54 protein-coding genes, 1 tRNA gene and 4 pseudogenes (2 of these 59 cut by a window edge) are annotated in these 57,671 nt (G+C 37.8%); 21 read left to right on the top strand and 38 right to left on the bottom strand.

What is annotated here, in order from left to right; all coding sequences use genetic code 11:
• From QVL57_RS05690 to QVL57_RS05645, 10 genes are all read right to left on the bottom strand, one after another.
• On the bottom strand, positions 1-953 hold the 5' portion of the coding sequence (locus tag QVL57_RS05690; protein ID WP_290076437.1) for an ATP-grasp domain-containing protein. 277 nt of this gene lie to the left of the window's left edge; 953 of the gene's 1,230 nt are visible here — the first part of the coding sequence; it begins with the start codon at positions 951-953; its stop codon lies beyond the left edge, outside the window.
• Between the two features lie 158 nt (positions 954-1,111).
• The gene (locus QVL57_RS05685) at positions 1,112-1,300 is read right to left on the bottom strand and encodes a hypothetical protein (protein ID WP_290076435.1); all 189 of its coding nucleotides are present in this window, start codon (positions 1,298-1,300) and stop codon (positions 1,112-1,114) included.
• The gene (locus QVL57_RS05680; RefSeq protein WP_290076433.1) at positions 1,300-1,635 is read right to left on the bottom strand and encodes a hypothetical protein; all 336 of its coding nucleotides are present in this window, start codon (positions 1,633-1,635) and stop codon (positions 1,300-1,302) included. The genes QVL57_RS05685 and QVL57_RS05680 overlap by 1 nt, the downstream gene beginning before the upstream one ends.
• Before the next feature lie 45 nt (positions 1,636-1,680).
• The gene (locus tag QVL57_RS05675; RefSeq protein ID WP_290076431.1) at positions 1,681-2,202 is read right to left on the bottom strand and encodes a DUF1828 domain-containing protein; all 522 of its coding nucleotides are present in this window, start codon (positions 2,200-2,202) and stop codon (positions 1,681-1,683) included.
• A gap of 15 nt (positions 2,203-2,217) precedes the next feature.
• Positions 2,218-2,643, bottom strand: coding sequence for a single-stranded DNA-binding protein (gene ssb, locus QVL57_RS05670; RefSeq protein ID WP_290076429.1), 426 nt, complete (start codon positions 2,641-2,643; stop codon positions 2,218-2,220).
• Complete coding sequence (locus QVL57_RS05665; RefSeq protein ID WP_290076427.1) at positions 2,643-2,963, bottom strand: hypothetical protein; 321 nt, start codon at positions 2,961-2,963, stop codon at positions 2,643-2,645. Before QVL57_RS05665 ends, ssb begins: the two co-directional genes overlap by 1 nt.
• Positions 2,956-3,423 (bottom strand): hypothetical protein, encoded by a 468-nt coding sequence (locus QVL57_RS05660; RefSeq protein ID WP_290076426.1) that lies wholly within the window; start codon positions 3,421-3,423, stop codon positions 2,956-2,958. Before QVL57_RS05660 ends, QVL57_RS05665 begins: the two co-directional genes overlap by 8 nt.
• 248 nt (positions 3,424-3,671) lie before the next feature.
• Positions 3,672-3,881 (bottom strand): hypothetical protein, encoded by a 210-nt coding sequence (locus QVL57_RS05655; protein WP_290076425.1) that lies wholly within the window; start codon positions 3,879-3,881, stop codon positions 3,672-3,674.
• Positions 3,871-4,737 carry a hypothetical protein gene (locus QVL57_RS05650; protein WP_290076423.1) on the bottom strand — a complete coding sequence of 289 codons (867 nt, stop codon included), beginning with the start codon at positions 4,735-4,737 and terminating at the stop codon, positions 3,871-3,873. The genes QVL57_RS05655 and QVL57_RS05650 overlap by 11 nt, the downstream gene beginning before the upstream one ends.
• Positions 4,738-4,815: 78 nt before the next feature.
• Positions 4,816-5,109, bottom strand: a complete 294-nt coding sequence (locus tag QVL57_RS05645; RefSeq protein WP_290076421.1) for a helix-turn-helix transcriptional regulator — start codon at positions 5,107-5,109, stop codon at positions 4,816-4,818.
• A 61-nt stretch (positions 5,110-5,170) separates the two neighbouring features.
• Between QVL57_RS05645 and QVL57_RS05640 the strand changes: the two genes are divergently transcribed.
• The 3 genes from QVL57_RS05640 (at position 5,171) to QVL57_RS05630 (ending at position 7,685) form a co-directional block, all read left to right on the top strand.
• Positions 5,171-5,839 carry a helix-turn-helix transcriptional regulator gene (locus QVL57_RS05640; RefSeq protein WP_290076420.1) on the top strand — a complete coding sequence of 223 codons (669 nt, stop codon included), beginning with the start codon at positions 5,171-5,173 and terminating at the stop codon, positions 5,837-5,839.
• Between the two features lie 41 nt (positions 5,840-5,880).
• Positions 5,881-6,549: a helix-turn-helix transcriptional regulator gene (locus QVL57_RS05635; protein ID WP_290076418.1), complete on the top strand. Its 669-nt coding sequence runs from the start codon at positions 5,881-5,883 to the stop codon at positions 6,547-6,549.
• Positions 6,550-7,307: 758 nt separating this feature from the next.
• Entirely contained in the window at positions 7,308-7,685 is a 378-nt protein-coding gene (locus QVL57_RS05630; RefSeq protein WP_290076417.1) for a hypothetical protein, read from the top strand.
• Positions 7,686-8,024: 339 nt separating this feature from the next.
• On the opposite strand, the pseudogene QVL57_RS05725 reads toward QVL57_RS05630, so the two are convergent.
• Positions 8,025-8,351: pseudogene (locus tag QVL57_RS05725) on the bottom strand (type II toxin-antitoxin system antitoxin SocA domain-containing protein); the annotation flags it as partial.
• Positions 8,352-8,593: 242 nt separating this feature from the next.
• Between QVL57_RS05725 and QVL57_RS05625 the strand changes: the two are divergent.
• From QVL57_RS05625 to QVL57_RS05590, 8 genes and pseudogenes are all read left to right on the top strand, one after another.
• On the top strand, positions 8,594-9,439 hold the full coding sequence (locus QVL57_RS05625; RefSeq protein WP_290076416.1) for a hypothetical protein: 846 nt from the start codon (positions 8,594-8,596) through the stop codon (positions 9,437-9,439).
• Between the two features lie 656 nt (positions 9,440-10,095).
• Positions 10,096-10,512 (top strand): hypothetical protein, encoded by a 417-nt coding sequence (locus QVL57_RS05620; protein ID WP_290076415.1) that lies wholly within the window; start codon positions 10,096-10,098, stop codon positions 10,510-10,512.
• A 1-nt stretch (position 10,513) separates the two neighbouring features.
• Positions 10,514-10,711 carry a hypothetical protein gene (locus QVL57_RS05615; RefSeq protein WP_290076414.1) on the top strand — a complete coding sequence of 66 codons (198 nt, stop codon included), beginning with the start codon at positions 10,514-10,516 and terminating at the stop codon, positions 10,709-10,711.
• Positions 10,712-10,774: 63 nt separating this feature from the next.
• Positions 10,775-11,443 (top strand): annotated as a pseudogene (locus QVL57_RS05610) (PD-(D/E)XK nuclease-like domain-containing protein); the annotation flags it as partial.
• Positions 11,433-12,197 (top strand): hypothetical protein, encoded by a 765-nt coding sequence (locus QVL57_RS05605; RefSeq protein WP_290076413.1) that lies wholly within the window; start codon positions 11,433-11,435, stop codon positions 12,195-12,197. The pseudogene QVL57_RS05610 and the gene QVL57_RS05605, both read left to right, overlap by 11 nt.
• Positions 12,197-12,346, top strand: coding sequence for a hypothetical protein (locus tag QVL57_RS05600; RefSeq protein ID WP_290076411.1), 150 nt, complete (start codon positions 12,197-12,199; stop codon positions 12,344-12,346). Before QVL57_RS05605 ends, QVL57_RS05600 begins: the two co-directional genes overlap by 1 nt.
• A 3-nt stretch (positions 12,347-12,349) precedes the next feature.
• Positions 12,350-12,592, top strand: a complete 243-nt coding sequence (locus tag QVL57_RS05595) for a hypothetical protein (RefSeq protein ID WP_290076409.1) — start codon at positions 12,350-12,352, stop codon at positions 12,590-12,592.
• Entirely contained in the window at positions 12,549-13,184 is a 636-nt protein-coding gene (locus QVL57_RS05590) for a tyrosine-type recombinase/integrase (RefSeq protein ID WP_290076407.1), read from the top strand. Before QVL57_RS05595 ends, QVL57_RS05590 begins: the two co-directional genes overlap by 44 nt.
• 99 nt (positions 13,185-13,283) lie before the next feature.
• Here the strand turns inward: QVL57_RS05590 and QVL57_RS05585 are convergent.
• Positions 13,284-13,356 (bottom strand) — tRNA-Thr (locus QVL57_RS05585).
• A 135-nt stretch (positions 13,357-13,491) separates the two neighbouring features.
• Here QVL57_RS05585 and QVL57_RS05580 point away from each other — a divergent pair.
• Positions 13,492-14,694 (top strand): YrzE family protein, encoded by a 1,203-nt coding sequence (locus QVL57_RS05580; protein ID WP_290076405.1) that lies wholly within the window; start codon positions 13,492-13,494, stop codon positions 14,692-14,694.
• Between the two features lie 68 nt (positions 14,695-14,762).
• Here QVL57_RS05580 and QVL57_RS05575 read toward each other — a convergent pair whose 3' ends face one another.
• The 13 genes and pseudogenes from QVL57_RS05575 to QVL57_RS05515 form a co-directional block, all read right to left on the bottom strand.
• Positions 14,763-15,569 (bottom strand): MBL fold metallo-hydrolase, encoded by an 807-nt coding sequence (locus QVL57_RS05575; RefSeq protein WP_290076403.1) that lies wholly within the window; start codon positions 15,567-15,569, stop codon positions 14,763-14,765.
• Positions 15,562-16,347: a TatD family hydrolase gene (locus QVL57_RS05570; RefSeq protein WP_290076401.1), complete on the bottom strand. Its 786-nt coding sequence runs from the start codon at positions 16,345-16,347 to the stop codon at positions 15,562-15,564. Before QVL57_RS05570 ends, QVL57_RS05575 begins: the two co-directional genes overlap by 8 nt.
• A complete protein-coding gene (gene metG / locus QVL57_RS05565; RefSeq protein ID WP_290076399.1) occupies positions 16,347-17,888 on the bottom strand; it encodes a methionine--tRNA ligase in 1,542 nt (513 codons plus the stop codon). Before metG ends, QVL57_RS05570 begins: the two co-directional genes overlap by 1 nt.
• An 8-nt stretch (positions 17,889-17,896) precedes the next feature.
• Positions 17,897-18,940 carry a DNA polymerase III subunit delta' gene (locus tag QVL57_RS05560; protein ID WP_290076397.1) on the bottom strand — a complete coding sequence of 348 codons (1,044 nt, stop codon included), beginning with the start codon at positions 18,938-18,940 and terminating at the stop codon, positions 17,897-17,899.
• A complete protein-coding gene (gene tmk / locus QVL57_RS05555) occupies positions 18,930-19,571 on the bottom strand; it encodes a dTMP kinase (protein WP_290076395.1) in 642 nt (213 codons plus the stop codon). The genes QVL57_RS05560 and tmk overlap by 11 nt, the downstream gene beginning before the upstream one ends.
• Positions 19,572-19,607: 36 nt before the next feature.
• Positions 19,608-20,804 carry a D-alanyl-D-alanine carboxypeptidase family protein gene (locus tag QVL57_RS05550; protein ID WP_290076393.1) on the bottom strand — a complete coding sequence of 399 codons (1,197 nt, stop codon included), beginning with the start codon at positions 20,802-20,804 and terminating at the stop codon, positions 19,608-19,610.
• A gap of 173 nt (positions 20,805-20,977) precedes the next feature.
• Positions 20,978-21,583, bottom strand: a pseudogene (locus QVL57_RS05545) (septal ring lytic transglycosylase RlpA family protein); the annotation flags it as partial.
• Between the two features lie 91 nt (positions 21,584-21,674).
• Positions 21,675-21,992 carry an SUF system Fe-S cluster assembly protein gene (locus QVL57_RS05540; RefSeq protein WP_290076391.1) on the bottom strand — a complete coding sequence of 106 codons (318 nt, stop codon included), beginning with the start codon at positions 21,990-21,992 and terminating at the stop codon, positions 21,675-21,677.
• Positions 21,982-23,208, bottom strand: a complete 1,227-nt coding sequence (locus QVL57_RS05535; protein ID WP_290076389.1) for a cysteine desulfurase — start codon at positions 23,206-23,208, stop codon at positions 21,982-21,984. Before QVL57_RS05535 ends, QVL57_RS05540 begins: the two co-directional genes overlap by 11 nt.
• Entirely contained in the window at positions 23,198-24,352 is a 1,155-nt protein-coding gene (gene sufD / locus QVL57_RS05530; RefSeq protein WP_290076387.1) for a Fe-S cluster assembly protein SufD, read from the bottom strand. The genes QVL57_RS05535 and sufD overlap by 11 nt, the downstream gene beginning before the upstream one ends.
• On the bottom strand, positions 24,349-25,113 hold the full coding sequence (gene sufC / locus QVL57_RS05525; protein WP_290076385.1) for a Fe-S cluster assembly ATPase SufC: 765 nt from the start codon (positions 25,111-25,113) through the stop codon (positions 24,349-24,351). Before sufC ends, sufD begins: the two co-directional genes overlap by 4 nt.
• 23 nt (positions 25,114-25,136) lie before the next feature.
• A complete protein-coding gene (gene sufB / locus QVL57_RS05520; RefSeq protein ID WP_290076384.1) occupies positions 25,137-26,609 on the bottom strand; it encodes a Fe-S cluster assembly protein SufB in 1,473 nt (490 codons plus the stop codon).
• Positions 26,610-26,690: 81 nt separating this feature from the next.
• Positions 26,691-27,827: a cysteine desulfurase family protein gene (locus QVL57_RS05515; protein WP_290076383.1), complete on the bottom strand. Its 1,137-nt coding sequence runs from the start codon at positions 27,825-27,827 to the stop codon at positions 26,691-26,693.
• A gap of 96 nt (positions 27,828-27,923) precedes the next feature.
• On the opposite strand from QVL57_RS05515, the gene QVL57_RS05510 reads away from it, so the two are divergent.
• A complete protein-coding gene (locus QVL57_RS05510; RefSeq protein WP_290076382.1) occupies positions 27,924-28,598 on the top strand; it encodes an alpha/beta hydrolase in 675 nt (224 codons plus the stop codon).
• Between the two features lie 15 nt (positions 28,599-28,613).
• The gene (tyrS, locus tag QVL57_RS05505) at positions 28,614-29,861 is read left to right on the top strand and encodes a tyrosine--tRNA ligase (RefSeq protein ID WP_290076381.1); all 1,248 of its coding nucleotides are present in this window, start codon (positions 28,614-28,616) and stop codon (positions 29,859-29,861) included.
• On the opposite strand, the gene prfB is transcribed toward tyrS, so the two are convergent.
• The 3 genes from prfB to QVL57_RS05490 form a co-directional block, all read right to left on the bottom strand.
• A protein-coding gene (gene prfB / locus QVL57_RS05500; protein ID WP_290076379.1) for a peptide chain release factor 2 occupies positions 29,846-30,953 on the bottom strand; the annotation gives its coding sequence in 2 pieces (ribosomal slippage) (positions 29,846-30,883 and positions 30,885-30,953; 1,107 coding nt in all). The genes tyrS and prfB overlap by 16 nt on opposite strands.
• Before the next feature lie 16 nt (positions 30,954-30,969).
• On the bottom strand, positions 30,970-33,435 hold the full coding sequence (locus QVL57_RS05495; protein WP_290076377.1) for a penicillin-binding protein 1A: 2,466 nt from the start codon (positions 33,433-33,435) through the stop codon (positions 30,970-30,972).
• Between the two features lie 12 nt (positions 33,436-33,447).
• On the bottom strand, positions 33,448-34,575 hold the full coding sequence (locus QVL57_RS05490) for an N-acetylmuramoyl-L-alanine amidase (protein ID WP_290076376.1): 1,128 nt from the start codon (positions 34,573-34,575) through the stop codon (positions 33,448-33,450).
• A gap of 276 nt (positions 34,576-34,851) precedes the next feature.
• Here QVL57_RS05490 and QVL57_RS05485 point away from each other — a divergent pair.
• The 3 genes and pseudogenes from QVL57_RS05485 to queF all read left to right on the top strand — a co-directional run.
• Positions 34,852-36,477, top strand: a pseudogene (locus QVL57_RS05485) (ribonuclease E/G); the annotation flags it as partial.
• Positions 36,478-36,854: 377 nt separating this feature from the next.
• Entirely contained in the window at positions 36,855-37,550 is a 696-nt protein-coding gene (gene queC, locus QVL57_RS05480) for a 7-cyano-7-deazaguanine synthase QueC (RefSeq protein ID WP_290076371.1), read from the top strand.
• 3 nt (positions 37,551-37,553) lie between these two features.
• Positions 37,554-38,018, top strand: coding sequence for a preQ(1) synthase (gene queF / locus QVL57_RS05475; protein WP_290076370.1), 465 nt, complete (start codon positions 37,554-37,556; stop codon positions 38,016-38,018).
• Positions 38,019-38,037: 19 nt separating this feature from the next.
• Here the strand turns inward: queF and parC are convergent, their stop codons facing one another.
• Positions 38,038-40,272 carry a DNA topoisomerase IV subunit A gene (gene parC / locus QVL57_RS05470; protein WP_290076367.1) on the bottom strand — a complete coding sequence of 745 codons (2,235 nt, stop codon included), beginning with the start codon at positions 40,270-40,272 and terminating at the stop codon, positions 38,038-38,040.
• Positions 40,273-40,343: 71 nt separating this feature from the next.
• Here parC and QVL57_RS05465 point away from each other — a divergent pair, with 71 nt between their 5' ends.
• Complete coding sequence (locus tag QVL57_RS05465) at positions 40,344-41,069, top strand: hypothetical protein (protein ID WP_290076366.1); 726 nt, start codon at positions 40,344-40,346, stop codon at positions 41,067-41,069.
• On the opposite strand, the gene aspS is transcribed toward QVL57_RS05465, so the two are convergent.
• Positions 41,070-42,857, bottom strand: a complete 1,788-nt coding sequence (aspS, locus tag QVL57_RS05460) for an aspartate--tRNA ligase (RefSeq protein WP_290076364.1) — start codon at positions 42,855-42,857, stop codon at positions 41,070-41,072.
• Between the two features lie 85 nt (positions 42,858-42,942).
• Here aspS and rnd point away from each other — a divergent pair, with 85 nt between their 5' ends.
• The 3 genes from rnd to QVL57_RS05445 are packed head-to-tail and all read left to right on the top strand — an operon-like array spanning position 42,943 to position 45,469.
• Positions 42,943-44,100: a ribonuclease D gene (gene rnd / locus QVL57_RS05455; protein WP_290076362.1), complete on the top strand. Its 1,158-nt coding sequence runs from the start codon at positions 42,943-42,945 to the stop codon at positions 44,098-44,100.
• A 16-nt stretch (positions 44,101-44,116) separates the two neighbouring features.
• Positions 44,117-44,305 carry a zinc-finger domain-containing protein gene (locus QVL57_RS05450; RefSeq protein ID WP_290076360.1) on the top strand — a complete coding sequence of 63 codons (189 nt, stop codon included), beginning with the start codon at positions 44,117-44,119 and terminating at the stop codon, positions 44,303-44,305.
• Between the two features lie 6 nt (positions 44,306-44,311).
• Positions 44,312-45,469, top strand: coding sequence for an FAD-dependent monooxygenase (locus QVL57_RS05445; RefSeq protein ID WP_290076358.1), 1,158 nt, complete (start codon positions 44,312-44,314; stop codon positions 45,467-45,469).
• Here the strand turns inward: QVL57_RS05445 and dnaE are convergent.
• The 8 genes from dnaE to QVL57_RS05405 form a co-directional block, all read right to left on the bottom strand.
• Entirely contained in the window at positions 45,458-48,907 is a 3,450-nt protein-coding gene (gene dnaE, locus QVL57_RS05440; RefSeq protein WP_290076356.1) for a DNA polymerase III subunit alpha, read from the bottom strand. The genes QVL57_RS05445 and dnaE overlap by 12 nt on opposite strands.
• Entirely contained in the window at positions 48,901-49,584 is a 684-nt protein-coding gene (locus tag QVL57_RS05435; protein ID WP_290076354.1) for an ABC transporter ATP-binding protein, read from the bottom strand. The genes dnaE and QVL57_RS05435 overlap by 7 nt, the downstream gene beginning before the upstream one ends.
• A complete protein-coding gene (locus QVL57_RS05430) occupies positions 49,584-50,846 on the bottom strand; it encodes a lipoprotein-releasing ABC transporter permease subunit (RefSeq protein WP_290076352.1) in 1,263 nt (420 codons plus the stop codon). The genes QVL57_RS05435 and QVL57_RS05430 overlap by 1 nt, the downstream gene beginning before the upstream one ends.
• Positions 50,847-50,914: 68 nt before the next feature.
• Positions 50,915-52,261 carry a proline--tRNA ligase gene (gene proS, locus QVL57_RS05425; RefSeq protein WP_290076350.1) on the bottom strand — a complete coding sequence of 449 codons (1,347 nt, stop codon included), beginning with the start codon at positions 52,259-52,261 and terminating at the stop codon, positions 50,915-50,917.
• A gap of 11 nt (positions 52,262-52,272) precedes the next feature.
• Positions 52,273-53,949 (bottom strand): ribonuclease J, encoded by a 1,677-nt coding sequence (locus QVL57_RS05420; protein WP_290076349.1) that lies wholly within the window; start codon positions 53,947-53,949, stop codon positions 52,273-52,275.
• Positions 53,950-53,971: 22 nt separating this feature from the next.
• The gene (locus QVL57_RS05415) at positions 53,972-54,793 is read right to left on the bottom strand and encodes a biotin--[acetyl-CoA-carboxylase] ligase (RefSeq protein WP_290076347.1); all 822 of its coding nucleotides are present in this window, start codon (positions 54,791-54,793) and stop codon (positions 53,972-53,974) included.
• Positions 54,794-54,800: 7 nt separating this feature from the next.
• Positions 54,801-56,258: an NADH-quinone oxidoreductase subunit NuoN gene (nuoN, locus tag QVL57_RS05410; protein ID WP_290076345.1), complete on the bottom strand. Its 1,458-nt coding sequence runs from the start codon at positions 56,256-56,258 to the stop codon at positions 54,801-54,803.
• 11 nt (positions 56,259-56,269) lie between these two features.
• A protein-coding gene (locus QVL57_RS05405; protein ID WP_290076344.1) for an NADH-quinone oxidoreductase subunit M crosses the window boundary here: on the bottom strand, positions 56,270-57,671 show its 3' portion. Its footprint extends 68 nt past the window's final position; the window shows 1,402 of its 1,470 coding nt (coding positions 69-1,470); the start codon falls outside the window, past its right edge; it ends in the stop codon at positions 56,270-56,272.

Raw genomic sequence — 57,671 nt, 5'->3', positions numbered from 1 at the left:
TTGTCTAAGGCATTTTTTCCCATAAGATCATCAATTGCTGAGCCGTAGGTTTCAATGCCAGTAGAAAGCTCGCTAAGCCAATGAATAAATCCGCCTCCTGGCCGTGCATGAATTTCACCAAGTACCACACCAGCTTCTGTTACCCATAATTCCATATGAAATAAGCCGTGAGTTAACCCAGTAGCATGCAGAGCTTTTTTAGCAGCGTCTAGTATTTTGCGCGTCGTGGCAGCTATAAGAGGTGCAGGGAAAATATGTCCGCACTCAATAAATGTACCGTTAAGGAGCTGTTTTTCGGTTATGCCAAAAAATATAGGCTGCTTTTCTACAAACACTCCTTCTACACTATATTCAGCTCCCTTAACAAAACCCTCTATCAGAAAATCTGTTTTGTCATGCTCCGATAGGTTTTGATAAGCTGGCAATATATCATTTTCATTCCTAACTAACGAAACTCCTTCACTGCCAAGCCCAATCCGTGGTTTTATAATAGCCGCATTTCCATTCATTTCTTGTTTGAAAAAACTCCTTGCTTCTTCAATTGTAGAACATTTTTGGATAGGTGGCTGCTCTAACCCTGCTTTAGCTAAAGCACGGCGAAGCTTGTATTTGTCTTTAACTGTGGCTATAGCTTCTGGTGTATTAGCGGCAAGCCCTAAATGTTTAGCAATTAGGGCAGTTGCCTCTACCGATAATTCATCGAAGGTAAATATATAGCTAAAATCATTAGCCAAATTTGCTGAAGCTAGCCAAGTTTGTATTTCAGGAATAGTCTTACCTGGCATTGGTAGTAAAATATCAGCCCCTTTAGTTACTTCCCGATTATTAGTGAAGAATTGCTTCGTTTCTAAGATAGATATATGGAGATCGCGACGTTTAGCTTGTTCAATACAACGGTGCCCCTGGTTTTTAGAGAAGCCGACAATTAAAAGTTTTTTACGTTCACCCGTCATTAGCATTCTCCTTTATAAATACAGCAACCTCTTGCAGTAGGGCGTTAATACTCTCGGCGTTTATATCTCCTATGCAGCCAACCCTAAAATAGCCCAACTCACTGGCTTATCTAGTTCTTTGAAGCGTATCCATGTATTAAATCTATTGCATTTACCTTTTATACCATACCCTCAGTACTAAAAACAAGATCAACACCGTTAAATCCCATGTTTATCGCAATCTGCCAGTCATTTATTTCCCGATCAGATAATTTAAATCTATCTGTTAACTTCTCTAATTTCTCGTCGACATCAGGGTCAACTTCTTCACCATAAATTCGCATCTTAAGAGCACTGGTAAATGGCATTAGATTTCCTTCATTTCACTAGCTAATAATTCCAAGCTTACAATATGCTCAAGCATAGTATAAAAAATCTCTCTAAAGCTCCTGTAATTCTTTATTTTACAAGGCACCTTAACACCATAGGGGGCATACCAAAGATCAGCACCAATTAAGCGGCTATTCTTATAAAATTTTATTAATTCAATATCAAGAGTTTCATCATATCGGTCCAAATACGGTGTAATGATTTTGAGTATTATCGTCTTTTCGTTAAGTCCTGTTTCTATAACCTTAGAAACTTCAACTTTATAGATACCATAATACCAAAGAAATCCTTGGTGGCATTTTTGTTTCTTCATCGTAAATCTGCAAACTTTTTATAACGATTGTTCATTTCCTTTCCTTCATATAGGCTTCAAAATAGTCGCACCATCATCAGTTAGAAAATAACTATCATTCTTTTTTGTAAGATAGAGCTGTATATAATCATTATGTATATCTAAATACGGACTAGTAAGCACAATGCAGCCAGAAGGAACTTCAATAGGCTTAGGGTATTCTTTCTTTTCAGGCCATAACGGCCAAAGTAAAGCTTCTAAAAATTCTAACATAAGTCCTCCCTGTGTATGTATAAATACTGAGAAGAACTTAGCATAAGTCCAAATAGCTAAGATAATGCTCATAATAACAGCAGCGAATCTAACACTTTCAGCGTCATTGCTACTATCATTAGCGGAAACTGCGGCAGCTATAATAAGACCACAAGTGGTAATTGCATACCAACCATATAAGACGTTACCCCAAAAGTGTAAGTTGGTAACATCAGCATGGAAGAATCTTAATAAAAAGATAATTGCTAGAATAAGAATGAGGATAAAGATGGGAAGATAAACTTCATAATAACTCTCTTGGGCTGGAGTCTGCAACGTTGAGAGACTAATTTAAAAAGGCGCAGTATAACCTCGTGCATTACCTTCATGCTCATAGCTTTTCGGCGTTTTGCGCTCTTCTTGGCGAGGCTTGCTGTCGAGCAATTGTATCTCGCCATGATATTTCTGCAGTACAACTTCAGTCACATACCGATCAACGCCATCATTGTCCTGCCATTTACGTGTTTGTAATTGCCCTTCTACATAAAGTTTTGAGCCCTTTTTTACATAATTCTCTACAAACTTCGCTAGAGCATTATTAAATACGACAATTTTATGCCACTGCGTGCGTGATTGCACCTCGCCTTGCTTGTCCTTCCACTTTTCTGTGGTAGCTAAGCTAAAAATGGCTATTTTCTCACCAGTGTTATTTTGCTTTATCTTTATATCTTGGCCAACATTGCCAATCAACGAAACCTTGTTTAAATTCCCTGCCATTATGAATTTTCCTCAAGCATTTTTTCTATATCTGCTGGTTCAAGCCGGCTTTTGTAATATTTAAAAGCATTAAAAGGTATTTCTTTTTCCTGCGCCATATGAGTGATTAATGCGTTGACTATAAAGTGCATGCTAAGGCCTTGCTTTCTAGCTATAGAATGAGCCATAATCAACGACTTTTCGGACACGCATTCCAAATGGTCTATTTTATCTTTGTTTTGCTTGATCAGCTCCCTAATAGCGCTGCCATACTCTGCCAAGACCGCAATATCTATTCCTATTGAAATTATTAAGAGTATTAAAATAACTACACTAAGCATTGCTTTTTCCTTTATTAAAATGTTCGTATAAATGCCCTAGCGCTATACGTAGCGGTCCTATTAAATCGTCGCTATCGTTATTATCAATTACGATTATCTGCATAGCTTTAATCGCCAACGGGGCATTTTTACTAACGTCCTCTAACGCGTACATTGTTTGTTTATAGCGCTCGCTAATTGCGTTAAGAATATCTAGCCTTTCCTCTTCACTAGCCGACCCTATGCCATCATTATGGTAAACAGCGCTTGGATACCCCTTTGCTCTGAAATAATCATTGTGCAACTTAAAGAAATACTCTGCTGCTGAATGTTCCAAAGGCGATATGTTACCTTTGAGCAACAAGCGACCAACGGCGCTAATGCTACGCGGGTCTTTTGCCATATCTACGCTAATGCCTAAATGTCTGGCTCTAAGCTCAATAGCCCGCGCAATTTCTATTTTGTTTTTTATATTGCTCACCCAAATCGTTACCTTGTTTCTTTAAGTGCTTGGGAATAAGTTTGTAACCCTGCATAGCGTCTTATAGTATGCGCAGCTTGGTTCATTTTTTCTTCTATCTTGTCGCAATAGCTTGCTAACTCGGGCGCTGGCGGAAGAAAACGCTTGTCTTTCGAGGGCGTTCTTCCTTTAAGATGATCAAACATCATTTTCTTAATGGTATAGCTAGAATAGCCAATTAATGATAATGCGTATCCCTCTGCTGACTCCTAAGTTAATGCGCTTGTTAGTATCATTACGCTTGACAGCATTCGAAAAGCATTGGCTATTTCTTCGATCGTTGCTTTTTGCGCTAGGATTTCTTCTACAGCTGCGGCTCGCTTTAGTATTGCGTCTTTTTCTCTTGTTGTTGGCTCATGTCCGTCACGAAATACGCGTAGATATGACCGGGCTGGACTCGCTACCGTTCTATTTATCAAATCCGCAGCTATAGCCGCGCTCTCCGAGTTTAAGGATTCTATCTGCGATAAGGTTTCCAATATTTTTAGGCCTTTGCGGGTGGACTGAGCTATTGTTAAATTTGAAGTCTTTGTGTCCTTTGGTGTATTCATCGTTCCACCTCTCTCCGTTTAAGAATGTTGTTGGGTGCATCCAGGCTTGATAATCTGGCTTATGCGCTATGTAATTATCCAAGCCTTCAAGGATTTCTGCTATAGAGTGTTTTTTCCCAGCTTTAATAAAGGCTGCTTTGGCTTTGGCTTTATTCGTTTTTAGCGGATAGGTATGCCAAAATTGCTCAAACATTTGTGGTAGGAATATCTTTTCAAAATACGCCTGCTCTTCTTTTTTGCTTGGCGTGTATGCGCCTTCGCCGATAGAGCATTCATCTGGGTCAAAGCCTTTCGAAGCTAATAACTCGGCAATATTATCAACGGTCTCTTCCGAGAGATTTTCTGTTTCCGTCAGCTCTAACATTACGTCTAGCCCTGCTTGGCCTGGTTGAAGGATAATTTCATGGCCTTCAACTGTGCCAAGATAAGTTGTAGTTTCTGCGCATTCTGACATTGTGACCACCTCAATTTCTGCTTCTATGATGGGCTCTTTTTTATCTGCGTATTTGTCGATAATTCTTTGCTGTGGCTCGCTATAAACATTGTAATCATGGGATTTCAGCCAGCCTTTTTTAGAGCGCTTCATTACATGCTCCATATAGCCAGCTTGTTTTAATTCGGTGATTGTATTGTAGGTTTTGTTGCGCCCTATTTGTAGGTTCTTGCGCAGGTCCCAAACCTTCACCACCCAGTTTTCAGGCTTTGAAAGTAAATACTGCATCATAGCTTTTGCTATAACCTCAGCTCAGAATTGGTAATGGTATTAGAAAGAACGGTATAATTTGTAGAAACATGGTTCTTTTTAATCATCGTTTACCTTTCTTTCACCTTTTTGTGCAACAATGTCATCCTTGGATGGTTGTTCGGTATTATCAACGTACCAATCCGAAGGACGAACATATCCATCAGTTGCCTTTTCTATTTTTAAAATGATGTTACGGCTAGGAAATCTTTCTCCGCGTATGTATTTACTGATAGCGCTCTGCTTTAGCCCAATAGCTGTCGCCAGTTTACTTTGCGACATACATTGGGTTTTTATGTAGTGTTGTAATTTGTTCATACCATCAATATTACAGTATTGGAATTTATAAGTCAAGAAAAAATTCCTAGCAGGAATGCTTTTGATTTTTAGTAAATCTTATTTATAAGTATGGAATATGTTTAAATTAAAACGATTGAGATTACTTAATAACTTAACTCAGGGGCAGTTGGCCAAGCTTGCTTGTACAACGCAAGGGCAAATAAACCGATTAGAATTAGGTAGTAGAAAACTCACAAAAGAATGGGCAGAGCGGATAGCGCCTCATTTGGGCGTTACTGCTCAAGAATTGCTGTTTCCAGATGATTCAGCTAACTATTCTAAAAAAAACATTCTAGGGCAAAATACATCAGGTGTGCCTATCCTGCTTCAGTTAAGCAATAAAGAATGGATAGAGAATCTAGGGGATATTGAGGAGCTTGCAAATAGTAATCTAAACTCATTTGATTTGAAGAGTGACAAAAAATTGTTTGCGGTAAGGCTGTTGCTGGATTTGCAGAATGGTTTAGCAAGATTAAATGAGCTGGCAATTTGCGTGCCTATAGCACAAGGCGATATCTCTGAGTTAGCTAATAACGATATAATCTTGATCAAGACAGCTTTACCAAGCACAAATTTGGCTAAATACAGTTTATACTGGCTATATCTTAAAGCGGGAAGTACTGAAATAGAATTGCAGAACTGTTTTATTAACGCAGAAGAGGATAAAATAAAGCTAGATGTTACGGATATGCAAAATATTACTATAAAAGCTAAGGTTTGCTATTTCGTCAGATTGCCGCAATAAGCTTTTTGCTTTTTAATAAATTTTATTTATAGATTTACAGTATGCTTACGTTAAAAAAATTGAGATTAATTAATAATTTGACCCAGGTACAATTGGCTAAACTTGTCGAAGCGTCGTATGGGCAAATAAGAAAATTAGAGGCTGGAAAGAGAAAGCTGACAAAGGAATGGGCTGAGAGAATAGCACCTCATTTGGGCGTTACTGCTCAAGAATTGCTGTTTCCGAGTGATTTGGTTGAATGTTCCACTAAAAAGGTTTTACGAAAAAATACATCAAGTGTTCCTATCCTGCTTCAGCTTAGCAATAAAGAATGGATAGAAAATTTTGGCGATATTTGGGAAATCAAGAAAAACACCTTAAGCTCATTTGATTCAAAGTACGATAAAAAACTTTTCGCAGTAAAATTATTATTTGCCCTACAAAAAGATTTAGCCAAACCAAGCGATTTAGCGATGTGTATGCCGATTACAGAAGGCGATATTGCAGATTTATCGAATAACGATATAGTATTAACTAAACTACCGCTGCCGAATACCAGCTTGGTTAAGTGCAGCTTCTACAGGCTTCATCTTAAAGCTAGTAGTCACGAGCTAGAGCTACATAATTGCTTTGTTAATGCAGAGTCTGAAAAAATAATACTGGATGTTAATAAAACGAAAGACATAGTGATAGTAGCTAAAGTTTGTTACTTCGTAAGATTGCCTCAGTAGACACTATCCAAAATAAGCGCCATTTGCCGCATATAATTCTGGCGAATAGTGGAGAATTACTCATATGGCCTCCATCTTGCTTCATTTTGATGCCTTATTTTGAATATTAGCTAATATTTAATCATATAGCTATTTCAAGATCTACAGCTACCTAAAAAAGTAAAATCTATTAAATTTCAAACTTTTTATATATTTTTATAATATTATGAATGTAATGAATAATATTATATCAGTACTTAGTTATTATATATAGACAACTACTTCCCTAGGGTAGGGAAATAGTTAAACATGCAGGAAGACTACTTCCCTACCCTGAGGTAACAGCGTCGAATAGCCCTATTTATTTTCTGTGATTTATTGAGATATTTTGCTAAAAAATCACATACAATTTTTGCTAGCCTATTGACTCAGAGTTTGATAGTAACTTGTAGGAATATTAGTTAATGACACAAAAAACGAAATTCATGATTACAATGTTTACCGTTGAATCGCAACAGAGAATCATTGATAAATACGCTGAAAAATAGAACAATAATTGTGCAAAAATTGAGGGCCGCCTCTTGTCAAAGCCATAAGATTACCACCTTTTGAGTTACTTATTTATTTTTTTGTGATGAGGTTATTTAACAAAAAAGCCTTGCTTTACTTGGGTTTACAAGCCTAAAAGTAATTTTGTATTTTTCTTACTAGCTGCTTGACTTGATTTTATACCTAGAGTAGCTTTTCTATTAGTAGACAATTTAAAGGAGTGCTAGGTAATGATACAAAGATACAACAACACGTCCACTAGTTCTAGTGATTTTCGACAATCAAATCTCAGTGACCCAGCTAAAATTATCTTAATGTATTTATTGCCCGAGTTTGAAAATCCACATTTTAGCTTAGAAGATATTTTAAAATTCTTCCGGGTAAAGCGGGAGAAGGTTTGCGAGCTAATAGAGGAGTTGAAACAGAGAGGATATCTCGAGCAAATGGTTATAAGGCCTTCTGAAGACAGCCCTTCAAAGTTTCGTTATTATAATGCTTACCCTAAGCCACAGCAACGAATCATCAACAGATATGCTGGTAAAGTTAAGCGGCAAGTCGCAAAAACAGAGGGCGAAGCAAGCGTAATCCCAGAGTGTAGCTTGTCTTGATAATAAGCTAACAGATTAAATCCCTTGCTATGTAAGGGAGATCTGTAACTTGGATGATTTGCGCGCGCGCCTATTCGGCTTCATGAAGTGGCGTAATGAAGCTTGATATCAAGCTGCGAAATCACTGTGTTTTCATCTGGTTATTTATTTCTTATTTGATAAACTCGGTAGGCAAGCTTTGCTTGTTTTATTCTCGATGTCAATAAGAGCTACTTTGTCTTTGCTCGGATGAGAAAAATAAAATTTTGCTGCTAAACATGCCAACCCTAAAAGTATACCAATAATATATTTAGATAAATCCATAATAGATTGCTTTAGTGGCGTTACATCTGCATGTGGTTAAAATACTTTTTCTGCCTTTTTGCAATATTCAAAAATGTGCGAATCTGGTATTAAGCAACCTTCGCCAGCTATCTTGATAGCCTCATCCCAAGGCGATCCTTTAATATGTGTATGATTAGTAAGTTGAGCTGCTGTCCAATTTTTACAGCTATCAAAAACATATTCAATTGCCTCTCTGCCTTCTTTAGTTAAATCTGGAGAAAGAAATCCTACAACTGTATTTACTGGATTGCGTCCATAACTACTTATAGAATAATATAATTCAGGGATTATAGGACCATAAGGCCAAGCCTCTACTCTATTATTAATTAGGGGTTTTTCAAATCTATGCGTGTGCTAAATATACGAGTTTAATAAGCTTCAAGGGGGTAAAAGGTTCGATTCCTTCTTCCTTAGCTTTTTCTACAAATGCTTGCGCAATAGCTCTACTGTCATGCATTTTAAGTTATTTCCGATCTTTATGTGGATAAGCTTAATTTATTTAAGCTTATTGGGGCGCTTGAGCTAAAATTCTGCATATAATAAGGTTCATAAGCTAGATATCATTGAAACGTAAGGTAAAAGTTATGCGTTATATCGCAATTGATTATTCAAATACATTATTTTTGTATGAATTAAACAAGAATCGTCCAAGTACAAACGAGGCAAAAAAATCTAAAATAATTGGCTATATAGAGTTTAAATATGAAGGTAAATCAGCATGTATTTACAAAGAAAACACTCATGTTGAAAATTTTGATATCTTAGCGTGCATTTATAAAGCGCTATCTAATATAACATGTAAATATGGTAATTCTGCAGCAGGAACTGTGATGGAATATGCTTATATTATAGGAATAGGATATAAGGAGATGCTAGCCCTTAAATGTAGTGCGCTAATTACACCAGATAATTCTATAGCTAGCGCTCTTGAAAAAATACTTTTGCATGTCTCAATGGATAGCAAACAATTAATTATACACCTAGCTATTGCAGACAATGATATAACAGCCGTTACTTTGAATCACCATGACATAACACTTGATGAGTGGTTTAAAATAAGACCTCTTATTGCTAAGAAGTTGCCTAAACTATGCCCTAAAGCGTTAGTTAATAATAAGCCGCGTGGGCTAGATTTTGAAAAATTTTATAGCCTTAGTGACCCTCATGTTTTTGAAAAAGATAATATCATTCAATATGACATACTCTTCAAAGACGGCAATTATCCAGAAGAAAAAATTAATAAAGCACAGACAGTTGTTAAATTCATTCAAAAATGCTCCACCTGCGTATTATTGCGCGGTATGTCTTTTCTTATATTTCTTAAAAGGATTCTTCTTAATCCTGGATTTTTTCAAAATCTATTTGCCAGTGCATCAGGGCTCTGGATACTTCAAAATATCTCAAAATTTAACTGGTGGCACTTGTTTTAGTTTATGATGGTTAAGGAAAATAAAGAATCATTGCGGGTCTCACCTAAGGTTTTATTAGATTTTGAGGTATAACAGCGGGCATTTGTCGCTCCTAGCTATACATGATTTGGTGTAGTAAACTTTATTTTTAGGAGTATATTAGTAAGTACTTTTTGAGTGATGGCGATAAAAGTTAGGCTAACCCGAATAATGGCTTCAATGTTAATGGGCTATGGCTATTCCAGTAAAGAAAATAAAAAATTATAGCTGTTATGATTATAGGCCCAATTAGCGTTTCTCCTATCTCAGAGTCTTTATCTATAATGCTAATAAATATTAGCGAAACTAGTATGCTAATCCAAATGAAAGATATTATAATTAACGTTATATGCAGTATATGTATGGCTGCAGGGGATGTTTCTAAAAACTTGAAAAGTAAAGCTCCACAAATTACAGCTAGAATCTGCATAAATTTTTTATCCTTTTCCATGAATGGCTCTGCTTAATATGCAAGTGATTCTATCATAGAAAATCTCTTTGTGTAAAAATAATGGAATAAATAGGAATTTTTATATTGACTGCGCTAATTATAAATGCCATATTGTCATTATCACATTACGCGAGACTCTACGGATGACCCGATGTGGGGGTGAATGGAATAAGCAGAAAGTAGAAACATGAGCAATATAATAGTTAAGGACAATGAAGCGCTAACAATAAGAATGTGGCGCGACAGACATGGATGCGAGTCAAAAGCAGTTCTGACCCTAACCGTGACAAATGAAGAGCAGGATATAGAGTCGATAACTACCCTACTAGAATATCTACCTGATATCGTTGCAGATAACAGCGTGAATATCCATTCAATCTGCGTCCAGAAAGAAAATGGACAGAAAAAAGATCTAAGCGAAGAGCTAGCTGCGTATTACGTAAGTTGCCGAGACTTTGAAGAAGACGCAAACCATCACGATTACATATTAAACAGTGAAGCCTACGAAGAATTCCTACATAGAGACCCCTTCTATAACGAAAATGATGAGCATCGCTTAACAGCCATCGATTTAGGCCTTGGCTCATACTTCCGGAGTTACTAAAATGTTGCAAGACGGTATATATTTTAATTTAAACGAAGACGAATATCATAAAGACCTCGCCCTGGGTTCAACAAACCTGAAAATGCTGCTCGGCAACCCAGAGGATTATTGGTATGATAAATTCAAGGAAGCCCGCGCTGAAACCCCTGCTCTGACCTATGGACGCCAAATACATAAATGCATTCTTGAAGGTGTATAGGCCTTTAGCGAAACATATGCATCATATGAAGGCAACTTAAACACTAAAGCTGGCAAAGAAGCGTTTGAGCTCGCTAAAGCAACTGGAAAAACTCCAATAAAGCTAGATGAGTTCAATAAAATCTTGAGCGTCAATACACAAATAAAACAAGACCCCAGCATCGACAAAATATTCAAAAAAGGCATTGCCGAAATATCAGTAATCTGGACCGATGAGAAAACAGGCATAACATTTAAAGCACGGTTCGACTATCTTCGTAAAAATTCTATCATAGACTTAAAAACATTGAGCAATCCAAATAATAAACCGATGCATATAGCGGTGAAAGATGCAATCGCAGGATTTAATTATATAGTCTCTGCCGCGCACTATATTAATGCGCGCCGGCAAATGAATAGCCTATTTAACGCAGGTAAGATATTTGGTACGGGCGATAAAGAGCTATTAAAATCAATAGTCGCGACTGAATATTTCGGTTTTATCTTCGTGTTTTGGAAAAAATCATTAGCCCCGATAGCCCGTTGCGTGCAGCTATCACCAGAAAACAAGGCCTTTGCCCTAGCCAATAAGCAAATCTTAAAGGCCATAGAAAAATACCAAGATTATTACGCAGAGTTTGGCTTGAGTGAAGATAAAGAATGGCGCAGAGATACCATAATAGAAGAGCTCGATCCTAATACCCTACCAATCTGGTTTCAATATCAAAATAACGGGGCCTATAATGCAAACTGAATTAGTACCGCACGAAATTTCTTATGCCGTAGCCGTGCAGCGAGCAAATTTTGAATCACAGCTAGAATTAGCGCAGAAATATAAGCGCAACATGTCATTCGTGCAAAATAGAATATTTAGCCTGGCCACGTTAGATGCAGAAACAGCGGATGAATGCGTGTATGCCCTGCCGCGTGCTGGCAAAACTATCGAAGGGGCAAGCATAAGATTTGCTGAAATCGTAAAATCTGCCTATGGCAATTGTCGCGTAGCTACGCAAATTCTAGAAGTAAATATAAAACAAGGCTACATCTTGGCCCAAGCAGTTTTTGAAGATATCGAAGCTAATACTATAGAATATGAAACGATAAGACGGCGTATCACCAGTAAAAACGAGGATATGATAAATCTAGGCTGTAATGTCGCGCTTTCTGTAGCCAGGCGAAATGTAATCTTAAAGGCTATTCCGCGTCCTTTGTGGAACCAAGCCTTCCAAGCCGTACTAAAAACGCGCAGTGGTGAGCAAGCACCGCTAGAAGAGTCGCGCAAAAAAGCTATAGATGCAATGTTAAGCCTGGGGCTAACGGAGCCGCAAATATTCGAGCTACTTGGCATCGCTTCGATAATTGAAATAACCGAGCAAGATGTGCAAACAATGCGGGGCTACTATAAAGGCATCAAAAATGGCGATCTTACGGTAGAGGATTTAGTGCCAGCCGCTACTGTACAAGCCACAACCCCAATAACAAATTTAGTTGATATGGAGGAAGCATAATGGAAAAGTTAATGGAAGAGCTAACAAACAAAATAAAAGATGCGGGAACCCGCCGCTTTACGATATCCTGCACACTGGAATTTGAAGATACAGAGCAAAATATAGCAATAGTGCCAAAATCCACCTTAAAGGCAGCGAGCTCGCTATAAGCCATGGAAGTATTATACGGCAGCTTAAACTGGTTGATAAATGAATATAAAAAAAGTCGTGACTGGCAAGAATATTCACCGGCCACCAAGAAGCAAAGAGAAAATGTTTTTAAGCGTATTTTGTTAAATGCTGGAGATTGCGATTATCGTAGTATAACAAAACAAGTGATATTAACTGGTCGCGATCAAAGGCTCGGCACGAATGTTTTTAAAGGCACTGAATGGTTTATTCACTTGGGCGGTTGAGCGTGAGCTGCTTTTGTCTAATCCTTGCTACGGCATTAAATATCCGCGCCTTACTAATAGTGACGGGTTTCCTGCTTGGAGCGAAGAGGATGTAGCAAAATATTATAGCTATTATCGGCTGGGCACGCGGGAGCGCGTATATTTAGATGTGTTATTATATACAGGCCTGCGCCGTGGTGATGTAGTAAGAATTGGCTATAAAAACGTTAGCAATAATATTTTGATTATAAAAACAGAAAAAAGCAAATATCAAACGGAGGTGGCTCTGCCTATATTGCCAAAACTACAGCAAACATTAGATGCAGGAATAATAGGCAATTATAGTTTTATAGCTAGTGCAAGCGGAGAACCACTTACTAAAGAAAGCTTTGGCAATATGTTTCGCATAGCTTGCAGAAAAGCAGGTATAGAAAAATCGGCGCATGGCGTTCGCAAATTGAGCGCAACAAGAGCAGCTAATGCAGGTGCAACGGTGGCAGAGCTAAAGGCAATATTTGGCTGGAATGATGACGAAATGGCTTCACTTTATACTAAAACTGCGAATAGAAGAAAATTAGCAGCAAAGGCCATAACAAAGCTAAATTTTGAATAATTAAAGTGCCGATACCCAAGCGATATCGCACTGATTCCTTCTAGCTAAAAAGAAAAGTAGCCAGAAATACTTACAAAAAGCCCGTAACTAGAGCTGCGGTGCCCCCAGAGAGACTCGAACTCCCGACCCTCTGATTACAAATCAGATGCTCTACCAACTGAGCTATAAGGGCACAACATGTTGGAAGTAACATAGGTTGAAGCGAAATGCAAGCGAAAATTGCCGTAATTAAACCTTTACATTTCGGAACCAACAACTTTCTTTCACGTTTGGCGTCTACAGTTATAAAATTTTTAAGGGATGCAACATGAATAATAACCACACTTGTAATAATCCGGATTATACCCGGTATAATAGATCGTACAATTTTATGCGGCCCTCCATTTCTTGGGGCGCTATTGCCGCCGGAGTTGTTACCTCATTAATCACAGCCATGCTTTTATCTTTATTATTTATTGGCTTAGGTTTTAGCAATTTTGACATTAACGCTCAGGATGCTGGTACACATAGCGGGTTAGCTCTTGGTCTTGGTTCAATTGTTATAATGATTTTAAGCTTGTTTGCTGGCGGCTATCTTTCGGGCATGCTAAGTGGTAGATCTGGCGGCACGCACGGATTTTTAACTTGGGCCACTTTAAGCTTGGTTGCGTTTTTACTATCTGCTATGGCCATAACCTCTGCATTGCAGTTTTCTGGCTCTTTAATTGGCGGTGCCTTTACGGCTGGTGCAACTGGCGACGCAAAAACCACGCAACATGAGGTCAATAAAGAAATCGATCATACAGTAAAAGCATATGCCTTTAGCGACGATTTTCTAGATAGCTATCGCTCGCAGCTAAATTCTGCGCTAGATGGCGGTAAAGCTCCGGTATTGTCTATAGATAAGTTAAAAAATAGTTTAGCTAGTGCTCGTAATCAATTAAGTGAAGCAGCTAAAGAAGGTTATAATACACCAGATAGCCTAAAAGCTATTGGCGATAGATTAAAAAATTCTTTGCAGCGTGATATAGATGGTCTAAACTTTACCGTTACGCAAACAGAAGTCTCTAAACAGCTGATAAATAACGGTATGGCAAAAGAAAAAGCGCAGACGGTAGCCCAAAACGCTTTAAATATCTTTAATGCAGCAAAGGCTGACTCTAGAAAAAAAATAGTAGATGCTAAAAACTTTGTGGACAAGGGCCTGTACAATGGAAAAAATCTTCCTGACCAGGCTGTACAAATAGCTGGGGATGCTACAAATAAAGCTGGTCATGGTGCATTATGGGCATGTTTTAGTGCCGTACTTGGTGCGTTAGTTTCTGCTTTGGCTGGCTCTATGGGAACAAAGAAACATACAGTTAATATAAATCATGACTATTTTGATAATGGCCCGCATTATGATAATAACGGTCGTGATGATGGCCGGGACTATAATGGCAGAGATTATACAGCTGCTAACGCCCCCGTTACTACTGAGCGTGTAACTACACATAGAATTTTGGGTGACGATATATCCCCGCGTGTCTAGTGCGCTAATTATAAAAAATTAACATAATCATAAGCCGGTGCTATTTTATAGCCCGGCTTTAATTATAGCTAGCTAAAACTAAGGCCGTCATAGGCCGGAGCTACATTTGTTGGTAGCTCCGCGCGTAGTGTGTTATAGTCCAGCGCCGTATGCATATGTGTGAAATATGCTTGCTTGGGCTGCAGCTCTTCTATAAGTTTTAAAGCTTGTGCTACCGAAAAATGGCTGCGATGCTCTTGATATTGTAAAGCACCTATTATTAATATTTGCAATTGTGTTAGTTTTGCTTTTGTCTCTTCTGGCATATAGCTAACATCTGTACAATAAGCCGTATCACCAATTCTAAAAGCCACAGAATTTATATCGCCATGTATTTGCTCTAAAGCCATAAATTCTATAGCACCGCCAGCTCCTTTTACTCTATAAGTTTGCTGCATAGTTAAACTATTGGCTTTTAAAATAGGTGGATAATTAGACCCGGGCGGTGTTTGAAAGCAATAGCCAAAGCTTTTATGTAAATACTCCAAAGTATTTGTGTTGGCATAAAGTGGTAGCAAATCTTTTTGCACCAGGGCATAGCTGCGTAGGTCGTCAATGCCATGTGTGTGATCTGCATGGGCATGGGTGTATAACACAGCGTCAATATGGCTTACCTGCGCTTTTAGCATCTGCGCAGCAAAATCTGGGCCAGTATCTATAACTATGGTCGTTTTATCGGTTGCATTTGCATAGCGCTCTACCAAGAGCGAAGTACGCTGACGGCGATTTTTTGGCTCAAAGCGATTGCAAGCCCCCCAGTCGCCATTGGGTCGTGGTACACCGCAAGAAGAACCACAGCCCAGGATAGTATATTTTGTATATTCAGCTTTAGTCATTGTGCATTTTATTAAATAATCTAAGGGCATTTTTTGTGGTTTGAGCCACTACTTCTTCATAGGGTATTTCTAGAATTTGCGCAAGTATTTTAGCAGTTTCAACAATATAGGCAGGTTCATTGCTACGCCCTCTATATGGTATGGGGGCTAGATATGGAGAATCTGTTTCTAATAAAACTTGGTTTTTTGGAACTATCTTAGCTATTTCACGTATCTCAGCTGCATTTTTAAAAGTTAATATGCCAGAAAAACTTATATAACCGCCAATAGCTAACGCTGCTTTTGCCAATTCTATACCAGAAGAGTAGCAGTGTAAGACAAAGTTAAATCGCATTTTTGCATGCTCAGCCGTCAAGATATCTTGCATATCTTCATCTGCTTTTCTAGTATGTATCACCAGTGGTAGATTAGTATGTTGAGCTGCAGCAATATGCTTTAGGAATGATTTTTTTTGTATTTCTGCTTGTTCTGGCTGGTAATGATAGTCTAGCCCGGTCTCTCCAAACGCTATAACTTTTTTGTAGGTGCTATATTCTATTAATTCTTCTAGTGTTATTGCTGTTTCTTCAGCCGCATTGTCAGGATGAGTGCCTATAGCGCAAAAAACATTTTCATACTTATTGGCGATTTCAAGCAGTTTTACTGAATCCTTTATTTTAACGCCAATAGTTATAAATTTTTTAATCGACTGCGCTTTGGCGCGTTCTAAAACCATATCCAAATCTGCATAGAGCTCTGGAAAATCTAGGTGGCAATGTGTGTCAATTAAATAAGTCATTATTCAGCCCTATTTTCAATATACCGAGGAAAAAGTGGTGTAGCAGCTGGCAAGACTTGATCTTGCGGCAAAGGCTTTGTTTTTATATGTCTTATTAATCTATCGCTGGGTTCTATAGCCAAAAGATCCAGTAATTTTTCTGCTGAATTTGGTATAAAAGCCTGCAGTAATATACCCAATTGTCGCAATATTTCTAAAGTTGTGTATAATACTGTATTAAAACGTTCAACATTAGTGTTTTTTAAAACCCATGGTTCTGCTGCAGCAAAATAGCGATTGGTTGCTCCAACTGTTTGAAAAATCAAATTTAGGGCTAGAGAGATTTGCTGCGTTTCCATAAGCTCTATAGCTTCTTGCAAATTCTGTGCTGTTTGCTCTAAAACTTCTTCATCTTCTGCTTGATAAGCTATTCGCGCAGGAACGATATTATCACAATTTTTAGCCAATAACGCTAAGCTACGCTGCAATAAATTGCCTAAATCATTTGCCAAGTCAGCATTTATTCTATTAACAATGGCTGCATGACTATAACTACCATCTTGTCCAAAAATTACCTCTTTCATTAAAAAATAGCGTATTTGATCTACGCCATAAAGGTTAATAAGGTCGAACGGACTAACCACATTGCCTACGGATTTCGACATTTTTTCGCCCTTATTGAGCAAAAAGCCATGCGCAAATATTCTCTTCGGTAAATCTATGTTAGCAGACATTAGAAAAGCTGGCCAATAAATAGCATGAAATCTTATTATATCTTTGCCTATAACGTGTAAATCAGCTGGCCAAAAATAATTCTCGTCAGTTGCCTCTGGAAACCCCGTAGCGGTAAGGTAATTAGTTAAAGCGTCCACCCAAACATACATAATATGACGATTGTTGCCAGGTACTTTAATACCCCAGTTAAAACTAGTTCTGGAAATAGAGAGATCCTTGAGACCAGCTTTTACAAAACTATAAATTTCATTTCGTCTGGCGTGTGGTGCAATGAATTCTGGATGCTCGTCGTAATATTGTAGCAGACGATCTTGATATTTTGAAAGCCGAAAAAAATAACTCTCTTCTTCATTCCATTCAACTGGTGAGCCTACTTCCTTTTCGACTCTTTGGCCATCTTCTGTCAGCATAGTATCTGCTTCATCATAATAAGCCTCTTGCCGTACCGAATACCAACCGCTATATTTAGCTAAATATATATCGCCTGCTGCTTCCATTTTTTGCCACAGCGCTTTACAAGCTTCAGCATGTCTTGGCTGTGTCGTGCGTATAAAATCATCATTAGAACAGTTTAAGGCGGCAAGCATATCCTTAAATATTTGGCTATTTTTATCAGCTAACTCTTGTGGTTGCAGCCCTAGTTTTTGTGCTGTTTGCTGCATTTTCAAACCATGCTCATCCGTACCGGAAACAAATAAAACCTTGCTGCCTTTTAGCCTTTCAAACCGGGCCAGACAATCACTGGCTATGCTATTGTAAGCATGGCCTATATGTGGTTGTCCATTTGGGTAAAAAATAGGCGTAGTTATATAAAATTTTCTTTGCATTATTTTCTCTATTTATCGTGCATAACGTTAAAGGTACGAATTATTGAATCACATAATAACTGTTTCTTATTTAAATTGTATAAATTTGTTGCATTAAAAGCCTCATACATAGAGCGCCAAATACAAGATAATTCATTTGCTTGCTGTAAGGCCTGGGCGTTTGCTTTTTCTTTTGCACGTTTTGCTATTAAATTCAACAAGGTTTCCATGCATTGTTGATACGGCAGCGGCTGATCTTTTATGGTAAGCTCCTCCGCTAGTTGCTGAATAGCACTGATATTTAGCGATTGTTTAAGTAGCAGTTCATCTAATTTATCATAGATTTTAGTAGCATTAGATAAAACCAACAAAGCGGCTTTTCGTACATTGCCTTTAGCTTTCGCTATTGTGGCCGTATCTATTTCTGCGGTGTTTAGTAAACAATGTTGCAGCGCTGTTTTTAGCTGCTCTGTTGCTAATGGCTTAAATCTTATAGTTAAACAACGAGACCTTACCGTGGCTAAAACGGGCTTATGCAAATGCGAAATAAGTATAAATAAAGTATTGGCTGGCGGCTCTTCCAACATTTTTAGTAAGGCGTTAGCAGAATATTGGTTTAAATCGCCTAGATTATCTATAATAATAATACGTTGTCCACTGTCGCTTACGCTATGTTGCAGCATTTTGCTTATCTGTTTTATTTCTTCAGCCGCGATGTAATTTTTAAAACGTTTTGCATTGCTATCATAACTACGCGACAAATAGAGAAATCCTGGATAGATATTTTGCTCCATTTGTCGCCAAATAACTGATTTTTTATCTGGTATTTTTATATTAAAATGTTCATTGTTTTTTTCATAAGCAAAGAGGCTATAGGCAAAATGTATCGCAAGGCTTGCTTTTCCTAACCCCTGCTCGCCTTCAAATATAAGAGCATGGTGCTGGCGCTGATTATTTATTAGAGAGCATAAAATGGCAGTTTCTTGCTTATGCCCGGTAAAAAAATTATTATCAAAAGGCGAAAGCACACCATTTATATCATCTGCCGTTTTTATATTATAACTATCGTGCATGATTTTCCTGTAATTTTCTAATTACCAGAGAGGCTATGGTTGCGCTTAGTTGCGTAGATTCTTGCATAGCGTTTACAACATAGCAACGCTCTTTGTCTATTTTTGCTAAATCTAAATATTTTGCACGCCGTTTCGCAATTATTTCTAATGTAATATTGCGTTCCATAGAGTCCTGTAACTTATTTTTGCGCTGTTCTATACGCGCCAGCGCCAAAGATGGATCTATATCTAAGATTATTGTAAGGTCAGGGCGGCAGCTGTTGGCTATTTTTTGCCCTATTCCAAATAAAGCAGGATAGCTCTCTTGTGTAACTTTTTCTTGATAAACGGCGCTTGAATCAAAATAGCGATCTGACAAAACTATTTTTCCTTGTTTCAAAGCTGGAGCAATTAATTCATCAATATGATCTGCTCGTGCGCCTATCATAAGCAAATATTGTATTGTTTGGCTAAGTTTATCACTATATAAAAAGACATCGCGCACTATCTTCGCGCCGCAAGTGCCGCCCGGTTCTTGCGTGGTTACTACCTCATGATAGCCTTGGCTTACTAGATAAGTCGCGAGTTTTTTGATTTGCGTAGATTTGCCGGCCCCGTCTATGCCCTCAAAACTTATGAAATATCCAGACAAATTTAACCTCTTCAGTTAAATTTATATTATAACTGTTTACTTAAAAAATACAATTGCTTTTCGCTGTATCCATCCAAAGAAGAGTTCATAAGCAGCGGCTGAAGCTCGGCGTGTAAATTTTGCTGAATTTACCGTAGATTTCGCTAATAAAGCTTTGGTTTGCACTAGCTGCCCGTCGCGTAATATATTTATAGTTCCGAGCTGTTCGCCAGCTTGAATCGGTGCTAAAACTGGTATTTTATATATTAATTTTATTGCTGTTGGATGCTTATTTTCTTTATCTATTAGTGCTACCAAATTCTCGTTTGGTGTAGCTTCTATTTTATCTATTACACCGCCATAAATTGGCAACTCAATTATAGTTTGGCTTGGGGTGTATAGTAATTTTTCTTGGTAATCATTAAAAGCCATATTGGTAAGCTCAATAGCTCGATGCAATCTTGCTGCACCGCTGGGAGCATTCGCAAGGGCTATGTAAACGATGCGTTGGCCTTTTTGTATGCATGCCACCATAGCATAGCCTTCATTTTTAGTGTAGCCAGTAGCTCCACCCAATATTTTTATATCTGTTCCGGCTTTATTCAACAATGGGTTTTTGTTATGTTGGGTAATATTATTCCAACTGAAGCTTGGTTGCTGTGCTATAGCTACATAGCTGGGATAGTGCTTAATGACATATTGTAGCAAAAGTACTAAATCCTTGACGTTAGTAGTTTGCTGGCTACCAGGCTGCGGTAATCCGGTGGCATTTGTAAAAGAAGTAAAGCGCAATCCTATCTGCTTTGCTTTAATATTCATGAGCTTTGCGAATTGCTCTTGATCTCCAGCTATCAATTGACTTAGCATTAAAGCAGCATCATTAGCATTATCTATGATTAAGCCATGTAATAAATTGCTAACAGAGATTTGTGAATTTAATTTAGCAAACATTGTTGAAGCACCGCTCGGCGCACCGCCATTTATCCAAGCTTCATGTGTTACGGTAAGCTCTTGCTCGGGGCTGATTTTTTTATTTGCTAATGCGTCAAAGACTATAGCCGCGGTCATAAGCTTGGCCATGGATGCGGGTGCTATAATTTTATCTGAATTATTTTCATAAAGTGCACTATTGCTATCATTATCCAGTACAAAAACTGAATCCACAGGCTCAGGCGGCGGCATCACATGCTTTTTTGCAAGAGCTGTATCAAAAAATAATAATATGCAAAATAATATTTGTATGGCTAGTAACATTTGTACATATAAATATAGCAGAGCAGCAAAATAAAAAGCTCTCTGCTATATTTATAATATTTTTACAAATGCTTAAATTGTAATACAGGTCCAAATTCTGGCAGCATGGCTAGCATATTATCCTTATGCTCGCTTAGATCTTTTTTCGCTACCATAGTACGATTCTGATTGTAGCCGCCAGCGCGATAAGAAGCTATAAGATAGCTATTGTCGTTTGTATGTAAAGGCGCTAGGCCAATATACTGGATTTTTACTTGCGCTAAACCGTTGTCTTTATAATCTAATAATTCTGCCGCCCGTTTAGACAAATCTATAATTCGGCTTGAAACATAGGGACCACGGTCATTCACGCGTACAATTATCGACGATCCGTTGCTAAGATTTGTGACTCTAACATAGCTAGGCAAAGGCATAGTCGGATGCGCAGCCGAAAGTGAATTCATGTCATATACTTCGCCATTTGCTGTTAGCCTGCCTTGAAAGGCCGCACCATACCAAGAGGCTTTTCCAATCTGCGTGTAATTGGTATATTTTTTACGGGGATAATACCATTTGCCATGAACTTTATATGGCTTGCCAAGTTTTACATAATTAGCCTGGGCAACCTTATCTGCCGATACACCCACCCGTGGGCTGGCTTTTGTTCCATATTTTGATTCTCTAAAATATTCCCCAGAGCTTTTACCGCCAAGCGTCGAAAAACTTCCATGCTGTGCACATCCGCTTAAAGCAAGGCAAAAAGAAGTAATTAACGCAAACATATTTTTTTTGGTTATCATACATATACTACCCAAAGTTCAAATATTATTTAAATTATAAGCGTTAACCATAACCAGATTAAGTTTAAATTGCAACTATTTTTTGCATCTATCAATAATAATTCAGAGCTATCTGCGCTTCTTCTGACATCAGATCTTTGGTCCAAGGCGGTGTAAAGGTTAGGGTAACCTCAGCCATTTGCACACCTTCAACGGCGCTTACCGCGTCTTCTACCCATTTTGGCAAATCGCCAGCTACGGGGCAATTTGGTGCCGTTAACGTCATTAAAATTTTAATTACATTTCCTTCTTCGATATCCACTTTGTATATTAGGCCTAATTCATATACATCTACCGGAATTTCTGGATCGTAAACGGTCTTGAGTGCTGCTATTATGTCTTTTGTTAATTGCGTTTCTTCACTTTCCATCAAAAAACCTTTTTGCTTGGTCAAGCGCTGTAATTAGTTGATCTATATCTGCTTTGTTGCTATACAGGGCTAATGAAGCCCTGGCGCAGGCGGTTATGCCAAAGATAGATAATAAAGGCTGAGCGCAGTGCGTGCCCGCTCGTATGGCTACCCCTTTTCTATCTAAATATGTAGCTAGATCATGGGGATGAATATTTTTTAAATTGAATGAAAAAATGCCATGTTTTAATTCCACTGCTCCGTAAAAAGACAAGTCCTTTATAGCGCTTAAAGCTTCCTTGGCGTACAAGCTTAGTTCTTTTTCATAATTTGCTATAGAATCATAGCCTAGGCTTTCTACATAAGTAATAGCTGCTGTTAGCCCTATCGCTTCAATTATTGGTGGCGTTCCCGCCTCAAACCTAAAGGGCGGTACATTATAGCTTACAGAACTGGTAGTAACTTCTGCTATCATTTCCCCACCACCTAAAAAAGGTGGCATATCCTCTAAACGCTCTTTTTTGCCATATAACACACCAATGCCTGTAGGACCATAAAGCTTATGACCAGTGAAAACGTACCAGTCACAGCCAAGTGCCTGTACATCAACTTGCTTATGTACTACGGCTTGTGAACCATCTACAAGAACCGGAAGATCATAAGCTTTAGCTTTTTTTATAATTGCTTCAATTGGTAAAATTTCGCCTGTAACATTCGACATATGGCTAATAGCTAAAAGTTTGGTTTTTTTACTTATCGCTTTTTCAAATTCTGGTAAATCAAAATTTCCTTCACTATTTAGGGGTACGAATTTTAACTCAACGCCAAGTCTCTCCCGCAAAAAATGCCATGGTACTATATTTGCATGATGCTCTAGGCTGGACAATAAAATTTCATCACCAGATTTTAGATTTTTCATGCCCCAACTATATGCTACTAAATTTATGGCTTCGGTTGCATTTTTTACAAAAATAATTTCATCTTCTTGGCTTGCATTTAAAAATTTTTTTACTGTAATACGCGCTGTTTCATAAGCCTCTGTAGCTTCATTTGCCAAAAAATGTAGCCCGCGATGAACATTGGCGTAATTAGCACTCAGCCCCAGGGTAATAGATTCAATCACTGCTTTGGGTTTCTGTGCAGACGCGGCACTATCTAAATAGGCCAGCCTATTACCATAAATTTTTTGTTCCAATGCTGGAAAATCAGCCCGAACTTTTTGTATGTCAAACATCATTGCTCGCTAATTTTTCTGTCCAGCTATGTATGTGTGTGCTAACTAATTCTTCGACTTGCGGATCTTCAGCTATAAGTTCTTGGATAAAACTTTTGATAAGAAGAGCGCGAGCTTCTTCTTCCTTTATGCCTCGAGCATTTAGATAAAATAAAAGATCCTTGTTCAATGGTGCTATTGTTGCTCCATGGCCGCATGCAACATCATCAGCAAAAATTTCTAACTCTGGCTTTGCGCTAAAGCTTGCATTGTCAGAGAGCAAAAGCGTGTTACAGCTCATTTTCGCGTCAGTTTTTTGCGCTTGCTGGGCTACTTTTATCATGCCTTGAAATGCGCCAAATGCCTCATCCCGTACTACATTTCTTAGTAATTCTTTTGATTGCGTATTGGGGGCTATATGATTCACATTCATTACTATGTCATTATGGGCCTTTTTGTCGAGCAAATTTACACTACGTAGTTGAAAATTTGCATTTTCTTCTAAAATAGAAATATTTAATTCCTGACGGCGCAATTTAGCGCAAGAGCCTATATTTATTACATATAAGTTTAACTGCCCCCCAGCTTTTATTCTGGCATTAAACTGTTGTAATTCAATATTAAAAATAGGATGATTATGCAAAATTATGTAATTTACTATTGCATTCTCTGCAATTAAAAGCTCTGATATGCTAGTTGCAAGGGCATTACCTACTTCCGCTGTATGATGCTCTAAAATTGTTGCACTCGTATTGGGATTGATATTTATATTAAAGCCTACATGGGTTTGCTCAGTAGCAAAAACATTATTAATAATTAAGGGTGTTACAAGCGTTTGTGCTATAGTGATGTCTGCACCTGCTGTTATATAAGCGGTGTTTATTTGCTCTATGGGGTCGTTTGGCAATAACTCTCTTTGCCGATTTGCTAGTTTTTTAAATATTATTCCCGAGATGTTGGGAAGACTTTGTAAAGCTCCATTTTTTAAAATTACAGCCGTATCTTCTACAACCGGTAGCTCTAAAAAACTTTTAGGCTCAGGCGGCAATAAATCAGAGGGTAAGATGTTTTTTAAATCTGTATAATGCCATTTTTCGATTTTTTTTGTCGGTAGCCCTTGTTTTTTTAGTAAATCCAGAGCCATATTGCGTTGTTCAAAACACATCATGCCGCGCCCTTGTCGTTAGCAATGAATTCAGCATAGCCATTTTTTTCAAGATGCAATGCTAAGCTTTTGTCTCCACTCTTAATTATCCTACCTTTATGTAAAATATGCACTGTATCAGGCACGATATAATTTAATAAGCGTTGATAATGGGTAATTACTAAAAATGATCGTTCAGCGGACCGTAAACTATTTACCCCTTGGGCTACAATTTTTAAAGCGTCAATATCTAAGCCAGAGTCGGTTTCATCTAATACGCCTAACTTTGGTTGCAATAAAAGCATCTGCAACATTTCTATGCGCTTTTTTTCGCCGCCAGAAAAGCCAACATTTAATGCACGCTTTAGCATATCAATGTTTATATCTAAAACAGCCCCAGCTGCTTTTACTTCTTTTATAAATTCTGGTGTAGACAAAGGCTCTTCACCACGCTTTTTTTTCTGCGAGTTTAGGGCAACTTTTAAAAATTCCATAGTAGCTAAGCCAGGGATTTCTAAAGGATATTGAAATGCCAGAAAAATTCCTAAAGCCGCACGGCTAGCTGGTTCTAAATCTAATAGGGAAATATTATTAAATAATATATCCCCTTCGGTAACTTCATAACTAGGATGTCCTGCTATTATATAAGATAAAGTAGATTTGCCAGCACCGTTTGGCCCCATAATAGCTGCAACCTCACCATTAGCAACCGTTAAATTAAGGCCATTAATTATTGGCGTCTCAGTTTCTGCAATATTTGCATGAAGATTTTTGATCTCTAACATAAATATACTCTCTTTTCTTCGCTTTAACCCACACTGCCTTCAAGACTAATACCTATAAGCTTTTGTGCTTCTACTGCAAATTCCATAGGCAGTTCCTGAATTACCTCTTTAACAAAGCCATTAACGATAAGAGCAATCGCTTCTTCTACATCAATGCCCCTTTGCGTTACGTAAAAAAGCTGTTCATCAGAAATTTTTGATGTAGTTGCCTCATGTTCAAATTGCACCTGAGAATTCTTTGCTTCTATATAAGGTACCGTATGTGCACCGCAATTATTGCCAATTAGTAAGCTATCACATTGTGTAAAATTTCTAGCGTTAAAAGCTTTCTTTTGCGCTAAAACTTTACCTCTATATGTATTATTTGAATATCCTGCCGAAATGCCCTTGGAAACTATACGGCTAGAGGTATTTTTACCCAAATGTATCATTTTTGTGCCCGAATCTATCTGCTGATAGCCATTTGATACGGCTATAGAGTAAAATTCGCCGCGACTATTATCACCACGTAGCAAGCATGAAGGGTACTTCCAGGTAATTGCCGAGCCTGTTTCAACCTGTGTCCAGGAAATTTTTGAACCATTGCCTCGACAATCTCCACGCTTTGTTACAAAATTGTATACGCCGCCAGCACCAGATTTATCTCCGGGATACCAATTTTGCACGGTAGAATATTTTATTTCTGCATTCTCAAGCGCTACAAGCTCTACTACGGCGGCATGTAATTGGTGTTCATCTCTTTGGGGTGCTGTGCATCCTTCAAGATATGAAACATAGGCTCCTTCTTCTGCAATAATTAATGTGCGTTCAAATTGCCCGGTATTTCGTTCATTTATACGAAAATATGTAGAAAGTTCCATAGGGCAACGGGTATTTTTTGGAATATAAACAAATGAGCCATCGGTGAATACCGCTGCGTTTAAGGCAGAATAAAAATTATCCGCTGCTGGCACAACAGAGCCCATATATTTTTGCACTAAATCTGGATGATTCTGCACTGCCTCAGAAAAAGAGCAAAAAATTACCCCCTCTTTAGCCAATTCTTCTTTAAATGTTGTGACTACCGATACTGAATCAAAAACAGCGTCTACAGCAACCCTGTCTTTTGCTTGCACGCCTGCTAAAATCTCTTGCTCGCGCAAGGGAATTCCTAGCTTTTCATAAGTGCGCAATAGCTCACTATCAACGTCGGCTAGTGACTTTGGGGCCACATGATTACGCGGGGCCGCAAAATAATATAAATCCTGAAAATTTACCTTTTTATAATTAAGCTTAGCCCACTCAGGCTCAGACATTTCTAACCATCTGGCATATGCCGCCAGACGTTTTTCCAGCATCCATTCAGGTTCATTTTTTTTAGAAGATATGTATCTTATTATATCTTCATTCAGCCCTTTTGGAGCTTTTTCTGTTTCTATATTAGTTTCAAATCCATATTTATATTGATCAACATCAATATTTTTTACCTGTTGGATTGTATCTTCTACAGCAGGCACAGCCACACTCCATTATAAAACTTAACTTTAATATACAAGATTATAATAACTGCTTTTTTTGCGTTGTGCAAGACTAGGAATTTAAATAAAACTTTTGATAGATAGTAGCAGTGCCAATAAATCTTCTTTTGTAGTTTCTGGTCCTATAGAAATTCTGATCGCCCCCATAGAATTTTCTACGCCCATAGCGGCTAAAATTTCGCTATGCTTTATCCGACCAGAAGAACAAGCAGAGCCGCGCGACACCGCAAAACCTGCTAAATCTAGAGCAATTTGCACTGTTTGAGCTTCTATATTGGTAAAAGAAAAAAAACTAGTATTGCAAAGGCGCTTAGCCATTTTGCCATGAAGCTTGATATTACTGCTTAATTTTTCTAGGCCCTCTTCAAAAAAATTACGCAAATTTTGTATCCTGTTTATATAATCCGTGTTTATCATCATATCTTCCCGCTTTTTTAAAGCAGCCGCAAAACTAGCACACAAGGCTATAGATTGCGTACCACCACGTAGGCCAGATTCTTGAGTACCTTTTATCAATGGCTGCGGTGTTATAATATCGCTATGGCAAATTAAGGCGCCGATATTCTTAGGACCGCCAATTTTATGGGCAGAGATTATAGAAAAATCAGCATCAAGGGCACTAAGGTTCATATCAACCTTGCCTAAATATTGTACAGCATCTACAATTAATAATCCTTTATGGCTATGCACAATCTCTGCTAGGGTTTTTATAGGTTGTATTACACCTGTTTCGCCATTTGCTGCCTGTATAGCAACCAACGGCATACCTTTTGTGTGGTCATGCTGCTCAAGCCTGGCTATAAGTGCCGCTTTATCTAAAATTCCCGATGGCAGTAGTGGTAAAACAGATATATTGTCTTTTGTAAATCTACCCCCTTCCAGTATAGTTTTATGCTCAGCGGCGCTAATATATAGATGTGAGCAATAAATTTCGGAATGTCCGATTTTATAATAAGGATTTAATAATGTCGCAGCGGCTTCACTTGCACCAGAAGTAAAAACAACACTAGCTGCTGAAACCTTTACAGAAGCTGCTATATTGCGCCTAGCTTGTTCTAAAACAGCTCTAGCTTTTTGACCTTCTTTATGGGTAGAGGAAGGATTAGCAAAAATAGATAAATTAGCCACCAAAGCTTCTTTTGCCTCAGCTTCTAAGGGCGAGCTGGCATTATAATCAAGATAGCAGCGATTTTTCATAGGCTTTTATAACCTTTCGCATAAAAAAAACTATTAAATAACAAAAATATCATATATATTTAATACAGGTTTGTCTAGGAAGATAGGAGTAGCTCTATGCCTGAGGTTATATTTAACGGCGCTGCTGGTAGGTTAGAGGGCCATTATCGAACGGGGCATAATAAAAACGCGCCATTGGTTATAATTATGCATGCCCATCCTTTATTTGGCGGGCATATGGACAATCCTGTGACGTATCATATTTATCACCTTTTTCGTGAATATGGCTTTTCTACTTTGCGTTTTAATTTTCGTGGCATAGGTCGTTCCCAGGGTAGTTTTGACCATGGTCCAGGTGAACTTGCAGATGCCGCCGCGGCCTTGAACTGGGCCCAGCAGTTTAATGACAACCATAAGGGTTGTTGGGTTGTGGGCTATTCTTTTGGCTCGTGGATAGCTATGCAATTATTGATGCGACGCCCTGAGATAGAAGGCTTTGTAATTATCTCACCACAACCCAGGCTTTACGATTTTTCCTTTTTGGCGCCCTGTCCTGCTTCTGGTTTTATAGCATGTGGTACTGAAGATAGCGTAGCTAAGGCTTATTATGTTAAGGAATTAATACAAACGCTAGAGAGTCAATCCGGCATAGTTGTAGCTTCTAAAATGATAGAAGGAGCAAACCACTTTTATACCGATCATATCCCTCAACTTATGGAAGCGTGTGGCAATTATATACAAAAACGCTTGGACGGAGGGCTAGTCCCTAAAAAACACAAATTATTGAAATGATTTAAGGAGACGATCTTGGCTACATTTCGATCAGATTTTTTACAAGTAATGCATGAACGTGGATTTATTTACCAAATCTCGGATGATGAGGGATTAGATGCGCTGTTTTGTCAAGAACAAGTTGCAGCCTATATCGGGTTTGACCCAACGGCACCGAGTCTTCATGTAGGCAGTTTATTACAAATTATGATGTTGCACTGGCTACAAAAAACTGGGCATAAACCGATAGTATTAATGGGTGGTGGTACTGGCCTGATAGGAGACCCTTCTTTTAAAGATAATGCGCGGCAATTATTAACACGCCAAGCAATTAACGATAATATTGCCTCTATAAAAAAAGTCTTTGCCAAATATATAGATTTTTCTAATAATGCATTATTACTAGATAATGTAGAGTGGCTTGGCAACATTAATTATGTAGAGTTTTTGCGCGATATTGGGAAGCATTTTTCTATAAATCGTATGCTAAGCTTCGATAGTGTTAAAAATAGACTAGAACGCGAACAATCTTTGTCTTTTTTAGAGTTCAATTATATGATTTTGCAAGCCTATGATTTTATACAACTTAACGAAAAATATGATGCACGCGTTCAATTTGGCGGCTCAGACCAATGGGGCAATATAATAAATGGCATAGATTTAGCCCATAAATTACAATTGCCGCAGCTTTACGCCTTAACCTCTCCTTTGCTAACCACATCTTCTGGCGCAAAAATGGGTAAAACCGTTAATGGTGCAATTTGGCTAAATCAGGATATGTGTTCTGCATATGAGTTTTGGCAATATTGGCGTAATTGCGAAGATGGCGATGTTATAAAATTCTTCAAATTATATACAACGCTGGGCTTAGAAGAAATAGAGCGCTTTGCTAAATTAGATGGTGGCGAGTTGAATGAAGCAAAAAAAATCTTGGCAACTCATATAACTAGCATGCTACATGGCGAGCAGGCAGCGCAACAGGCAGCGCAAGCAGCAAAAAATATCTTTGAAGGTGGCCAAATAGATAAAAATATGCCTAGCATAACAGTTTCTGCTAGTGAATTAAACAATGCCGTTGGTTTGCTGAGTTTGATTGTAAAGGCTGGCTTTGCTACTTCAAACTCAGAAGCTCGTAGACATATAAAGGGCGATGCCATTAAAATAAATGACCATACAGTTAATGATGAAAATACGGTTATTTCCAAAGAAAATTTAAATGAAGACGGTTTTATAAAGCTTTCTTTTGGCAAGAAAAAACATGTGTTAATCTATTGTGCCTCGTAAATTCTAGCAGCCAAGGAAGCTTCAATAAATCCATCTATATCACCATCTAACACGGCCTTTGTATTTGTACTTTCAAAATTTGTACGTAGATCTTTAATCGATTGATAGGGCTGCAATACATAAGAACGAATTTGGTGCCCCCATCCTATATCCGTTTTAGTATTTTGTACTTTATTCGCCTCTTCTTCGCGTTTTTGTAACTCTAGCTCGTATAAGCGAGAGCGCAACATAGCCCAGGCAGCAGCTTTGTTTCTATGTTGTGAGCGTTCAGCCTGACATTGCACAACAATGCCAGTTTTAATATGCGTAATGCGTACTGCTGAATCAGTCGTATTAATGTGTTGTCCACCAGCACCAGAAGCTCTATAGGTATCAATACGCACCTCTGATTCATTAAGTTCTACAGTAATATTGTCATCAATTACTGGGTAAGCCCAAATGCTAGAAAAAGACGTATGCCTTCTGGCATTAGAGTCAAAAGGCGAGATACGAACTAAACGATGCACACCTGATTCTGTTTTAAGCATTCCGTAAGCGTTATGCCCACTTACTAATATGGTGGCAGATTTTATCCCAGCCTCTTCCCCTGCATGTATTTCCAAAAGCTGTATCTTCATACCATGCTTTTCAGCCCAGCGACTATACATACGTAACAACATAGAAGCCCAATCTTGACTTTCTGTGCCGCCTGCGCCTGCATGTATTTCAAGATAAGAATCATTAGAATCTGCTTCTCCCGATAACAGAGTTTTGATTTGTTTGGCCTTCAGTTGTTGTTGCAGGCCTTTTAGACCAGCTTCGGCTTCTGCAACCAGATTTAAATCACCTTCTTGCTCAGCTAATTCTATTAATTCTACATAATTATTTAAGCTATTTTCAAAATCCTGCAGCTCATTTATGTTATTTTCTAGCATCTGCCGATTGCGCATAACTGCCTGCGCGTGCTCTGTATTATCCCAAAAATTTGGTAATTCTAGCTGTTGGTTTAAATTAGCTAATTCTTTTATGGCGTTTTCCCAGTCAAAGGTGCCTCCTCAGCAAATCTATTGCTTGTTTAAGTTCCTTAATTAATAATTCTGTTTCTGTCCGCATTTACTTAGACCTTATGTTAATATAAGCCGCTTTCGCCATTTTCTATAGCATCCTGTGCCTGCATAGATAAGGGTGGTACCCGCACCCCTTCTTTAAATATATCTGTACCGCCTATAACCTCGTAACTGTCGGCTGGACCTGTACCTGGTTTAAAGTCTTCAATTATAGAATCTTCGTCATCTTCGGTAACGCGCATACCAGTTTTGGGGTCTATAGGGATCTGCAGCATTCCTGCTGGCACTTCAAAAGGTACATCCGGCTCCTGCCCCAGAGCTTTAGCAAAAAAATCTCCAAAGACAGGCGCAGCTAATACTGCTCCGGTGCCGCCAAAACCTAACGTACGGGGTTGATCATAGCCCAGATAAACACCAACAACAATATTAGGAGTAAAGCCTATGAACCAAGCATCTTTCGAGTCATTTGTAGTTCCAGTTTTAGCGGCAATGTTTTTATTTAAATATTTTAAACTATGCCCCGTGCCTCGCTGCACTACACCTTCAAGCATGGATGTGATTTGATAAGCTGTCATCGGATCTAAAACTTGCTCTCTATTGTCAATCAATTTCGGCTCTTCTTGATTATGCCACCCATCTGCATTACAATTTTCACAAATACGTTGATCATGCTTATAAATGGTCTTGCCATATCTGTCTTGTATTCTATCTATAAGCGTTGGCTCCAAAGACTTACCTTTATTAGCTATAATTGCATAGGCTTTTACCATTTTTAGCAATGTTGTTTCGCCGGCGCCAAGAGACATAGATAATAACGGCGGCATATTGTCATACACCCCAAAGCGCTTGGCATATTCCGCTACCGTTGACATGCCTAAATCATTTGCTAATCGTACAGTCATAAGGTTGCGTGAGTGTTCTATACCAAAGCGTAACGTAGAAGGACCTGAAAAACCACCTTCATAATTTTTTGGTTTCCACACGGTGCCATCTTGTTGGTCAATTTCTACTGGCCCGTCTAAAACTACTGAGGCTGGTGTATAGCCGTTGTCTAAAGCGGCTGCGTAGACTATAGGCTTAAATGCCGAGCCTGGTTGCCTAGCTGCTTGCGTTGCTCGGTTAAACTCTGACTGAGCAAAAGAAAATCCGCCTACCATCGCTAATATACGGCCAGTAGTTGGATTCATAGCTAGCATAGCACCTTGTATTTCTGGTAGTTGGCATAGTTGAAATTCATTGCTGTCTTTATTTATAGGCTCTACAAAAATTACGTCGCCAATTTTAAGCACATTTTTTAAATCGGCAGCATGCGTAACGGCAAAAGACTTTGCGTCTAATAAACGATAAGCCCATTTTGCATCTTTAGCAGTTATAGTACCAGTTTTTTGTAAATCGACTAGTTTTCCGGCTAGGTCTATATGTGGTTGCAAGGTAATTTGTGCTTTATCAGAGCCAACTTTAGTTACCACAGCCAGCTGCCATTCTGGCACATCGTTAACGCCTGGTATCTGAGCGAAGGTTTCTTGCCAACCGCTCTTTAACTCGATATGTTTATATGGTCCACGCCATCCTTTGTTTTTATCAAATTTAATTAACCCCTGCTGTAAAGCTTTACGAGCAACAAGCTGATAATTAGGATTTAACGTAGTGCGTACAGATAAGCCACCGCCATATAAAGTAGAAGCCCCATATTTTGCCAATAATTGTTTTCGTACTTCTTCTACAAAATAATCATCAGCAAAGCTAATATTATCATCATCACGTAAATGCACGCTTAGACTTTTGGCTTTTTCTTGTTGGGCTTGGCTGGCAGAGATATAGCCATTCTCGGCCATACGATCTATAACCCAATTGCGTCTTGCTAAAGCACGGTCAGGATGTTTAAATGGGTCGTAATTGCGTGGCCCTTTTGGTAAGGCAGCTAAATACGCTGCCTCTGCTATTGTTAGCTCGTCTGCCGCTTTATTAAAATAAGTAAGAGCCGCTGCAGCTATACCATAAGCACCGCGACCTAGATAAATCTCGTTTAGATATAATTCTAAAATATGATCTTTGCTATAGGCCTTTTCCATATGAATAGCCAACACCGCTTCTTTAATTTTTCGTTTTAAACTCGCATCCGGGGTTAATAGAAAATTTTTAGCTACTTGTTGAGTAATAGTAGAGGCGCCCTCTGGTCGACGCCCTATCCAAAGATATTTTATGTCGGTTATTGCAGCGCGGGCAAGCCCTTCTGGATCTAATCCAAAATGCTTATAAAAATTTTTATCCTCGGCAGAGATAAAAGCAGATTTAACACGATTTGGTATTGCTTGAATAGGCAAATATAAACGTTTTTTTGTAGCAAACTCTGCTATAAGCTCCCCATTAGAAGCATGGATACGACTCATAACTTCCGGCTGATAATTTTTTAAAACAGCATAATCCGGCAAAGATTTCACCGTATTATTAACAACAACTGCGGCTAAGCAAACGCCTACAAAGCCTATAGTTATCATAATGCTAAATATGTAGCTTATATATTTCATAATATGCATAGCTTATCGTTGATTCGATGAATTAGCAAGTCGGTATTTACGAAATTTCTCTATGGCATTTGCCATAGCATGGGCCATTTTCATTTGCCATTTACCATCTCTTATCAAATATTCGTCAGATTTATTCGACAAATAACCTAGCTCAACTAATATTGAAGGAAACTCTAGAGCCTTTAGTACATAAAAGTTCGCCGATCTATCCGGGTGATTAATAAGTCGAATGTGCTGTTGTTTAAGCGCGTTTACCATCATAGACACTATTGCCGAACGAAAATTATCGGTTTCTTTTTTTGTGAGATCTAAAAGTATATTTTCTACTTTTGGAGTTTCTGGTAGCGTTAAACTGCCTAATTCATCAACCTTGTTTTGACTTATAGCTAATTGCTGTGCCAATTTATCTGACCCAATTTCTGAAAGCCTATATATTGTAGCGCCGCGTATGGCAGGCGAATTTATAATATCCGCATGAATAGAAATAAACAAATCGGCCTTGAGCTCTCGGGCTTTTTGTACCCTTTCGCTTAAATATAGATATGTGTCAGTGGTTCTAGTTAACAAAACTTTTATTTTTGGGTTAGAACTTAGAACATTTTGTAGAATCTTAGCAAATTGTAAAGTTAGTTTTTTTTCCATCATCCCATCGGCTGCCACGGCACCGCTATCTATGCCGCCATGCCCAGGATCAAGTATAACAGTAAAAATTTTAGCTTTTTCAGGCTTTGTTGACCCTAATATAGTTTTAACAATATTTTTTTGCGTAATATTTTGTAAATAAGGTGATTTTGCATTGCTTATCGCTAAATCAAAAGAAACTTGCCATAGCCCAGGAGCTAACTCCTGCATTTTAGTATTTCTTATTTTAACCAGCTCATTTAAACTTAACGTAAATTCTGTATAATCTGTGTTTTCATTGCGTGTTATGTTATTAACTATGCCGCCAGCTTGAATATTTAATGCTTTGTCTAACCGAGAGCACTGAAATATAATTTTTTTATTATTAACCTGGTCCAATTTAAGCTGATATTTTGGTTTAAAATTAAAAACAGCCACAATCTTAGTGCTATTTTGTGTTGTAATATTAGCATATAGGCTAATAAGCGCGCGGTTTTGCGCTGCATAACTGTAGAGCATGAGCTGTGCCAAGACAAACAAGCAAATAATAAACCGAAAAATAAAATTCCACATGATTTCTGGTAACAAAATTGATATTTTATGAGATACTATAGATGCAAACTTGTATTATTGCAAATTTACTATTATTGTAATGCGTGAGTAATCATAATTATAATGATTCAAACAGAAATTTAGAGTTTTGTTAAAAGGCTTTTAGAGTATTTAAAAAGCTGGATAGCAAAATATATTTTAGAACAGCAAAAAATAATTTTTGCTACCTGTAGGGTTTAACTAATGCCAAAAAAAATGCTTATAGATGCTGCGCATCATGAAGAAACCAGAGTCGCTGTCTTACATCAAAATGAAGTGGAGGAGTTCGATTTTGAATCCAGTCACAAAAAACAAATAAAGGGTAATATATACCTAGCAAAAGTCATGCGCGTAGAGCCGTCGCTGCAAGCAGCCTTTGTGGATTATGGTGGCAATCGCCATGGCTTTTTAGCTTTTTCTGATATACATCCAGATTATTATCAAATTCCCACTGCCGATAAAGAAAAATTATTAGAAGCAGAAAGCCAAGCACATGATTTAGAAGAAGAAAATGTAGTACTTGCCTCAGAAACCTCTGAAGAACTAACAGAAGATGATGTTGACACTTTAGGCAGCGATGACGATATTGACGAATTGTTGCAAGAGAAGAAAGTAAATTTTCGTAAGCAATATAAGATTCATGAGGTTATTAAAAAGCGCCAAATTTTACTTATACAAATAGTTAAAGAAGAGCGTGGCAATAAAGGGGCTGCGGTAACAACCTATCTTTCCTTAGCGGGACGTTATTGCGTATTGATGCCAAATACGGCTAGAGGAGTTGGCATATCGCGCAAAATAACAAATGTACAAAATCGTAAACATCTAAAAACCTTGATAAAATCTTTAGACGCCCCACAGGGCATGGGTATGATATTGCGTACAGCTGGCGCTACTAGAACAAAAGTAGAAATAAAGCGTGATTATGAATATTTATTGCGCCTGTGGGAAAATATAAGAGACAAAACCCTAGCTTCCCATGCGCCTTGCCTGGTTCACGAAGAAGGTAGTTTGATTAAACGCGCCATACGTGACCTGTATAAGAAAGATATAGAAGAAATTCTTGTATCTGGAGAAAGCGCCTATAAGGAAGCTAAAAGCTTTATGCGCATGCTTATGCCAAGCCATGCAAAAGTAGTGCAGCCATATAAAGAAACAGTGCCTTTATTTACCAAATATAACATAGAAGCACAGTTGGACAAAATGCTAGAATCAACCGTTGGGCTAAAATCTGGCGGGTATATAGTTATCGATCAAACGGAAGCGCTTGTAGCTATTGACGTAAACTCCGGAAGGGCTACAAAGGAAAGCAGCATAGCAAAAACTGCTCTACAAACCAATTTAGAAGCCGCCGCTGAAGTTGCAAGGCAACTAAGATTACGTGACTTATCTGGCTTGGTTATCATAGATTTTATTGATATGGAGGATCGGCGTAATATAAAACAAGTAGAAAAAATATTACGCGATTGCTTAAAAATTGATAGAGCTCGGATACAAGTAGGGCGTATGTCGCCTTTTGGTCTAGTAGAAATGAGCCGTCAAAGATTGCGCTCTTCTGTATTAGAAAGCACTACGCAAATCTGTAAATCTTGTAACGGTTTCGGCTATATTAGATCGCCAATTTCAGTTGGTATTTATATCTTGCGCCTATTAGAAGAGTGGTTATTAAAAGACGATAAGCATAATCTAGTGATAAAAACAAATATAGAATATGGCCTATACCTTCTTAACAAAAAGAAGCAACAATTATTGGAGTTAGAGCAACGATTTGATGTAGAAATAACTATAGATACTGACAATCATGCAGCTAATAAAATTGCTACTATAGAAAAGGCGGGGCTAGCACAAAAAAAGCTATTACTTATAGATGCAATGGAGGTTAGAATAGCTGCAGAGCCTGAGCCATCTATTATAGAAGAAAAACCAGCAAAAATAAAAGAAGCGCCAAAAAAAGTCGCAGCGGCAAAAAGCCAAAAAAATAAGCCTGTAAAAAAAGCACCAGTACAAGTAGAGCAAGAAGAGGCCGTAAAAATAAAAAAACCACGCCCTAAAAAAACAGCTCTCAAAGAAACAGAAATCGAGGCGACTACTGAAACAGCAGAGATTTCAGTAGAAAAAGTGGATGCAGAGAATATTGAGCCACCGAAGCCAAAACGGACTGGTTGGTGGCAACGTAGAAAAGCAAAAGCAACAGCAGCAACGGGGGAAGCATGACAAGTTTATTGATATGCTCTGGCGGTTTAGATTCAGTAAGTCTTGCTTATAATTTGGCATATAATAAAAAATTAAAGGCTATAATTTCTTTTGATTACAACCAAAGACATAAAAAAGAACTACTTTTTGCCAAGCAATGTGCTAGTGATTTGAGTGTAGATTTTGAAATTTTTGATTTATCAAATATCACTAAAGCCCTTGATAACTCAGCATTAACAAGTGCTATAGATGTACCAGATGGTCACTATGCCGAAAAAACTATGAAAATTACTGAGGTACCGAACAGAAATGCCATATTCTTATGCATAGCTTTTGCCGCTGCTGTAAAAAAACAGGTAAAAGAAGTTGCTTTAGCCGTACATGGTGGTGACCATTTTATTTATCCAGATTGCCGACCTGATTTTTTGCAAGCTTTTAATGAAATGGAAAAATATTCGCTTGAAGGCCGGGTTTCCTTAAATGCCCCCTACGCTACTATAACTAAAGCAGATATTGTAAAAGATGGTGCTAAATATAATACACCATTCGAAAAAACCTGGTCTTGCTATAAGGGTAGAGAGATTCATTGTGGCCGTTGCGGCACTTGCGTAGAACGACGTGAGGCTTTTTTTCTGGCTAAAATTGAAGACCCAACCATTTATGAAGATAATGATTTTTGGCAAAAAACTATACTTAATTTCAATAAGGAATAATTTATGAGTAATAATTCAGTTTATGGGAATTTAAAACAATTAGGCACTAAAGTTGAGCTGCCACAAACACCAGACGAGGCTGTTTTAGAAAAAGTACCAAACCCACAAAATGACATTAGCTATTGCATACGTTTTACGGCACCAGAATTTACCTCACTATGCCCAATTACTGGGCAGCCCGATTTTGCTCATATCGTTATAGATTATGTACCAGATCAATGGTTGGTAGAAAGCAAATCTTTGAAGTTATTCTTAGGCGCATTTAGAAATCATGGCTCTTTTCATGAAGATTGTACAATAGTTATTGCAAAAAGACTGATAGAATTATTGCAGCCAAAATGGCTTCGCATAGGTGGGTATTGGTATCCACGCGGTGGGATTCCTATAGATGTTTTTTGGCAAACCGGAGAAGCTCCAGCACAAACATGGATTCCAGAGCAAGATGTGCCGCCATATCGTGGACGTTAACAGCTTAAATTTTTAAATATTAGGTCTCAAAATAACCGGATTTTGGAAAGCCACGTGGTGCCATTCTACCAGCCGCAGCTCTAGAGCCTTGCCATTCTGTTATTTCTTCGGCTTGTCTTGTAAAACTACGCCCTGCACTATCGTGCCATTGCAGTCCCGTTGAAATATCGAAACAGATAGCATCGCGTACTCCACCATCTTTGTATTTCTGCAAGCGTACTCCCTTGCCGCGTGACATATGTGGAATTTCCGTGAGTGGAAATACAAGCAATTTACGATTATCGCCTATAATAGCCAAATGCGTGCCAGATACTACTTTGCACAAAGCCGTTCTATCTGGGGCTTTCACCTTCATAATTTGTTTACCTTTTCTAGTGGTAGAAAGTAACTCGCTTTGTGTAACCATAAAACCGTAGCCTTGATGAGAAATTAGCAGCAATTTATCATCTGGCTTATAAATAAAAATTCCTAATAATTCTTGGTCCTGTTCTAGCTCAAGCAAGAGACGTATTGGTTCGCCCTGTCCACGCCCGCCGGGAAGAGTATGAATATTTAAAGCAAAAAATCTACCATCACTACCAACTAATAATAATTTATCTGTTGTATAAGCTGGCAAAATAAATTTTGCCTGATCGCCTTCCTTAAAAGTAATATTATCAGTCGAAGATAAATGGCCTTTAAGTGCGCGAGCCCAGCCCATTTCAGAAATAATTACCGTAACTGCTTCTTTTTCTATCATCGCTTGTTCTAAAGCTTCAACATCATGCTCAATTGCTGTGCCAAAATCTGTGCGGCGTTTACCAAGCTCTGTGGTTGGTCCATAATTTTTTGCCAAGGTCTTAATTTCATTGCTTAAGATTTGCCATTGATGCTTTTCGCTCGCCAGCAAAGTCTCTAATTGTTTTTTTTCCTCTTCAAGAGCAGCTTGCTCTTTTTTTAACTCTAGCTCTTCTAAGCGGCGCAAAGAACGCAGTCGCATATTCAAAATAGCTTCTGCCTGATTATCGGTAAGCTCAAAACTTGCTATAAGAACTGGTTTTGGCTCATCCTCTTCGCGTATGATTCTTATAACTTCATCTAAATTTAAATAAGCTATCAAATACCCACTTACCAATTCTAAGCGTGCTTCAATATTGGCTAAGCGAAAATTAGAGCGTCTTACTAAAACTTCTTTGCGATGGTTTAACCATTGCTGTAAAACTTCTTTTAGCGATAAAACATTTGGGATTTTGCCCATGCTTAACACATTCATATTCAAGCCAATACGCACTTCAAACTCGGTAAGCTTAAATAGAGATTCCATTAAGAGTTCAGCATCGGTATTTTTTGACTTTGGCTCAATAACGATACGCACATCTTCGGCAGATTCATCACGTATATCTTCTAGCATAGGCAGTTTGCGTGCATATAGCATTTCTTGTACTTTTGTTACCAACCGGTTTTTTTGTATTTGAAACGGTATTTCGGTAACAACAAGACGATAAGTACCGCGTTCACCGCTTTCTTTATGCCATCTCGATCTTAGCCTAAAGCCACCTCGGCCACTATTATAAGCTTCGTGTAATTCTTCTTGGCTGGTTATTACAATACCACCAGTTGGGAAATCTGGGCCTTTAACAAACTGCAAAAGCTCCTGGGTGCTGGCGTTAGGATGCTGTATCAGATATAAGCAGCTCTCACAAAGTTCAGAAATATTATGTGGAGGAATAGAAGTTGCCATACCCACCGCTATTCCAGATGAACCATTAGCTAAGATATTCGGAAAAGCGGCAGGTAAAACTACAGGTTCCTTATCTTCTTCATTATAGGTAAGGCGAAAATCTATGGCATCTTCATTAAGCCCATCTAGTAAAAAGCTGGTAATATCTGTCATTCTAGCTTCTGTGTAACGCATAGCGGCAGCATTATCACCATCTAAATTGCCAAAATTGCCCTGCCCGTCTATTAATGGGTAGCGTACAGAAAAATCCTGTGCCAATCGCACCAAAGCATCGTAAATAGAGCTGTCGCCATGGGGGTGAAATTTCCCCATAACATCACCCACGATGCGGGCGCATTTTGCATAAGCTTGATTTGGATACAGCCTTAATAAACGCATAGCGTAAATTATTCTGCGATGCACTGGCTTTAGCCCGTCTCGTACATCAGGTAGCGCGCGATGCATTATTGTAGACAGGGCATAGGCTAGATATCGTTCTTCTAACGCACGCTTAAGCTCTATTTCTTCCACAGCAGAATTTTTATTATTAGCCATAGCTTTATTTACCACAAAAGTTTATTAAATAACTATACTAGTTAAAGTCCTATGATAAGTAAAGCCACGCAATGAAGTTTATTCTACCATTTATATGTATTTTTGCTCTAAGCGCCTTTGCTCTGCCTAAAATAGATTCAGTCGGTAAAATAGAAAAACACGGTGTCGACATTATCTACTATAATGTAAAAGTGTCGGGCCAAACTATTGATAAAATTATAATTCATAATTTACGTAAAACGCCGCTAAATTCTTTTATAGATATGGCTGAGTTTTATTCGCTAAATATGGCTGCAAAACTAAACGATATAGTCTTAAAGCAAAGTGGTAGCAATGTAGATGAGCTAAATTGTAGCAAGCTATTATTGCAACAAAATGATAAAATTCTGGCTAGTGCGACAAAGATAAAATTAAAAGACAGCGAGGATAACTCGCAACAATTATTAAGCTTAGGTAGCTTTGCTTTACAAAGCACACCCAACTATACTGGTAGTGCTACAGCAGTATTTTCGCTTAATAACAATACGCATAATTTGGTGGCTAAAAATTTAAACATCAAATTAGCAAATGATGAAACTATTAAGGGTTTAATGTCTTTTGGTAATGTAAAAGGGTTAAGCACGTTAGAGCTATTTGCAAGCAATTTTACCTATGCGAATCTCTTGTATAAAACTAACCTAAAAAAATTACGTATCATTGCAGCACCGCAAATACCTGTATCTTTGTTTGCTATATATTTATTAAAAGATCACATGCCACAATTATTAAGTTTATTAAATATTACTACAAAATCTTAATTATAATTTTATATTAGGGGCAACACGCAAAGCTAACTCACTAAGCTGTTTATTGCTTGCTGGAGCTGGCGCCCCCATCAATAAATCCATTGCTTGTTGATTCATTGGAAATATTGAAATGTCGCGCAAATTCTTTGCGCCTAATAATAGCATAACAATGCGATCTATGCCAGCAGCCATGCCGCCATGCGGTGGAGCGCCATAATGAAATGCACGGTAAAGCGCGCCAAAGCGCTCTTCTACATCTGCTTTGCTAAATCCAGCAAGCTCAAAAGCTTTAATCATAAGCTCTGGTAAATGATTGCGTATACCGCCAGAGGCAATTTCAAATCCATTACAAACGATATCATATTGATAAGCCTTGATTGTTAATGGATCATTATCTTGTAAGGCTTGTAAGCCGCCCTGTGGCATTGAAAATGGGTTATGCGAAAACTCTATCTTTTTTTCGTCTTCATTCCATTCATAAAAAGGAAAATCTACAATCCAGGCCAATTCAAACCCGGCCTGATTTATAATATTTAACTCTTCAGCAATTTTGGTACGAGCTCGACCAGCAAAGCTACAAAACGCTTTAGGTACACCAGCAACAAAAAAACAGGCATCATTGTCTTTTAACTTCAATTGCTTTTGCAATTCAGCACAGCGCTGTGGTCCTAAATTTTTGGCTATTGGTCCAGCTCCTTCTAATGCGCCATCATTCATACGCCAAAAAATATAGCCCAACCCAGCTTCACCAATTGATTGCGCCCAACTATTCATTTTATCGCAAAATGCGCGGCTAGCCCCCCCAGGAGCGGGAATAGCCCAAATCTCCGCCTTTGGGTTATTAGCTAAAATATTAGCAAAGACTTGAAATCCAGAATCTTTGAAATATGACGAAACATTCGACATAATAATGGGATTGCGTAAATCTGGTTTATCTGATCCGTATTTTCGCATTGCTTCTTCATATGGAATGCGCGGAAATTTTTGTGTAACTTTTTGGCCATTAGCAAATTTCTCAAATAATTTAATAATTATCGGCTCCATAAGACTAAATATATCTTCTTGCTCTACAAAGCTAAGCTCTACATCTAACTGATAAAATTCCCCAGGTAGTCTATCGGCTCGTGGATCTTCGTCACGAAAACAAGGAGCAATTTGAAAATATCTGTCAAACCCAGACATCATCAATAATTGCTTATATTGCTGGGGAGCCTGAGGCAAAGCAAAAAACTTGCCGTTATGTATCCGACTAGGAATTAAAAAATCGCGTGCTCCCTCTGGCGAAGAAGCTGTTAATATTGGAGTGCTAAACTCTGTAAAGCTTGCTTTTTGCATTAGCTCACGTATATACGCAATAATATTGGTGCGGCTCATAATATTTTTATGCAAGGTTTCGCGGCGTAAATCTAAAAAACGATATTTCAACCTTATATCCTCCGGGTATTCAGGCTCGCCAAATACAGGTAGAGGCAATTCTTCAGCTTTTGATAAGATTTCAATATCCGAAGCAAAAACTTCTATTTCACCAGTAGCAAGATTTTTATTAATCGCATCCTTGGCACGCGCTTTAACAACACCGTTAATACAAACAACCCATTCACTGCGCAGTATTTCTGCTACGCTAAAAGCTGCATCTTGTGGCGAGGCCACGATCTGTGTAATGCCGTAAGGGTCGCGTAAATCTATAAATAATATTCCGCCATGGTCGCGTACGCGATGCACCCAACCAGAAAGACGCACTTGGCTGTCGATATTCGCAATGTTAAGTTCGTTACATAGATGGCTGCGATATCGATGCATTTTAACTAATCCTTCTATCTAAAAAGCTTGCTATCTTCATGATATTTTATTACTTTTAATAAATCAAGTTATATAGAGTATTATAATGAACATTATTTCTAGTACTGAAAAATTGAATGAGTTGATAGCAAAGATAGAGCAAAGCACAGATTTTGTAGCTATAGATACAGAATTTCTGCGCGAGAAAACCTATTATGCTAAGCTGTGCTTAATTCAGGTGGCAACCCATAGCTTAAATGCGATTATTGACCCCTTGGCAGAAGGGATAAACTTAGAATCTTTCTTTTCTTTATTGCAAAATCAAAAAATTGTAAAAGTATTTTTTGCAGGTCGACAAGATTTGGAAATCTTATATTTTGAAAGTCATGGAGTTATTCCAGCGCCAATTTTTGATTGTCAAATTGCTGCTATGCTATGCGGTTATGATGATTTCATATCCTATCAACAACTAGTACTAAGTCTGTTAAAAATAAAATTAGACAAATCTTCACAACTTACCGATTGGTCCACACGCCCTCTAAGCCAAGAGCAGTTAACTTACGCCTTACATGACGTGACTTATTTATGCGATATATATGCAAAATTAACTAAAAAATTAAAAAAAGCTGGTCGTGAAAGCTGGGTTCAAGAAGAGTTAAAACCATTATACAAAGCAGAAACTTATGATCCCCCCATAGAAGAAGCTTGGCTTAGATTGAAAACTAAACGTAACAGTCAGCGCGAGTTAGCTATTATTCAAAGAATCGCTGTTTGGCGCGAAGATAAGGCCAGAAAACACAATTTGCCACGTAGCTGGGTGCTCAAAGATGAAATAATAAGTGAAATTGCTAATATCCAACCTAAAAATGAGCAAGAATTTTTAGCATTAAAAACTGTAAAAAAATTTGGCATCAGGCATAAATTTGACTATAAAATATTGTGCGATATAGTCAATGAAGTTACTGAGTTACCAATGCAAACGTTACCTTTGATAGACGCCCCTGCCGTTCATATAGGCAATAGCTCGCTTGTTGAAATGCTGCAGTTTCTGTTAAAGCTAGTAGCCCATGAAAATCATATAGCAACCTCTATGATTGCAACAACAGCGAATTTAAAGCAAATGGTTTTGCAAAATACCTGCGAAGGTACGGCAGTTATGCATGGTTGGCGAGCTAAAATATTCGGCCATTTGGCAGAAGAGCTATTACAAGGTAAGCTGGGCTTTTGCTTTAAGAATAATCGTGCTATTTATTATAAAATTTAACTAGAGGTAAGAAATTATGACCGAGCATGAAACTTTAGAAGTTAATAATATAAACGGTGAAAAAACAGTAGAAATCACCTCCAAAAACTTTATGTGTTCTGGTAGTGATGCGCCATTTGATCATCCCCATATTTTTTTGAATATGGGCGAAGAAACAGAAAAAAGATGTCCCTATTGTCGCACACGCTATGTTTTAAAAATTTAAAAATATATGAAAAAGCTTATTAGCCCAGCACCAATTGTAATTTCTGGCGGGGGCATAGCTGGATTAAGCTTGGCTTTATATTTTGCGAAATATGGGGTAGCTTCTATAATATTAGAAAAAGCATCAGAACTAAAAGAAATAGGCGCAGGATTACAGCTTTCCCCCAATGCTACAAGATTATTAGAGAAGATAGATGTATTAAAAGCCTGTCTAGAAAAAGCAGCGCTTCCAACACAAATTAATTTAATAAATGCTACTAATAACCAAAAAATTATTTCTTTGCCTATTGCGCAATATGCTAAAAGCAACAATCTTTCACAATATCTTACAATACATAGAGCCGATTTACAGACTGTCTTATTAGATGCTGTACGCGCACAGAATCAATTGATCGATTTGCGTCTTGGAAATGAGGTAATAGCTTACACAAATCAACAGCAAGATGGATATGTTATACAGGTTAAAAAAAATACTGGTATCTTATACGATATACCAACCAAGCTTTTAGTTTGTGCTGATGGAGTTTGGTCGAACCTTAGGCCAGAAAAAGCAGTATATAGCGGCTATACAGCTTGGCGCACTACATTTTTACCGCAAAAAGCTAAGCATCTAGGTTTAAGTAATTATGAAATTAGTGTCTTTATGGATCATAGTCAGCATTCAGTATGCTATCCAATTTGCCAAGGAGAAAACTATAATTTGATTATGATAACAAAAGAAGAGTTAGCTACATCAATAACAGTGCCAAAATCAAATATTTTAACATTTGCACAGGATGCTCAATGGAGCCGCTGGCCAATTTTTAGCTCACTTAACATAAATTATTTAAATCAAGACGGTATAATTTTTATTGGTGACGCGGCGCACAGCCTTTTACCTTTTGCTGCACAGGGTGCCGCTATGGCTATAGAAGATGCCGCAAAGCTTGCTGTACATTTATGCAGCTCAGAAACTTTTGCTACGAGAAATAATTTGTGCACTTACGCAAAAAAAAGAACACAGCGCATTAAGCAGGTAAAATTTCGCGGTAATCTAAACGCTTATGCTTATCACGCTAAGGGAATAATTGCTAAGACAAGAGATGTTACAATGAGATTTATGGGCAGCAACCGATTACTAGAAAATCTCAACTGGCTTTACAAATATGATGCTTTAAAATTGTAGGCTTTCTAGTATTCGCAAGCCATCAATAGAAGCTACCGCATTATAGATAGATTCATCAATAACATAAGTTTGTCCAAGCGATAGCTCTAATGTTTGTTTTTCTTCTTTATAAAGTAATTTAACTTCACAATTTAACTCGCTGTTATAATTACCTTTTTTTCCTTTTTCAATCAATAATTTGTGTATGGTTTCTATATGGCTAGCTTGCGTTACGGCAAGCTTAAGAGATTTAAAATAAATTGGATCATTGCCCTCCTTTAGTAAGGTCAAGTTTGTAATGTTTGCCCTTTCATTATCCTCATAATATTTAACATATAAATCCAATAGCATAGAAGCCCCTATGACAAGTTTATCGCTAAATTGCTGCACTTTATCGTCAAATAAAGGCACATCAAATTGAATATTATTCGGTTGTGAAAAAGTTAAGATAAGCATACGCTCACCCTTTTTAGTTTTTCGCAATTGCTTGGCAATTAAAGTAGCAGCCGTGCTAAAAGTGGCTCTAAACTTAGCAATATTTTCTGGATATGATTTATAGTTAGATATATATTTACTATAACGAGTTAATGGGTGACCAGTAATATAAAAACCTAAGCTCACAATTTCTCTATGCAGCTTTTCATCTAAAGACCAAGCTTTAGCACTTATTAAATCTAGCTTGTCCAAAGTATTTTGTGTAAGATCACCAAAGATATCTTGCTGGGCGCTATTTTTAGTCTGCTTGGCTCGCGTTGCATAGCTCAACATGCGCGGCACAGAGGCAAATAAACTAGCCCTATCTATATTGAAACAGTCAAGAGCACCAGCACTTACTAATCCTTCTAACGCAAGCTTATTAACTTCTTTAGGATCTATAGCCTGGCAGAAGTGCTCTAAACTAGCAAATTTTTGCTTGCCTCTTACTTGGGCTATATGTGCTGCCACACTTTCGCCTACCCCTTTTATCGCTGCTAGCGAATAAAATATTTTGTTATCCAAAACTTCAAAATCTTTTGCTGAAGTTTGTACATTGGGAGGAATTATTTCTATATCTAAATGCAGCGCCTCTATTCTAAAATCATTTAACTTTTCGGTATTAAGCATATCATAATTCATCGAAGCAGCTAAAAACTCTACAGGAAAATTAGCTTTCATATAAGCCGTTTGGTAGGAAATCAAACCATAGGCAGCAGCATGAGATTTATTGAAACCATAATCTGCAAATTTTGCTAATAAATCAAAAATTTCATTAGCTTTAGCTTTGACTATATTATTATTTTCTGCGCCTTTGATAAACCTTGCTCTTTGCTGCTCCATTTCTGAATGTATCTTTTTACCCATAGCACGGCGAAGCAAATCAGCTTCGCCCAATGAATAACCAGCTAAGCGCTGAGCAATTTGCATCACCTGCTCTTGATACACAATCACACCTTGTGTTTCTTTTAAAATATCTTCTATCTCAGGATGAATATAACTAACTATTTCTGCCCCATTTTTGCGGCGATTATAAACGGGAATATTTTCCATTGGCCCTGGGCGATATAAAGCAACTAGGGCAATAATATCCTCTATACAATCTGGCTGCATGCCGATTAGAGCTTGCCGCATGCCAGCGCTTTCCACTTGAAATATCCCTACAGTTTCACCATTTGAAAGTAAATCATACGTAGTTTGATCTTTTAAATCTATTTTTAATAAATCCAAATCTTTTACTTTTCTGCGAGCTAAATCAACCGCATTTTTTAAAACAGAAAGGGTTTTTAATCCCAAAAAGTCAAATTTTACCAAACCTGCTTGCTCTACATATTTCATATTATATTGTGTTACTGGCATTTGTGATTTAGCATCAAAATACATAGGCACTAATTCTTGCAATGGTCGGTCTCCTATCACAATACCTGCGGCATGTGTAGAAGCATGTCGGTATAGTCCTTCTAATTGCAGGGCTATTTCCAGCAGCCTGTCAATATTAGAATCCTCTAAGGCCGCTTCTCGAAATTTAGGCTCTTCTCGTATTGCTTGTGCAAGGTTTATGTTTGAACCCGGTCCTTGAGGTACCAGCTTACATAAATAGTCAACCTTACCATATGGAATTTGCAATACCCTACCTACGTCGCGTAATACAGCCCGGGCTTGCATTTTACCAAAAGTTATAATATGCGCTACACGATCCTTGCCATATTTATTTTGCACATATTTTATAACCTCGCCACGTCGATTTTGACAAAAATCTATGTCAAAATCTGGCATTGAAACCCGCTCTGGATTCAAAAAACGCTCAAATAGTAAAGAAAACCGCAATGGGTCTATGTCTGTAATGGTAAGCGCATAGGCAACCAAAGCTCCAGCTCCAGAGCCACGGCCCGGACCTACAGGAATCCCCGCCATTTTTGCCCATTGGATAAAATCAGCAACTATAAGGAAATAACCCTGAAATTTCATTTTTATTATAATATCTAATTCATAATCCAAGCGCTTTATGTAATCTTCGCGCGTAAAATTTTCTGCCAGTCCATTTGTAGTTAAACGATGCTCTAACCCTTGAAATGCTTGATCTTTAAGCAATTGAATTGTCAGCTCTTCATTATCCGCAAATTTAGGTAAGATAGGCTCGCGCTTCTTTACAAAGCTTCTGCATTGCTGAGCAATCTTTACGCTATTAGCTATAGCCTCTGGTAAGTCAGCAAATAAAGCAACCATCTCTTTTTGGCTTTTTAGATAATGATCGCTTGAAACACGCGGGCGATTTTTATTTGCTACCAAATTACCATGGGCTATAGCTAGCAAAGCATCATGTGCTTCAAACCCTGCCTTGTTCAAAAAAAACGCTTCATTAGTAGCGACTAACTCAATATCTTCTTCTAAAGCAAATTGTAATAATTTTTGCTCTACAGCTTTACTATAATCCTCATATCTTTGTAATTCTATATATAATCGGTCTGCAAATATCTTTTTTAAACTCGTTAATTGCACCAAAGCTTTGCTAACATTATCTTCGCTCAAAGCTTTGTTGATTGGACCATTTACCCCACCAGTTAATAAAATAAGCCCAGCGGCATAATCCCTAAGCCAAGATAATTTAATATAAGCCAGATCAGTGGCATGGGCGTCCGGCGCATCCAAATATGCCTTGCTTGCTAAATGCAGCAAATTTGCCAGGCCAGTATCATCACTAGCCAATAGTACTACACAGCCAAGATTCTTATTATTAGTTTCTGCTTCAAAATCTAATAGGATTTGCAGTCCAACAATAGGCTGAACCCCTTTGCTTAAACAAGCAGACGTAAATTCTAAAGCACCAAACAAATTATTACTATCGGTAAGAGCTATAGCAGGCTGGCCATCATCATAAGCCGCCGATGCTATTTCAGAGGTCTGCAATGCACCCTCTAGTAAAGAATAAGTAGAATGCACATGTAAATGAACAAAAGACAAATTAGTGGCTAGATTTTTTAACACTTTAATTCTACGATTTTTCCGTCTTTTAAGGTTATAATTTTATCCATCTTTTTTGCCAAATTGTAATTATGCGTTGCAACAATGGCAGAGATTCCTGCTTGCCGCACCAAAAGAGAAAATATCTGAAAAACATAATCAGAAGTCTGCGGATCTAAATTCCCCGTTGGCTCATCTGCCAACAAAATAGACGGCGCATTCGCTACAGCCCTCGCTATCGCTACTCTTTGCTGCTGCCCTCCGGACATTTCGCTTGGTCGATTATTTATTTTATCATCCACACGTAAATAACGCAATAATTTCTTTGCTCTATTTTTAGCCAAATCTACAGAACGACCAATTATAAATTGTGGCATCATAACATTTTCTAATGCGGTAAATTCTGGCAAAAGGTGATGCGCTTGGTAAACAAAGCCTATATCATTGCCTCTTATTGCCGTTCTAGCACTATTAGATAAATTAGAGCAAGGCCGACCATATAAAGACACTACTCCACTATCAGGTTGTTCTAAAAGGCCGGCGATATGTAAAAGCGTAGATTTACCAGAGCCTGAAGGCGCGACCAAAGCCACCATTTCAGCCGCATCTACACGCAAAGAAAGTTTATCTAATACTTGCAGTTTTTGCTCATTGCTATAATAAGCTTTTGAAACTTCTTTAAGTTCTAAAACCGCACTCATTATTCATACCTTAGAGCAGCAATAGGATCTAACTTTGCCGCACTCCAAGCTGGAATTAATGTAGCCAAAAATGATAGTAATAAAGTAACAAAGCTAATGGTAAACACCTCTATCCAGTCCAATTTTGCTGGTAATTTAGCTAAAAAATAAAGCTCTGGATTAAAAACATTTACCCCAAAAAGCCAGGAAATAAATCGCTGCAAATTATCTATGTTCAAACAAGTAGCTATACCAAGAGCCAGGCCAATAAGCGTACCCAAGACACCTATAACCATGCCAGCCATAATAAATATACGTAATATAGAATTATTAGCCGCCCCCATAGTACGCAATATAGCAATATCTTTTCCCTTGTCTTTAACTAGCATTACCAAGCCTGAAATAATATTTAACGCTGCTACTAAAACAATTAGCGAAAGTATAATAAACATAGCATTGCGCTCTATGGTAAGGGCCGAAAAAAAGGCCTTATTCCGCTCTTCCCAGCCTATTATATTAAGCGGTTGAGCAATCATAGTAGCAATTTGTTTTTTATAAAATTCTACCTTATCTGGATTATTCAAAAATATTTCTATAGATAATACCTTATCGCCATAATTAAAAAAGCTTTGTGCCTCTTTTAAAGGCATAAAAATAATTGCAGAATCATACTCATACATACCAACTTCATATATAGCGGCAATTTTGTAAGATTTGGTACGCGGATTAACGCCAAAAGGCGTAACATCACCAGTAGGCGATAATACTGTAATATTATCCCCTATAGTTAACCCAAATTTTTTTGCCATACCTGCGCCTATAACCACGCTATTAGCTTGCGTAAAATCAGCAATATCGCCTGCTTTTACATGGCGGGTTATGGTAGACATCAAACTCAAATCTTCAGGCAGGACCCCGCGAATAATAGCGCCGGAGCTTCCCAATCCAGGCACTTGTGCCAAGGCCTGCTCTTCTATAACAGGGGCTGCAGATTTTATGCCCTCTAGGGCGCGTAATTTTTGGGTTAAGGCAAGGTAATCGCTCAAATGTTGTGTATCAGCACTTTGTATAATTATATGGCCATTTACCCCCAGGATACGATCAAGCAATTCCGACCGAAAGCCATTCATAACGGAAGTAACAACTATTAAGGCCCATACACCAACAATAATGCCTAGCAAAGAAATGCAAGAAATAACTGATGTAAAGGTTTGCTTTTTACTAGGAATCATATAACGCAGCGCTATCTTCCACTCATATAAGCTAAACAAACCCGCGCGCATATATTTGCTCCATAATGAATATTAGTGTTTTACATAATAGATATTATCTTATAAACAAGTATAATTATTTAAGAAACTTTACCTGATAAGATATTTGTACTCAAATAGTTTAAAGCTTCATCTATTGACAAATGGAGTCTTTCAGATGTTTTACGATTTTTAATTTCCACCATACCAGTTGAAGCACCTTTTGGACCAATTATCACTTGGTAAGGCAGGCCTAGTAAATCCATGCTAGCAAATTTGATTCCTGCACGCTCATTACTGTCGTCTACTAAAGCTTCTAGCCCGATCTTGCTACAAAAATTATAAAATTTATCTGTTATGCCATTAGACAATTCATCATCAACCCGCAAATTAATTATAGCCAAATCAAAAGGCGCTATGGGGGCTGGCCATATTATACCGTCTTCATCATGCGAAGATTCAATTGCTGCTGCAACCAACCTAGAAATACCTATACCGTATGACCCCATAGAAGGAAAAATATCTTTACCATCGGCATCCATAATTTTAGCATTCATCGGTGCAGAATATTTAGTGCCAAAGTGGAAAATATGCCCTACCTCGATACCTCTAGCCTCTACCCTGTCTTCTTTGCTTAATTGCGACCAAGCAGCTTTATCATGCATCTCTTCGGTAGCAGCATAAGGCTTGGTCCACTGCGATACTATATAGTTTAACTGGCTATCATCATTAAAATCTAGCTGACTATTCATAACATTAAAATCTAAAAAGCATTTATTACAAAATACAGCACTTTCACCCGTTTTAGCCAAAATTATAAACTCATGACTTAAATCGCCACCTATGGGGCCCGTATCAGCTCGCATTGGTATTGCTCTTAAACCCATGCGACTAAAGCTGCGTAAATAAGCTACAAACATTTTATTATAAGTTTTTTTAGCCTCCGTAAGATTTATATCAAAAGAGTATGCATCTTTCATTAAAAATTCTCGACCACGCATAAGGCCAAATCGCGGTCTAATTTCATCACGAAATTTCCACTGCACCTGATATAAGCGAACTGGCAACTCTTTATAAGAACGCACATAGCTGCGAAAAATATCTGTTATAACTTCTTCATTCGTTGGGCCATAAAGCATTTTTCTTTCATGTCTATCGACTATGCGCAACATTTCTAGGCCATAATCATCGTAGCGGCCACTTTCCTGCCAAAGCTCAGCCGACTGCAAAAGCGGCATCAATAATTCATTGAAACCAGCTCTATCTTGCTCTTGCTTAACTATAGCTATTACTTTATCTAATACCCGCTTGCCTAAAGGCAACCAAGTATAAATACCTGCTGATTGCTGTTTTATCATGCCAGCACGCAACATTAAACTATGCGATGTTATCTCTGCCTCTTTGGGCTGTTCTCTTAAAATAGGTAAAAAATAATTAGATAAGCGCATAATAATACCGATCAGCGTGAAATATAATGAATAACCGAAGTCACTAAAGGCCTTTTGCCCCAAGCTTTTTCTACCGTACGCACAACAGCGCTATTGCAAGCGCTTTCTAATGCAACTTTATTTTTAAGCTTTTTAGCAGGCAAATCATCTATTAAATCTTCTAGCGCAGCATGAATAAGATCATACATTGATTCGCCTTCTTGATCAAAGGCGGGCAACCCATTTATAATTAATTTAGGTGAAAAAGCTAAGTTTAGCCGATTTGTCAAAACAATAAATACTGCAATATGCCCTACTTGTGCTAACTTTTTTCTTACATTGATTCCAAGCTCAGTGTCATAGCCCAGTAATTTGCCGTCACGATATAATCGACCCACAGGGACTTCATCAATTATTTTGGCTTTTTTGCCAGAGAGCAACAACATATCGCCATTGCGTATACGAGCTATTTGCCCGATACCTTCTTTTGTAGCGAATTTTGCATGAGCTTCTAAATGTATCGCCTCACCATGTACTGGAACCAAGATTTTTGGCCGCACTAGCTCATAAATTTTCTTTAGCTCATCTTGGCTAGCATGGCCAGAAACATGAACTTGTTGATCAGCCACAGTTATTAACTCTACGCCTTGATCAATAAGCGCATTTTGTACCCTTAAAATAAGTTTTTCATTACCAGGAATCATACGAGAGGAATAAACTACACAATCTCCGCGGCTTAGCTCAATCTGTTTCATCGCTCCATCTGCCAATTTCGATAAAGCAGCTCGCATTTCGCCTTGACTACCCGTAAGAATTATTACTAATTTATCTCGTGGCACCTCATTATACTCTTGCTCACTCAAAAAAGTCTCGTCTGAGCCAATATAACCTAAATCTATAGCTATATTAACGACACGCTTTATTGAGCGACCAAGCAATAAAATTTTTCTATCATTAGCCCTAGCTGCCTTAATCATCGAAATAATGCGCCCAACATTTGATGAAAAAGTAGTTATAGCGACTCTTCCTTTAGCCTTGGCTATGATTTTTTCTAAATTCGTTTTTACAGTAGCTTCTGTATTGAAGCCGCCACTTTGCGCTGCGTTTGTCGAATCACAAACAAGAGCTAGGACACCTTCATCACCAAGTTTTTTTAATTTCTCTAAATCTGTTTTATCTCCAAGCGCTGGAGAGTCATCTATTTTCCAATCTCCAGTATGTACAACCGTTCCTGCAGAGGTCTTTATAGCTAAGGCTGTAGCTTCCGGAATTGAATGATTCATTTGTATGGTGTCTACAGTAAATTCACCAATTTTAAATTTATCGCCTGGTTTAAAAATATGTAAAGGCAATTCTTTAAATTTTTCGGCATCTGTAAATTTACTTTGCAAAAGTGCTGCAGTAAATGCTGTACAATAGATCGGCACTTTTAAAAGTGGCCAAAGTTCTGCCACTGCACCATAATGATCTTCGTGTCCATGTGTAATAACTAGACCAACTATATTTACTGCTTCCCCTTCCAAAAAACTAATGTCGGGCAAAACTAAGTCGGCTCCTGGTGCTTCTTCTCCAGCAAAAGAAACCCCCATATCAACTATCAAATATTCTTTATCTTCTTCGGTACCATAAGTATATACCCCCAAATTCATTCCAATTTCGCCAACACCGCCCAAAGGCGTAAAGCACAATTCTTTACTATTATCGTTCATATTTATTTAAACCGTTACCCTATTATGAAATCATATTTCCAAATAATACATCACCGCTATTAACTTTAATGACATTATTATCCTCTAAACGAACCAGGCAGCTAAAGCTTTCATCCAAGCTTTCAAATGTACCAGAAATTGTAGAGTTTTGCAATTTAATAGTAATATGCTTACCGACACACGAAGTATAAGCCAGCCAAGTATTACGAATTTGCTCCGCTCCATTAGGAGATTTATATATAGCATAATTCTCTAACCAATAATAGCTTAAGCGTTCAAATAGCATTGATGGAGTGCAAATTATCCCCTGCTCATGTAAGGAAGAAGTTTGATAAGTTAGATTTTCTATTTTTTCTGCAACATTTACACCAATACCAACTACCACACCGTAAAGTCCTGCGGCTAACGACTTCACCTCCAGCAAAATTCCTGAAAGTTTTTTGTTATTTAACAAAATATCATTGGGCCATTTTAAGGATAAATCGATTTCTTGCTTAAGATAAATCTGTCTAAAATACTCTACAGAATCGCGTAAACTAATACCAGCAATATAACTCAAAGCTATACAATCCTCTATAGTTTTTATGTCATACAAAACCAAGCTACAATATAAATTACCCTTTGGACTCACCCAACCACGGCCGCGGCGACCACGACCCTTCAATTGTTGCTCAGCCACTATCCAATGTTTTTCGGGTAAATAAGCATCGCCAGCTCTAGCTATATTCCCTTTTTTATAGTCTAAAAGTAACTCCAGCGCCAAATCATTGGTGGAGCTAACAGAACCGTAAGTCGTTAATTTATATCCCTCTTGTTTGGCTTGCTTAGCTAAATAAAAGCTCATAAAGAAATCACTGGAATAAAGAAATAGCTGCTAACTGGGCTAAAGGATAAATTGCATGGCCCCAAATTATAAAAAATACAATTAGCAAACTAGAGGTACCCAACAAAAATTTTAGCTCTGGTCTAGGCTCTAAAAACTCTATTTTTGTCTCATCAAACCAAATGATTTTAATTAAACGCAAATAATAAAAGGCACCAATAACTGAAGATATCACCCCAATAATAGCTAAACCTACAAATCCACCACGGACAGCAGCAATAAAGCTATACCATTTAGCAAAAAACCCAGCTAAAGGTGGAATACCTGCAAGCGAAAACAATAAAATTGTAACCGATACAGCAATATAAGGATGCGTTTTTGCTATTCCTGATAAATCATAAATATCTTCTGCATAACCAGCTCGTCCCTGCATAGAAAGTAAAAAAGCAAAAAAGCCTATAATAGTTATAAGATATATTGTTAGATAAATTAAAACTGATACAGTTCCTGTCATATTACCAGCTAGCAGACCTAACAATATATAACCAACATGGCTTATAGAAGAATATGCCAAAACACGTTTTATACTTGTTTGTCCTATAGCAGAAAATGCTCCAAGTAGCATAGATCCTAAAGAGAGCAACAATAAAATTTGTTTCCATGCTGGCAAGGCTACAGCTGATGTGGTTAAAGGAGCAAATGCACCAGTGACCAAAGTTGTTAATACTGCAAAAGCTGCAATCTTTGGGGCCCCAGCAAAAAAGGCAGTAACGGGCGTAGGCGCCCCCTCATAAACATCTGGTGTCCACATATGAAATGGCACAGCTGAAATTTTAAATGCCACACCGATCAAAACTAACACCAAGCCAAAGATTACACCTATATTATAAGGCTCAGTTTTAAAAATTTGTAAAAGTTCTGCAAAGCCAATTTGGCCCGTATAACCATATAAAAGAGATATGCCGTAAAGTAAAAGACCAGATGATAGAGCACCAAGAATAAAATATTTTATCCCTGCTTCGCTTGATTTTAATTTTTCCCTGTCAAATGCAGCCAAAGCATATAAACATAATGACTGCATCTCTAACCCCAAATAAAGCGTAAGCATATTTGCAGCGGAAATCATAAAAAACATACCCACCGTTGCCAATAAATACAGGACAGGCAATTCAAATTTATCTATTTCCATGTTTTTAGAATAATCTATAGATAAAATTATAGAGCTTATACTACCTAGCAATACTAAGATTTTCATAAAACGGCCAAAGCCATTCAGTTTTAAGGCATTTCCAAAGGCAAAGCCAGCATGAGGCAAGGCTACTAGCAATAACATAGCTGTTACTAAAAACCCTATAGACAGGCTAATGAGTAATTTGTAAGAAGTTTTATCGCTAAAACTACCTAGCATTAAGATGGATAAAGCACCCACAGTGAGGATAATCTCTGGTAAAATATACGATAATTGCGCTATCATGTTTAAATGCATATTTTACCTCTTTACTGTATGTGCTTAACAAGGGCATTTACTGATACCGAAATAATATTTATAATCGGCGATGGGTATATACCAAAAAATATTGTCAAAGCTACCATGGGATATAAAAGAATTTTCTCTCGCTGCGACAAATCTAATAAAGCCTTAAGATGTTCCTTTTCCAAGGGGCCCAAAACAACGCGGCGATACAAATACAAAGCATAAGCAGCAGACAAAATCACTCCAAAAGTTGCAAAAAATACCGTAATAGTGTTAACCTGAAACGTTCCCGCAAGCGATAAAAATTCACCGATAAATCCTGAGGTTCCGGGCAATCCAATATTGGCCATCGTAAGAATTAAAAATACTGTAGCATATAAGGGCATAATTTTTGCTAAACCACCAAAAGCAGCAATTTCACGAGTATGAAGACGGTCATAAATAACCCCTATGCATAAAAACAAACCAGAGGAAACGAAACCATGAGAAATCATTTGAAACATGGCCCCTTCAATAGATAACTGGTTTGCAGCAAAAATACCCATTGTAACATATCCCATATGAGCTACAGAAGAATAGGCCACCAGTTTTTTCATATCTGACTGAACCAAGGCAACTAATGAGGTATAAATGATAGCTATAATCGAAAGCGCAAAAACAAGGGGCGCTAATTTATATGAAACATCTGGAAACATTGGCAAAGAAAAACGCAAAAAACCATAACCACCAAGCTTTAGCATAATACCAGCTAAGATCACAGAGCCAGAGGTTGGAGCCTCTACGTGCGCATCTGGCAACCAAGTATGAACTGGCCACATAGGCATCTTAACAGCAAAGGAAGAAAAGAAAGCCAACCAAAGCCAATATTGCATATTAATAGGAAACTTATATTTCATAAGATCGACTATATCCAAAGAACCGCTTTTAGCATACATACACATTAGCGCAACCAGCATTAAAACAGAACCCAACAAAGTATATAGAAAAAACTTAAAGCTAGCATATACACGATTCTTGCCGCCCCACACACCAATTATAATAAACATTGGTATAAGGCTACCTTCGAAAAAACTATAAAAAACTATAGAATTCAAAGCACAAAAAGCTCCTAACAACATAGTTTCTAAAAGCAAATAGGCTATCATATAAGCTTTTATTCTGTCCTTAATACTATTCCAATTTGCTAAGATACAAAAAGGAATTAGCAAAGTTGTCAAAACTACAAAAAGAACAGATATGCCGTCTATTCCCAAATGATAATTTATACCGCTGCCTAGCCATCCGAAATATTCTACCATTTGAAAATTAGCAGTGGTTTTATCAAAGCTAAATAAAATGATTAATGAAAGAAAAAATACAAATATACTGGTCAGCAGTGCGACCATTTTAATATTTTTCCTTGCAAGATCATTATTATCTTTAATA

Origin of the sequence: Bartonella sp. TP (assembly GCF_030406085.1) — a bacterium.
In the GTDB taxonomy this organism is placed as follows: Bacteria; Pseudomonadota; Alphaproteobacteria; order Rhizobiales; family Rhizobiaceae; genus CALTWN01.
Note: the sequence above shows the minus strand (reverse complement) of the source record. Positions and strands in the feature narration are given on the sequence as shown.

Bases quoted from the DNA above. Each gene is read 5' to 3' on its own strand.
- QVL57_RS05685 (WP_290076435.1), bottom strand. From the start codon at position 1,300: ATGCCATTTACCAGTGCTCTTAAGATGCGAATTTATGGTGAAGAAGTT.
- QVL57_RS05680 (WP_290076433.1), bottom strand. From the start codon at position 1,635: ATGAAGAAACAAAAATGCCACCAAGGATTTCTTTGGTATTATGGTATC.
- ssb (WP_290076429.1), bottom strand. From the start codon at position 2,643: ATGGCAGGGAATTTAAACAAGGTTTCGTTGATTGGCAATGTTGGCCAA.
- QVL57_RS05665 (WP_290076427.1), bottom strand. From the start codon at position 2,963: ATGCTTAGTGTAGTTATTTTAATACTCTTAATAATTTCAATAGGAATA.
- QVL57_RS05650 (WP_290076423.1), bottom strand. From the start codon at position 4,737: ATGATGCAGTATTTACTTTCAAAGCCTGAAAACTGGGTGGTGAAGGTT.
- QVL57_RS05640 (WP_290076420.1), top strand. From the start codon at position 5,171: ATGTTTAAATTAAAACGATTGAGATTACTTAATAACTTAACTCAGGGG.
- QVL57_RS05635 (WP_290076418.1), top strand. From the start codon at position 5,881: ATGCTTACGTTAAAAAAATTGAGATTAATTAATAATTTGACCCAGGTA.
- QVL57_RS05630 (WP_290076417.1), top strand. From the start codon at position 7,308: ATGATACAAAGATACAACAACACGTCCACTAGTTCTAGTGATTTTCGA.
- QVL57_RS05625 (WP_290076416.1), top strand. From the start codon at position 8,594: ATGCGTTATATCGCAATTGATTATTCAAATACATTATTTTTGTATGAA.
- QVL57_RS05620 (WP_290076415.1), top strand. From the start codon at position 10,096: ATGAGCAATATAATAGTTAAGGACAATGAAGCGCTAACAATAAGAATG.
- QVL57_RS05615 (WP_290076414.1), top strand. From the start codon at position 10,514: ATGTTGCAAGACGGTATATATTTTAATTTAAACGAAGACGAATATCAT.
- QVL57_RS05605 (WP_290076413.1), top strand. From the start codon at position 11,433: ATGCAAACTGAATTAGTACCGCACGAAATTTCTTATGCCGTAGCCGTG.
- QVL57_RS05600 (WP_290076411.1), top strand. From the start codon at position 12,197: ATGGAAAAGTTAATGGAAGAGCTAACAAACAAAATAAAAGATGCGGGA.
- QVL57_RS05595 (WP_290076409.1), top strand. From the start codon at position 12,350: ATGGAAGTATTATACGGCAGCTTAAACTGGTTGATAAATGAATATAAA.
- QVL57_RS05590 (WP_290076407.1), top strand. From the start codon at position 12,549: ATGTTTTTAAAGGCACTGAATGGTTTATTCACTTGGGCGGTTGAGCGT.
- QVL57_RS05580 (WP_290076405.1), top strand. From the start codon at position 13,492: ATGAATAATAACCACACTTGTAATAATCCGGATTATACCCGGTATAAT.
- QVL57_RS05575 (WP_290076403.1), bottom strand. From the start codon at position 15,569: ATGACTAAAGCTGAATATACAAAATATACTATCCTGGGCTGTGGTTCT.
- QVL57_RS05570 (WP_290076401.1), bottom strand. From the start codon at position 16,347: ATGACTTATTTAATTGACACACATTGCCACCTAGATTTTCCAGAGCTC.
- metG (WP_290076399.1), bottom strand. From the start codon at position 17,888: ATGCAAAGAAAATTTTATATAACTACGCCTATTTTTTACCCAAATGGA.
- QVL57_RS05560 (WP_290076397.1), bottom strand. From the start codon at position 18,940: ATGCACGATAGTTATAATATAAAAACGGCAGATGATATAAATGGTGTG.
- QVL57_RS05550 (WP_290076393.1), bottom strand. From the start codon at position 20,804: ATGTTACTAGCCATACAAATATTATTTTGCATATTATTATTTTTTGAT.
- QVL57_RS05540 (WP_290076391.1), bottom strand. From the start codon at position 21,992: ATGGAAAGTGAAGAAACGCAATTAACAAAAGACATAATAGCAGCACTC.
- QVL57_RS05535 (WP_290076389.1), bottom strand. From the start codon at position 23,208: ATGATGTTTGACATACAAAAAGTTCGGGCTGATTTTCCAGCATTGGAA.
- sufD (WP_290076387.1), bottom strand. From the start codon at position 24,352: ATGATGTGTTTTGAACAACGCAATATGGCTCTGGATTTACTAAAAAAA.
- sufC (WP_290076385.1), bottom strand. From the start codon at position 25,113: ATGTTAGAGATCAAAAATCTTCATGCAAATATTGCAGAAACTGAGACG.
- QVL57_RS05515 (WP_290076383.1), bottom strand. From the start codon at position 27,827: ATGAAAAATCGCTGCTATCTTGATTATAATGCCAGCTCGCCCTTAGAA.
- QVL57_RS05510 (WP_290076382.1), top strand. From the start codon at position 27,924: ATGCCTGAGGTTATATTTAACGGCGCTGCTGGTAGGTTAGAGGGCCAT.
- QVL57_RS05495 (WP_290076377.1), bottom strand. From the start codon at position 33,435: ATGAAATATATAAGCTACATATTTAGCATTATGATAACTATAGGCTTT.
- QVL57_RS05490 (WP_290076376.1), bottom strand. From the start codon at position 34,575: ATGCTCTACAGTTATGCAGCGCAAAACCGCGCGCTTATTAGCCTATAT.
- queC (WP_290076371.1), top strand. From the start codon at position 36,855: ATGACAAGTTTATTGATATGCTCTGGCGGTTTAGATTCAGTAAGTCTT.
- queF (WP_290076370.1), top strand. From the start codon at position 37,554: ATGAGTAATAATTCAGTTTATGGGAATTTAAAACAATTAGGCACTAAA.
- parC (WP_290076367.1), bottom strand. From the start codon at position 40,272: ATGGCTAATAATAAAAATTCTGCTGTGGAAGAAATAGAGCTTAAGCGT.
- QVL57_RS05465 (WP_290076366.1), top strand. From the start codon at position 40,344: ATGAAGTTTATTCTACCATTTATATGTATTTTTGCTCTAAGCGCCTTT.
- aspS (WP_290076364.1), bottom strand. From the start codon at position 42,857: ATGCATCGATATCGCAGCCATCTATGTAACGAACTTAACATTGCGAAT.
- rnd (WP_290076362.1), top strand. From the start codon at position 42,943: ATGAACATTATTTCTAGTACTGAAAAATTGAATGAGTTGATAGCAAAG.
- QVL57_RS05450 (WP_290076360.1), top strand. From the start codon at position 44,117: ATGACCGAGCATGAAACTTTAGAAGTTAATAATATAAACGGTGAAAAA.
- QVL57_RS05445 (WP_290076358.1), top strand. From the start codon at position 44,312: ATGAAAAAGCTTATTAGCCCAGCACCAATTGTAATTTCTGGCGGGGGC.
- QVL57_RS05435 (WP_290076354.1), bottom strand. From the start codon at position 49,584: ATGAGTGCGGTTTTAGAACTTAAAGAAGTTTCAAAAGCTTATTATAGC.
- QVL57_RS05430 (WP_290076352.1), bottom strand. From the start codon at position 50,846: ATGCGCGCGGGTTTGTTTAGCTTATATGAGTGGAAGATAGCGCTGCGT.
- proS (WP_290076350.1), bottom strand. From the start codon at position 52,261: ATGCGCTTATCTAATTATTTTTTACCTATTTTAAGAGAACAGCCCAAA.
- QVL57_RS05420 (WP_290076349.1), bottom strand. From the start codon at position 53,949: ATGAACGATAATAGTAAAGAATTGTGCTTTACGCCTTTGGGCGGTGTT.
- QVL57_RS05415 (WP_290076347.1), bottom strand. From the start codon at position 54,793: ATGAGCTTTTATTTAGCTAAGCAAGCCAAACAAGAGGGATATAAATTA.
- nuoN (WP_290076345.1), bottom strand. From the start codon at position 56,258: ATGCATTTAAACATGATAGCGCAATTATCGTATATTTTACCAGAGATT.